Genomic DNA, 56,444 nt, shown 5'->3' with positions numbered 1-56,444 from the left:
TGGCAGTCGGGATGGGGCGCAGGCCATGCCGTAATCCCGTCGGCTGGATCGGCCGAAGGCGGCGGCTCCGCAGTGTAGGCGGTGCTGGTGGATGTGTCGGGTCTGATGGAAGCCGGCTTCATGGAATCAGGATCGTCGGCGATACACGTATCGATCCTCGCATCGTCCCTGCATGAAGGCGCGCCCGCTGCCGAACCGATGGGTCTGGAAAACGAAGTGTTCTGCATCGAAGAAAACCGATCCGCAGGACCTTTTTTCGAGCATGGGATTTTGATCGTTTGGAGGCGCGCGCCGGTACCGAGGTCAACAGTCCCACCCATCCAGTTTCAGCTCGCCAGGCGGGGGTTCCGTCCTTGCTAAACGGCATGCAGATCGCCGCTCTGCGTTAACGTGGCAACGATGTCTGTATGGTCGTTGCAGATTTTCGGCAGGATGCGCTCGATCCTTTCAGCGCTTCTCAAGCTGCCACGCCCCCCAGTCGAGCGCGTGCGCTGCGCCGCGGATGGGAATCGATGGGCCGAACACGCGCCGCTGCACCTCCGCGTAGTAGCGTCATCGGCCATCTTTCTCTGGCACTCACTCAATGCCTTTGCTGCTCGCCATCCCGCTGGCCGTCATCATTGCCCTGGCGGTGTTCGTGGTGGTGTTCCCGTTGTCGCTGCTGCAGCGGTTTCGCATGGGGACTTCACGTCGTCAGGCGCGTGGCTGGCTGCTGATGATCAACCTGGTGTCGGCGGGTATCTCCAGCGTGCTGTTTGCGATCTTCAGCTTGATCGCCGCGGCGTTCTGGCCCGGCGCGATCAGCCACGCCGCATTCGGCTGGGCCTGCGGGTTGGCGCTCGGGGCGTTGGCGCTGCGCCTGACCCGCTTCGAACGCACCACGCAAGGGCTGTTTTACCGGCCCAACCTGTGGCTGGTGTTGGCCTTGACCGCGTTGGTCGTGGTGCGGGTGATCGCCGGGTTGGTGCAGGGCTGGCGTAGCGCCTGGCAGGGTGTCGCCTGGCCAACCGAAGGGTGGCTCAGTCATGCCAGCCTGCTCGGCGCTGCCGGCGTCTTGCTCGGTTACGCGCTCGCCTATGCCACCTTGCTGTGGTGGCGCTGGCGCAGCGCCCGTCTGCGCGGCAGCGTGTATTGGCGGTGAGTGCGTTTGAGAGTGCACCAGGTGATCGTGTTCGACGCATGCAGGTGCATGGAGTCACAGATGCATGAGACGCGCTGAAGCAAAGCCGGTACACCTAGGCACGTCACTATGCGCATGCGCACGTGGAGGGCTGGCACAGCACCTCAGAGCTCGGTCTTAACGGATCGCAATTTCCGCATCTGGCACTACGCACAAAAAACGGGCCTTTCGGCCCGTTTTTGTTCAACCAAAGCCCTGACGGGCAGCGGTGTGTTTAGAAGCGCGCACCGATGCCGAAGCCAACGGTCCACGGATCCAGTTCCAGCTCGCTGCCGGTGCCCTGGCCACCCACGCGCAGTTCCGGACGCGAACGCATGTAGCGGGCGTCGGCACGTGCGAACCAGGTGGAGTTGATGTTCATATCCACACCAACGGTGCCGATGACGCCCTTGGCGGTGCTCAGGCCCACGTGATCGCCGGTGGTCGACGCTGCGTCGATCTTCTCGTTGCTGAAGTTCGACTCGTAGTAGCCCACGCCCACGAACGGACGGAACACGTTGTCGGCTTCGCCGAAGTGGTACTGACCGCTGATGGCGATCGGCTGCTGCTCGACGGTACCGACCTTGCCCACGCCATCGGCGTTGACACGGTGATTGAACTTGTCGGCTGCACCCCACAGTTCGACGGCCCAGTTGTCGTTGATGTAGTAGCTGGCGCTCAGCGTCGGTGCCGGGCCGCCATCGACGTCAAGGCCCGGAGCCGGGTTGTTCTTGGGGTTCAGCAGCGCCACGCCACCGACCACGGCCCAATGCTTGCCGGAGGCGGTATCGCCGCCGGTGGACAGCGTGCTGGAAGAAGTCGAGGAGGTGTCGCCGGTATAGGTGGTGTCCTGCGCGAACGCGGACGGTGCAATCGCAAGTGCAGATACAGCAGCCAGGCTAAGGATGGAAATGGAACGCATGAGGGTCTCCTCGTATTGTTGTTAGGCCCGTGGAGTGGGCCGCGCCAAAACTATTCCTAAAAATCTGAATCCACGCCCACCTAGGGCCCGCTAAAATTTCGTTTGTTCATGAATTGCCCCAAGAAGGCCGCCGTTACGTCATGCAGTCTGAAAAAGACATTCACGCAGATGCGATTGCCGTGACGGAAAAACACGTCAGCCGAGGCTTGCCAGCGCACATTCACAGCGATTGCAGGGTGTTGCTGCTTGGTTCGATGCCCGGTGTCGCATCACTGGAAGCCGCGCGTTACTACGCACATCCACGCAATCGTTTCTGGCCGCTGATGCATGCCCTGTTGGGCATTGATACGGCCGCAAGCTATGCACTGCGCTTGCAAGCATTGCTCGACCATCGCGTGGGCCTGTGGGATGTCATCGGCCAATGCGAGCGGCGCGGCAGTCTGGATACGTCCATTGTGGCGGCGAGCATCGTGGTCAATCCGCTGCCCGCGTTGCTGGCTACGCTGCCGCAGCTGCGCATGGTGGCCTGCAATGGCACTGCGGCAGCACAGGCCTGGCGCCGGCATGTCCAGCCGCTGCTATCGGCGCAGCTGTGCGCGCTGCCAGTCGTCGCGTTGCCATCCACCAGCCCGGCCAATGCCGCCTGGTCGCTGCCGCGGCTGGCGGCAGCCTGGCAACCCCTGTGCGATGCGGTGCGCTAGCCGAGGTAAGACGACGCGGGGTCGGTATGGAATGCGAGCGTGGCAGCGAACCACGCCGCTGTCGCGGTGCCGCGCACTGATGGTTGATGCATGCTGCCCGCCTGCTGTCGACACCTGCGCTGCGCGCGTGGCGGCCAGTGGCCAGAAGTCATGCCAGCCTCCGGCACAGGCCTGTGTGCCAGAGGTACGGGCATGCTGCAGCCAGCCCACAACGGAGTGGCCAGATGGCAATCAAACACGCAATCACGATGGCAGCAACTGCGCTGTTCGGGCTGTTGAGCGGCGCAGGGGTGGCCGCCGCCAAGGACCAGGACCTGCACTGCGAGGTCAACAGCGATTACGACCTCACGCTCAACGCACGCAGCCTGATCCTGATCCGCGAATCAGGCACGCCGCAGCGGCTGGTGATGCGCCAGGGCGCTCTGTTCGTCGACGACCGCTGGGTGGCATTGAGCGCAGACGATCGCGCCCGCCTGATTGAGTTCGAGCGCCAGACCCGCGATGTGGTTCCACTGGCGCAGGCAGTCGGGCGCGAAGCGGCCGATATCGCAATCACCGCACTGGGTGAGGTGGCCGCCGGCTTCAGTCGCAGCCCGGACGCCACGCGCGCGCAGCTGGCAAACGTGCGCGAGAAGATCGATGTGCGCTTGAAGCAGAGCTTCAGCAAAAGCCAGCTGACCCCGATCGATATCGACGACGACATCGGCGCGCTGGTCGCCGAGCTGCTGCCGCAGCTGATCGGCGATGTGGTGGCCGGTGCGGTGCAGTCCGCAATCACCGGAAATGACGTGCAGCTGCGTTCGCTCGATGGCATGGAGGCGCGCGTCGAGCGCCTGGTCGAGCCACAGGCGCGTGCATTGCGGCCGCGCGCGCAGCAGTTGTGCCAGCGCCTGGAAGCGCTCGATGGGCTGGACAATGCGCTGGCGTATCGTTTGCCGTCGGGCGAGCCACTGCAACTGTTGCGGGTCGATCGACGCGCAGCAAAATGATCGGCGTGCACATGCATGCGGACGCTGCATCCTGCCTGGCGCGCGATTTTTTGCACGGCAATGGTTGGCGCTGCGGCCCGCAGCCGGCCACAATAGGGGTTTCCCCATTCTGTTGCCGGAGTTCCCCGTATGGCCGAAATCAAGGAAGCACTTGTCCCCGATATCGGTGACTACAGCGACGTCCCGGTAATCGAGGTGCTGGTGTCCGTCGGCGATACGGTCAGCAAGGACCAGAGCCTGGTCACGCTGGAATCGGACAAGGCCACCATGGAAGTGCCTTCGTCGGTGGCTGGCGTGGTCAAGGAGATCAAGGTCAGGGTCGGCGATTCGCTCTCGCAGGGCGCGCTGGTGGCGTTGATCGAAGTGGCTGATGCCGGCGCCGATGCCGCCAAGCCCGCCGCTGCCGCCGCGCCCGCCGCACCGGCCAAGGCTGCGCCCGCCGCCGCCCCGGCACCGGCTGCCAAGGCCGAATCTGCTGCGCCTGCGGCCTCCTCGGACGGCGGCGGCCTGATCGAAGCGCGTGTGCCCGATATCGGCGATTACACCGACATCCCGGTGATCGAAGTGCTGGTGGCCGTGGGCGATACCGTCGCCAAGGATCAGAGCCTGGTCACGCTGGAATCGGACAAGGCCACGATGGAAGTCCCGTCCTCGGCCGCCGGCGTGGTCAAGGAACTCAAGGTCAAGGTCGGCGACACGCTCTCGCAGGGCAATGTGGTGGCAATCATTGCAGCCGCCGACGGCGGCGCCGGTGCGGCGCAGTCGCCGGCCAAGCCCACCACCGACACCGCCGAAACCGCGGGCAAGGTCGAGCCGGTTGCCGTCCCGGCCGAGCCGGACAAGCTGGCCCAGCGCGAAATCGCGCAGGTGCAGGGTGCGCGTTCCGGTGCAGGTGCGCAGGCAGCGCAGGGTGGACAGCCCTCGGCCGGCAACCCGAGCAGCCCGCCGGTGACCTTCGACGCCGACAGCGTGCTGCCGTCCAAGGTGCCGTACGCCAGCCCGGTGGTGCGCGTGTTCGCACGCGAACTGGGCGTGGACCTGAACCAGCTCAAGGGCAGCGAAAAGGGCGGCCGCATCACGCGTGAAGACGTGCAGCGCTTTGTGAAGGCCGCACTCAGCGGTGGCGCACCTGCCGCAGCCGGTGCTGCGCCGGCCGGCGGTGGCAATGGCCTCAACCTGCTTGCCTGGCCGAAGGTGGACTTCAGCAAGTTCGGCGAAACCGAAACCCAGCCGCTGTCGCGCATCAAGAAGATTTCCGGTGCCAACCTGGCGCGCAACTGGGCCATGATTCCGCACGTCACCCAGTTCGAATCGGCCGACATCACCGACCTGGAAGCCCTGCGCGTGGCGCTCAACAAAGAGAACGAGAAGGCCGGCATCAAGCTGACCATGCTCGCGTTTCTGATCAAGGCCAGCGCCGCGGCGTTGAAGAAGTTCCCCGAGTTCAACGCCTCGCTGGATGCGGCCGGCGAGAACCTCACCCTGAAGAAGTATTTCCACATCGGGTTTGCGGCCGATACGCCCAATGGCCTGGTGGTGCCGGTGATCCGCGATGTCGACAAGAAGGGCGTGCTGCAGATTGCGCAGGAAAGCGGCGAGCTGGCCAAGAAGGCGCGCGACGGCAAGCTCGGCCCGGCCGACATGAGCGGCGGCTGCTTCTCGATCAGCTCGCTCGGCGGTATCGGCGGCACGGCGTTCACGCCGATCATCAATGCGCCGGAAGTGGCGATCCTGGGCGTGTCCAAGTCGGCGATGCAGCCGGTGTGGAACGGCAAGGAGTTCGCGCCGAAGCTGATGCTGCCGTTGTCGCTGAGCTACGACCACCGCGTCATCGACGGCGCCCTGGCAGCCCGTTTCACCACCTATCTCAGCCAGGTGCTGGCCGACATGCGTCGCGTCCTGCTGTGAGGGCCGCGCTGCTGACCATCGCCGCGCTCGGCGTGCTGCCGTGGACAACCGCGGCCGCACGCGAATGCGAGAGCACGCTCGGCCGCGGCTGGCCGCCGGCCGTGGGCAACTACGGCACTGCCGTCACCACGCTGCTGGATGGTGGCACCAAGCCGGCCTTGTCGTTGCTGACGCTGCCCACACGTGGCGTGGAGAGCGCCGTGTCGTTGGTGCCGGGCAAGGAGGGCGCCGACTGGACCCTGCGGCATAGCCGCGCCGACGAGCGCGTCTACAGCTGGGTCAGCCAGACCGACCGCGGCAGCGTGCAGTTCCGCACCGAGCAGACCCCGGAAACGGTCGAGATCCCGATTCCGGCGGCCCTGGCCAAGCGCCTGGTCAGCAACTGGACCAACACGCTGGCCCAGCTCGCACCGAACGGACGCACCGCGCCGGTGAGCGAGGGCGAAGTGCTCTCGTTCCAGGTCGATGGCGTGCGCTACAGCGGCGCTCGCCCCAGCTGCGGCGCCGGCGAGCTGCTGCTGAAGCAGGCCGCGCTGCTGATCGAAGCCAGCGAAGGCAAGGAAAAGAAGCGCGACAAGCGCTGGACCCAAATCGAATCGTCGCTGGATGAACTCCAGCAGACGCTTGCCGGCACGGCCGGTTGAGCTACAGGAGAAGCAAATGGCGGTCATTGAAATCAAGGTTCCCGACATCGGCGATTACAGCGATGTCCCCGTCATCGAAGTGCTGGTCGCCGTTGGCGACAGCGTGGCCAAGGACCAGGGCCTGGTCACGCTGGAATCGGACAAGGCCACGCTGGAAGTGCCGTCCTCGGCCGCCGGTGTGGTCAAGGAACTCAAGGTCAAGGTCGGCGACACCCTCTCCGAAGGCGCGCTCGTACTGCTGCTCGAAACCGAAGGCGAGGCCGCTGCGCCAGCCAAGGCCGAGACCAAAGCCGCCCCGGCCGCTGCAGCGCCTACCGCCGCCCCGGGCAGCAAGTCGCCGGTAACGCCGTCGCACCGCGCCCCGGCCGAACCGGCGCCGTCCAAGCCGGCACTGGCCAGCGGCAAGCCGGCCGACATCGAATGCAAGATGGTGGTGCTCGGCGCCGGCCCCGGTGGCTACACGGCAGCGTTCCGCGCGGCCGATCTGGGCCTGGACACGGTGCTGATCGAGCGCTACGCCAGCCTGGGCGGTGTCTGCCTCAACGTCGGCTGCATCCCGTCCAAGGCGCTGCTGCATGCCGCCGCGGTGATCGATGAAGTGGCCCATGCCGGCGACTTCGGCGTGGACTTCGGTCAGCCCAGGATCACCCTGGACAAGCTGCGCGAGTACAAGGAAAAAGTGGTCGGCAAGCTCACCGGCGGCCTGGCCAGCATGGCCAAGCAGCGCAAGGTGCGCACCGTGACCGGCGTGGCCAGCTTCGTCTCGCCCAACGAGCTGGAAATCGTCGGCGACGACGGCAAGACCCAGCTGCTGCGCTTCGAGCACTGCATCATCGCCGCCGGCTCGCAGGCGGTGAAGCTGCCCAACTTCCCGTGGGACGACAAGCGCGTGATGGACTCCACCGACGCGCTGGAGCTGCACGACATTCCCAAGACCCTGCTGGTGGTCGGAGGCGGCATCATCGGCCTGGAAATGGCCACCGTGTACAGCGCGCTCGGCAGCAAGGTCACCGTGGTCGAGTTCATGGACCAGCTGATGCCGGGCGCCGACAAGGACCTGGTCAAGCCGCTGGCCGACCGCCTGAAAAAGCAGGGCGTCGAGGTTCATCTCAAGACCAAGGCCACCGACGTCAAGGCCGACAAGAGCGGCATCACGGTGTCCTTCGAGGCGGCTGTCGAAGGCGAAAAGCCCGGTCTGCAGGCCACCGCGTACGACCGCGTGCTGGTCGCCGTGGGCCGTAGCCCGAACGGCAAGAAGATCGGCGCGGAAAAGGCCGGCGTCACCATCACCGAGCGCGGCTTCATTCCGGTCGATCGGCAGATGCGCACCAACGTGCCGCACATCTTCGCCATCGGCGACATCGTCGGTAACCCGATGCTGGCGCACAAGGCCACTCACGAAGGCAAGCTGGCCGCCGAAGTGGCTGCCGGCGAGAAAAAGGAATGGGTGGCGCGGGTGATCCCGTCGGTGGCTTACACCAACCCGGAAATCGCCTGGGTCGGCGTCACCGAAACCGAAGCCAAGGCCAAGGGCCTGAAGGTCGGCGTGGCCAAGTTCCCGTGGGCCGCCAGCGGCCGCGCGATCGGCATCGGCCGTACGGAAGGCTTCACCAAGCTGATCTTCGATGAACAGACCCATCGCGTGATCGGCGGCGCCATCGTCGGCGTGCATGCCGGCGACCTGCTGGCCGAAATCGGCCTGGCGATCGAGATGGGAGCCGAAGCCGAAGACATCGGCCACACCATCCACGCGCATCCGACCCTGAGCGAGTCGGTCGGCATGGCCGCCGAGGTCTACGATGGCACCATCACCGATCTGTACATCCCCAAGAAGAAGTGACCTCGCTCCGCACGACCGTGCCGCCACGGGTGTTACGGTCGCCGCGGTAATGACGCGACGCAGGGAGGTCGCCGTGGGGCAGGGCAATCTGTGTCCCGAACTGCAGGCGCTGCTGCAGCGCGAACTGGCCAGCGGCAACCGTGTCGCCGAGCCGCCACGGCGGACCGACTGGCCACACCCTGGCTCGGTGTTCGTCTCGCTCAAGCGCGACTTGCGCAGCGACGTGGCGTCGCTGCCGGCGACGGTGCAGCACGCGATCTGTACCGATCCGCACTACGGTTGGCACGACGAGTGCTACTGCAGCACGCACCAGCATCTGTTGGTAGCGGGTGCGACCAAGCCGCCCTGAGCGTGTGTCTGCTGCTGCCATCTGGCTGCCGCCGCGTCGGTGCCACGCACCCGTTAAACGACAGAACCCCGCATCGCTGCGGGGTTCTGCATGAAGCTGCTTTTCGGGTCCCGGATTCCGGGTCCCGAAGAATCAGAACGCGAACGTCACGCCCGCCACCGGGCCCTTGAATTCCTGCTTCAGGCCGACCAGGCCGTCGCTGCCCTCGCGGTCCACGTCCAGCTTGAACCAGTCGTAGCCGGCGAAGATGCCGAAGTTCTTGGTGAAGCGGTATTCGGCAATTGCGTTGGCGCGGCTCAGGTCGCCGTCGTAGTCGCCGAAATCGCCCCAGCTGGTGTTGAGGTACTGGCCCTGCACATTGAACAGCCAATGTTCGCTCGGACGTGCGGTGAAGCGGATACCCACCACCGGCGCGGCGCCATCTTCACTTTCGTCCAGCACGTCACCGGAGAATACGCTACCCAGGTCGGCATACGCGTTTGCCTCGACCTTGGCGTACTCGGCACCGATCTGCAGGCCCAGGCTGAATTCCGGAGAATCGATCACCGAGTAGTCGTACACCAGGGTGGCGACCTGGTACTTCAGCTCGCCCTTGATGAAGCTACCGGACGGCACGGTGACACCACCGGCGCTCAGATCCTGGCTCAGGGTCTCGCGGCGATCCTTGTCGTACTTGAAGTAATCGAAGATCAGGCGCTGACGGGTGCTGATACGGAACACGCCATCCACGCGCGGCTCCCATTCCTTGCCGCCCAGCTTGAAGTCTTCGTTGACCGAGACGTTGTTGCCAGCCAGCAGCGTGTTGCCGCGCAGGGTGTTGTCGTTGTCGACATTCATCGCGCCAAGGCGGAGCTGGAAGCGGTCATCTGTGTCTTCGGCGTGTGCGGGCGCGACATAGGCGACGGCCAGCACGCACGGGATCGCCAGTGCGAGGAGGTGTTTCATGGGAGCTCCGAATTCTTAGAATGGTCAGGCGGTTCGGCCTGTGCAGCGCATGGTCGATAAGTGCGCGTCTTTCAAAAGTGAAGAAGCTGTCCAATCAGTGTGAAGGCAGCCATAGCAATCGGACAAAACGGTCCGCGTTGCGCTAACGCTTTGGTCGGGTCACGGATGGGTGGCGCGTCGCTGCCAAGGCCGTCTGCAGGCCATGCGAGCCAAGGACTCGATTGGACCGTCGATGGGAAGGTCGCAGGGTGCGACAAGTGCGTACCAAAGCAGGAGCCCCGGTTTCCCAGGGCTCCTAGACGCGGCCTGCGGCGGTACCTTTCGACGAGGATGTGCAGGCCTCGCAAGTTCTGACCGCCGGTTTGTGGCAAAGTTCCCACCCGCCGCGGCGGCCGCCATGTGGTGCATCGCAGCAAGCGATGACCTCTGCCGGTTGTCTCGCAATTTGTCCCATTGCTATACTTTCGCGGCTCGACGAGGCGCAACTGCGCTTCCCACTCATTCACACGTAAGGTAACCGTAGTGCTGAACTCCGTTGACGCGGGTCGGCGGTTGATGCTGCGCGCTGCGGTATATCCGCTTGCTGCCGTAGCTATAACCAGTCTGGGGTTGCTGTTGGTCGGTCCCCGTTACGCTGCAGGTCTGGCATTGACCGGGTTTGCGACGGTGCTGGGCGGTTGGGTTGCGGCACGTACCGCGCTAGGTGGCGGTATCCAGGCAGCGGGCATCGCCATGGTGCGGCTGATTCTGGCGATGGTGCTGAAGTGGGTGTTGGTTTTCGTGGCGCTGGCGCTCGGCTTCGGCCTGTGGCTGCTGCCTCCTCTGGCTTTGTTGGCGGGTATCGCCATCGGGCTGATTTTTCAGGTTCTGGCTCTGGCCAGGCGTTGATTCGAACTTAAAGGGCTCCGGACACATGGCGGGCGAGGCAGCAACACCTACCTCCTATATCCAGCATCACTTGCAGAACCTGATCTTTCCGGTTCGCGATGGTGGCGGCACGTTTTGGACCATCCACCTCGACACCCTGATCATGGCGGTGTTGATGGGTCTGGTCATGGTCCTGGCGTTCTGGACGGCGACCCGCAATGCCACGGCCGGCGTGCCGGGCAAGTGGCAGGCATTTGTGGAAATCTGTCTGGAGTTCGTCGATCGCCAGGCCAAGGACACCTACCACGGCAGCAGCAAGCTGGTGACGCCGATCGCGATCACCATCTTCTTCTGGATCCTGTTGATGAACCTCATCAAGATGATCCCGGCCGATTTCATCGCCATCCCGCTGGGCTGGGCCGGCGTGCACGCCTGGAAGCCGGTGCCGACCGCCGACGTCAACGCCACCTTGGGCATGTCGATCAGCGTGTTCTTCCTGATGATCGTGTTCTCGCTGCGCTCCAAGGGCGTGGGCGGCATGACCAAGGAATTCCTGACGGCGCCGTTCGGCAAGTGGATGATGCCGTTCAACCTGCTCTTGAACATCGTCGAATGGCTGAGCAAGCCGATTTCGCTGGCGATGCGACTGTTCGGCAACATGTTCGGCGGCGAGATCGTCTTCCTGCTGATCTGGGTGCTGGGCGGTGCGGGCATTGCCGGCATGGTCGCTGGCGGCGCATTCGGCCTGGGCTGGATGCTGTTCCACCTGCTGGTGATTCCGCTGCAGGCCTTCATTTTCATGATGCTGTCGATCGTGTATCTGAGCCTGGCCGAAGACAGTCACTGAGTTTGCGTCACCCTTCATCTGCTTCATTCCGCTTCATCCATCACCCTTAGAAACTTTCGTTCGGAGATCACCATGTACCTCGCCGTCCTGACCAACCTCGCTCAAGTCCAGAGCTCCACCGTCCTCGCCGTCGGCATCATGATCGGCCTGGCCGCGCTGGGTGCCGGCCTCGGTCTGGCCATCATGGCTGGCAAGTTCCTGGAATCGGCTGCGCGCCAGCCGGAGCTGATCCCGGTGCTGCAGGTTCGTATGTTCATCACCGCCGGCCTGATCGACGCCGCGTTCATCATCAGCGTCGCTGTCGGCCTGCTGTTCGCCTTCGCCAACCCGCTGGCCCAGGTGTTCATCGAGCGTCTGTCGCAGGCTGCCGGCTGATCCAGCGGTAGCAGGATGTGGATGCCGCCCTCGGCGGTTGCATCCGCGGATGAAGGTCAGAAAGCGCCGCCGCGCGGTGGCGCTTTCACCCCTAAACAGCGATTGAGCGACCCATGGATATCACCCTTACCATCTTTGCCCAGGCGCTGGCCTTCGCCGGTCTGATCTGGATCGTCGCGACCAAAATCTGGCCGCCGCTGCTGCAGGCGATCGAAGAGCGTCAGCAAAAGATTGCTGAAGGTCTGGCTGCGGCCGACCGTAGTCAGAAGGATCTGGCGCAGGCGCAGGAAAAGGTCAATGAAGCACTGAAGGACGCACGCACCAAGGCCAACGAGATCATCGATCAGGCCCATGCGCGCGCCAACCAGATCATCGAAGCGGCCAAGCTGGAGGCAATTGCCGAAGCCAACCGTCAGAAGGATCTGGCGCAGACCGAAATCGACGCTTCCGCCACGCGTGCCCGCGAGGAGCTGCGCAAGCAGGTCTCGGTGCTGGCCGTCAGCGGTGCAGAAAAGCTGCTCAAGCGCGAAATCGATGCCAACGCCCACAAGGCGCTGCTCGACGAGCTGGCGGCGGAGATTTAAGCGATGAGTCAGGCCCTCACCCTTGCCCGTCCCTACGGCCGTGCCGCGTTTGCGATCGCGCGTGAGGGCGGCAACTTCGCGCCCTGGTCCGACGCGCTGGCGTTTTCGGCGCAGGTGGCCGGCGACCCGCGCGTGGCCGCATTGCTGCTCAACCCGGCTTTGCGCCAGGAACAGGCAGTGACGCTGCTGGCCCCGCCGCAGGCGGGCGAGGACTATCTGCGTTTCCTCGGCGTGCTGGCCGATGCGCAGCGGCTGTCGCTGCTGCCGGAAGTGGCAGGCTTGTACGAACACCTGCGTGCCGAGGCCGAGCATGTCGTCAAGGCGACGGTGACCTCGGCTGCTGCAATGAGCCAGACCGAACTCGACACGATCGCTGCTGCGCTGAAGAAGCGCTTCGGCCGCGACGTGGACATCACCACCGCAGTCGATGCGTCGCTGATCGGCGGCGCGGTGATCGACACCGGCGACGTGGTCATCGACGGCTCGCTGAAGGGCAAGCTTGCGCGTCTGCAAAGCTCGCTCGCCCACTGAATTCACATAAACGCACGGCCCTCGCGGCCGGCACCTAGGACTGAACGATGGCAACCACGCTCAACCCCTCCGAAATCAGCGACCTGATCAAGACCCGCATCGAGGCGGTCAAGCTGTCCGCAGAGTCGCGCAACGAAGGCTCCGTGACCAGCGTGTCCGACGGCATCGTGCGCATCTTCGGCCTGGCCGACGTGATGCAGGGCGAAATGATCGAACTGCCGAACAACACCTTCGCGCTGGCACTGAACCTGGAGCGCGATTCGGTCGGCGCCGTGGTGCTGGGCGACTACGAAAGCCTGCGCGAAGGCGACGTGGCCAAGACCACCGGCCGCATCCTGGAAGTGCCGGTGGGCCCGGAGCTGCTGGGTCGCGTGGTCAACGCACTGGGCGAGCCGATCGACGGCAAGGGCCCGCTGGGCGCCACCCAGACCGCCCCGGTGGAGCGCGTTGCGCCCGGCGTGATCTGGCGTAAGTCGGTCGACCAGCCGGTGCAGACCGGTTACAAGTCGGTCGATGCGATGATTCCGATCGGCCGTGGCCAGCGCGAGCTGGTCATCGGCGACCGTCAGACCGGCAAGACCGCGCTGGCGATCGATGCGGTGATCAACCAGAAGGGCACCGGCATCAAGTGCGTGTACGTGGCGATCGGCCAGAAGGCCTCGACCGTGGCCAACATCGTGCGCAAGCTGGAAGAAAACGGCGCGCTGGCGCACACCGTGGTGGTGGCTGCGACCGCGTCCGAATCGGCCGCGATGCAGTACATCAGCCCCTACGCCGGCTGCACCATGGGTGAGTACTTCATGGACCGCGGCGAAGACGCGTTGATCGTGTACGACGATCTGTCCAAGCAGGCCGTGGCCTATCGTCAGATCTCGCTGCTGCTCAAGCGCCCGCCGGGCCGCGAAGCCTACCCGGGCGACGTGTTCTATCTGCACTCCCGTTTGCTGGAGCGCGCTGCGCGCGTGTCCGAGGAATACGTGGAGAAGTTCACCAACGGTGCGGTGACCGGCAAGACTGGTTCGCTGACCGCGCTGCCGATCATCGAAACGCAGGCCGGCGACGTGTCCGCGTTCGTGCCGACCAACGTGATTTCGATCACCGACGGCCAGATCTTCCTGGAAACCGACCTGTTCAATGCCGGTATCCGTCCGGCCGTCAACGCCGGTATCTCGGTGTCGCGCGTCGGTGGTGCAGCGCAGACCAAGATCATCAAGAAGCTGTCCGGCGGCATCCGTATCTCGCTGGCGCAGTACCGCGAGCTGGCGGCGTTCGCGCAGTTCGCCTCGGACCTGGACGAAGCCACCCGCAAGCAGCTCGAGCGCGGTCAGCGCGTCACCGAGCTGATGAAGCAGAAGCAGTACGCGCCGATGTCCATCGCCAACCAGGCGCTGTCGATCTATGCCGTCAACGAGGGTTACCTCGATGACGTGCCGGTCAACAAGCTGCTGGCGTTCGAAGAAGGCCTGCACGCGCACTTCGCCAACACCCAGGGCGAGCTGGTCTCCAAGATCAACAGCACCGGCGGTTGGGACAACGACATCGAAGCCAGCTTCAAGAAGGGCATCGAAGAGTTCAAGACCACGGGCAGCTGGTAAGGGCGCCGGGATTCGAGATTGGGCATTCGGGATTCGTAAAGGCGGTGATCTGAGGGCTTGACCGCTCTTGATCACCACGTTGGATCTCCAGATTCAGTATTTCGGGATTTGCAGGTGAGGTGACGTCGGGGGCTTTGGCCAATCCCGAATCACCAATCCCGAATCCCACGAGCGAAGCGAGCGAGCAATGGCAGGCGGACGCGAAATCAAAACCAAGATCAAGAGCGTGCAGAACACCCGCAAGGTGACGCGCGCGCTCGAAATGGTCTCGGCCTCCAAGATCCGCAAGGCGCAAGAGCGCATGAAGACCTCGCGTCCGTATGCGCAGGCAATGAAGCAGGTGATCGGGCATCTGGCGCAGGCCAGCACCGATTTCCAGCATCCGTTCCTGATCGAGCGCGAGCAGGTCAAGCGGGTCGGTTACATCGTGATCTCGTCCGACCGCGGCCTGGCCGGCGGTCTGAACAACAACCTGTTCCGCAAGATGCTGGGCGAAGTACGCCCGTGGCAGGAGCAGGGTGCCGAGATCGACGTGGTGACCATCGGCCAGAAGGCCTCGGCGTTCTTCCGTCGCATCAAGGTCAACATGGTCGGCAGCGTGACCCATCTGGGCGACAGCCCGCAGGTGGAGCAGCTGATCGGCGTGATCAAGGTGATGATCGATGCCTTCATCGAAGGCAAGGTGGACCGCGTGTATCTGGTCTACAACCGCTTCGTGAACACCATGACGCAGAAGGCCAGCTTCGATCAGCTGCTGCCGCTGCCGGCCGCCGAGCACAAGGTGGCGCATCACGATTGGGATTACCTGTACGAACCCGATGCCGCCAGCGTGCTGGAGCACGTGATGACGCGTTACATCGAGTCGCTGGTGTACCAGGCCGTGCTGGAAAACGTGGCCTCCGAACATGCCGCGCGCATGGTGGCGATGAAGGCCGCCAGCGACAACGCCAACAAGATGATCGGCACCTTGCAACTGGTCTACAACAAGGCACGTCAGGCGGCGATCACCCAGGAAATTTCGGAAATCGTCAGCGGCGCAGCGGCCGTATAAGTACCGCCGGGATTGGGGTTCGGGATTGGTTGGAGCGCAGCGAATTGCACTCTTGCGTATCCCCAATCACGAATCCCAAATCACAAAATTCCACGAGATGGCATCGGCCACTCGGACAGAACAAAGCTAACCGGAGCAGCAAAATGAGTCAGGGCAAGATCGTTCAGATCATCGGCGCGGTCGTCGACGTCGAATTCCCGCGCAATGAAGTGCCGAAGGTGTATCACGCGCTGAAGGTCGACGGCACCGAAATCACCCTGGAAGTGCAGCAGCAGCTCGGCGACGGCGTCGTGCGCACGATTGCGCTCGGCTCCACCGACGGCCTGAAGCGCAACCTGGTCGCCACCAACACCGAACGCGCCATCTCGGTGCCGGTCGGCGCCGGTACGCTGGGCCGCATCATGGACGTGCTGGGTCGCCCGATCGACGAAGCCGGCGACGTGCAGGCCTCGGACTATTGGGAAATCCATCGCGGCGCACCGTCGTATGAAGACCAGTCGTCCAGCACCGAACTGCTGGAAACCGGCATCAAGGTCATCGACCTGATGTGCCCGTTCGCCAAGGGCGGCAAGGTCGGCCTGTTCGGCGGCGCCGGCGTCGGCAAGACCGTCAACATGATGGAACTGATCAACAACATCGCCAAGGCGCACAGCGGCTTGTCCGTGTTCGCCGGGGTGGGCGAGCGTACCCGCGAGGGCAACGACTTCTACCACGAGATGAAGGACTCCAACGTCCTGGACAAGGTGGCGATGGTGTACGGCCAGATGAACGAGCCGCCGGGCAACCGTCTGCGCGTGGCGCTGACCGGCCTGACCATGGCCGAGTACTTCCGCGACGAGAAGGACGCCAGCGGCAAGGGCAAGGACGTGCTGCTGTTCGTCGACAACATCTACCGCTACACGCTGGCCGGTACCGAAGTGTCCGCGCTGCTCGGCCGTATGCCGTCGGCCGTGGGCTACCAGCCGACCCTGGCCGAAGAGATGGGCGTGCTGCAGGAACGCATCACCTCGACCAAGAGCGGTTCGATCACCTCGATCCAGGCCGTGTACGTGCCCGCGGACGACCTGACCGACCCGTCGCCGGCGACCACCTTCGCCCACTTGGACTCGACCGTCACGCTGAGCCGTAACATTGCCTCGCTGGGTATCTACCCGGCGGTGGATCCGCTGGACTCCACCAGCCGCCAGATGGACCCGCTGGTGATCGGCCACGAGCATTACGACACCGCCCAACGCGTGCAGCAGACCTTGCAGAAGTACAAGGAACTGAAGGACATCATCGCCATCCTGGGCATGGACGAGCTGAGCGAAGAAGACAAGCAGTCGGTGTCGCGCGCACGCAAGATCGAGCGCTTCTTCAGCCAGCCCTTCCACGTGGCCGAAGTGTTCACCGGCTCCCCGGGCAAGTACGTCTCGCTGAAGGACACCATCCGCGGCTTCAAGGCAATCTGCGACGGCGAATACGACCACCTGCCGGAGCAGGCGTTCTACATGGTCGGCAGCATCGAAGAAGCCGTCGAGAAAGCCAACAAGATGAGCGCCAAGGCGTAAGAGCCGGGATTCGGCATTCGGGATTCGGGATTAGGTACGGCGGTAATTGGGGAGCGGAAACGAGGTAAGTGACCACAGTGAAAGCTGCGGTTGCGAATCCCGAATCCCGAATCCCCAATCCCCGCCTCACAGAGTGAGGCAAAATGAGCACTATCCGTTGCGACATCGTCAGCGCCGAGAAGGAAATCTTCCACGGTGAGGCGACGCTGGTCGTGGCCACCGGCGAGCTGGGCGAGCTGGGCATTGCGCCCAAGCACGCGCCGCTGATCACGCGCCTGAAGCCGGGCAAGGTGGTGGTGACCACCGCCAATGGCGAACAGCTGGACTTCGCCATTTCCGGCGGCATCCTGGAAGTGCAGCCGCAGGTGGTGACCATTCTAGTCGACACCGCGGTGCGTGCGCAGGACATCGACGAGGCGGCCGTGCGCAAGGTCAAGGAAGAGGCCGAGCGGCTGCTGGCCAACCGTGGCAACACGGTGGACGTGGCCGAGGCACAGCGTCAGCTGGCCGAAGCGACAGTGCAGTTGCAGGCGCTGGAGCGCTTGCGTCGCAACCTCAAGCACTAAGCGGTGGCCTGCCCGCCTCCAGGGTGGGTGTGCACGTCCGACAGCTGCAAGTTCATCTCAGATCAGAAGTTCGAAACGCCGGCCATCGTGTCGGCGTTTTCGTTTTTGGAGCGCCGCGTGCGGCTGCGCGAATCCGCCACAGCGCGCGGCAGGCACACTGCGTGCCTTGGCGCATCGCGGCACGGCAGCGGTGCATGGCAACGTTATCCCGGCACGTTGAGGAAGGTGGCATGACCCGTTCGATCGATGGCATTCGCGCTTACATGGTGAGCGGCCTGTTGGCCGCCGGACTGCTGGGGTGCGCATTGCCGGCGCGCAGCCAGCCGCCGCTGGATCTGTTGATGGACCGCGTCGTGCAGCGCAATGCCATTGGCGACGCGGTAGCGCTAAGCAAGTGGGACAGCGGCAAGCCGGTGCTGGATCAGGCGCGCGAGGCGGCTGTGCTGCAAAGCGTGCGCGATCAGGCGCCGGCGCATGGGCTGGATGCCGACGACGCGGCGCGTTTCTTTGGCGCGCAAATCGAGGCCAACAAGTCGGTGCAGTACGCGCTGCTCAACCGTTGGCACGAGCGCGGACGCGCGCCTAATACCGCACGTCCGGACCTCGCCGCGCTGCGCGCTCGCCTGGATCAACTGCAGGGCGAACTGCTCGATGCGCTGGCCGATGTGGCCTCCGCGCGCAGCGCGCCCGACTGCCCGGCCAGCACCGCGCGCGCCGCTGCGCATTACGCAGAGCAGTGGCAGCTGGATGCGCTGCATCGCGCGGCGCTGGTGCGTGGCCTGGGCGATTTTTGCCACTGATCTGATGCGGTGGAATCGGTCTGGGATGAACCACTCGCCGTCATGCGCTTTAGAGCGGCCGACGAACCCTGCGCGCGTTCGCCTGGCGGTGGGTGCAGCGGTTTTGTCGGCCGCACCTCGGTGGATGCGGTCAGCGGTCCAGATCGAACGCTGAGCGTGTCCAGGGTGGAGTGCCCTAGTCGCTCGCGGGACGCGGCCTAACCCGTCCTGAGGGGAGCGCTGGCGGCGTCCCTGCCGTCAACTGTCACGCAATCGGCGAGGACGCTGCACTAGAGAGGTTGCTGGCAGCCTGGTCGAACGCCAGGCACACCGGCCAACGCGACTGGTCCATGCTCGCTCACCGTCGCGGCATGGATGCCGCGGAAGAGACGTACGTACGTGCGATCGATCAGCTCAAGAAGATGCAGTTGCTCGGCTGCGCTACGCCTGCGCGCAAGCAGCGCCATATCGCCACACGGCCGAGCAATCGCTCACCGCCTGCGCATGCATCGATCAGCGATACACCACATGCCGGCCCAGGAAGAACGACACGATCGCCAGGCCGCCTTCGACCAGCGGTTTCGCCAGCCATGCCTGACGCAGCCCGAGTAGGTCCACCGTGGTCGAGAGCAGCCAGGTGCTGATCAGCGTGAGCGTCAGCCACATCACCGCGAAGCGGCGGAAGCGTCGCCAACCCAGCCGCGCGTCGCCTTGCTGGGCGAAGGTGTAGCGGCCGTTGAGCCAGAAGCCGAGCATGGCGCCGCCGATGCGTCCAAGCAGGTTGGCGGGCACCGCAGGCATGCCCGCGGCGGTGGCGGCGATGAAGATGCCGCAATCGACGGCCAGCTGCAGGGCGCCAATGATCATGAACTGGCTGCCTTGGCGGAACAGACTCATGCGTGCGGGGCAAAGGAAAGGGGCGCCCATCCTAGCGGCAGCGCGACGCAAACGTTGTTAGCGCGGGCGAACGCTGCATTCGGGCAACGACGCGACGGGGCGCAGCGACTAGAATTTGGACATCTCCATGCCTGGAATGTCTTGATGACCCTGCCCCTGCACGTTGTGATCCTGGCCGCGGGCGAAGGCAAGCGCATGCGCTCCTCACTGCCCAAGGTGCTGCAGCCGCTGGCGGGCCAGCCGATGCTGGCGCACGTGATCGCCACAGCGCGGCAGCTGCAGCCGGCGGCGATCCATATCGTGTACGGGCATGGCGGCGATCAGGTGCAGGCCGCCTTCGCCGATCAAGGCGATCTGCAGTGGGCACAGCAGCGCGAGCAGTTGGGCACCGGACATGCCGTGCAGCAGGCAATGCCTGCGATTCCCGATGCGGCAACCGTGCTGGTGTTGTATGGCGATGTGCCGTTGATCCGCAGCGAGAGCCTGCTGCAGCTGCTGCATGCGCCGGGCCGCATGGCGGTGCTGGTCGCCGAACTGGCCAATCCCACCGGCTATGGACGCATCCTGCGCGATGCGGAGGGCAAGGTGGCCGCCATCGTCGAGCAGAAGGATGCCAATGACGAGCAGCGCCGCATTCGCACCATCAATACCGGCATCCTCACCGCTGAATCCACCGCACTGCGCCGTTGGCTGGCTGGCTTGTCCAACGACAATGCGCAAGGCGAGTTCTATCTCACCGACGTGTTCGCCAGCGCCGCCGCCGATTTCACGCCGGCCGACATGGTGCACGTGGCCGACCCGCAGGACGTGGAGGGTGCCAACGACCCGTGGCAACTCGCCCAGCTTGAGCGTGCCTGGCAGCTGCGCGCCGCGCGCACGCTTTGCCTGCAGGGCGTGCGTATGGCCGACCCGGCGCGTGTGGAGCAGCGTGGCAGCGTGCAGGTGGGCCGCGATGTGCAGCTGGATATCGATGTGGTCCTGGAAGGCAATGTGACCCTGGGCGATGATGTGGTGATCGGCCCGTTCGTGCGCTTGCGCGACGTCACGCTCGGTGCCGGCACCCAGGTGAGTGCGCACAGCGATCTGGAAGGCGTGATCACCGAAGGCGCGGTACAGATCGGCCCGTTCGCGCGCCTGCGCCCCGGCACCGTGTTGGCCGATGGCGTGCATATCGGCAATTTCGTGGAGACCAAAAAGGTCACCATGGGCGTCGGCAGCAAGGCCAACCATCTGACCTATCTGGGCGATGCGGTGATCGGCAGCAAGGTCAACATCGGTGCCGGCACCATCACCTGCAACTATGACGGGGTGAACAAGTCGCAGACCACCATCGGCGATGGCGCCTTTGTCGGCTCCAATAGCGCATTGGTGGCACCGATCGAGATTGGCGCCAATTCCACCATCGGTGCCGGCTCGGTGATCACGAGCGATGCGCCTGCGGGTCAGCTCAGTGTGACGCGTGCGCGGCAGACCGTGGTCGAAGGCTGGAAGCGGCCGACCAAGAAATCGCCGTAGCGCTGCGACTGTTCTCTGCGCGGTGGCCGTCCGCGCCGTGCGTGCGCATCGCAGCCAGCGGCAGGAATACGCAGAGCGTGTTGCCTGAGTAATGCGGTGTGTTCAAGCCGCCAATGGCAACAGCAAGGTCACGCACAGTCCGCCGTGTTCGCGGTTATGCAGCGAGATGCGGCCGCCGTGCGCTTCGGCGATCTCGCGGGTGAGGGCAAGGCCAAGACCTGTGCCATTGCGCTTGGTCGAATAGAACGGCATCAGTGCGTTGTGCAGTACCGCTTCGTTCATGCCGTTGCCGCGGTCGAGCACCTCGATGCGTAGCCATTGGGGAACGCGCGTGACCCGCAGCGCCACGTCGCTGTTGGGTGGTTGCGCTTCGCTGCAGGCCTCGTGGGCATTTTTCAGCAGATTGAGCAGCGCCTGCTCGATCTGCGCTGCATCGATCCGGCTGGAGACATCGGTGAGCGTGCCCTGCACCTGGAACGGAATCTGTTGCTGCAAGCGCTGCAGAAACGGCGCCCATTCGATGGTCTGCAGCTGCGGTTGCGGCAATTTGGCAAAGCGCGCATAGCCGCAGATAAAGCCTTCCAGGTGACGCGCGCGCTCTTCGATGGTCTCGAACACCGTCCCCAGGCGATCGGTGCGTTCGCGGCGCAGCAGTTCGGCACCCGAATGCGCCAGCGAGGCGATCGGTGCCAGCGAATTGTTCAATTCGTGGCTGATCACGCGGATGACTTTCTTCCAGGTCTGCACTTCCTGGCGGCGTAACTCGGTGGTCAAGGTGCGGATCAATAGCAGCTCGTGTCCGCGCACGTTGATATGAAAGCTACGCCGCGACAGGTGATAGATCTGCTCGTCTTCTTCGTCGTCGCCATCTTCGCGCACCGCGAACAGGCAGTCTCCGCCGCGTGCCAATGCCTCGCGCAATTCGGCCGGCATGCGGCCGAGCACATCGTCCAGATGCTGGCCTTCCAGCTTGCGCCCGTCATACAGCAGTTTGCGTGCGGCGTTGTTGGAAAACCCGATCCGCCGCAGGCCATCGCCGCCGGCGACCACCAGCAGCATGGCCACCGGCGTGTTCTGCAGCATGGTGTCGAGCATCAGCTCGCGCTGTACCAGATGGCTACGCTGCGCACGCAGCACATCGCCAAGCTCGGCATGCGCCTGCACCAGTTGCGCCAGTTCGTCGTTGCCGCGCCAATACACGCCGAAGTTGTATTCGCCATCGCGGTAGCTGCTGGTGGTGCCCGCCAGCGCACGAAATAGCGAGCGCATCGGCGCGGTGGCGCGGGTGAGGCTGAACCACATCGCCGCCAGCAGCACGACGACCGAAATCGCCGCCACCTGCCAGCCGCGGTCCAGCCAGTACGCCATGAACCACGGCAATGCAGCTGCCAGCGCGAGCACCGGCAGCAAGCGTAAAAACAGCGAGAACGTGAAAGAACGGTTCCGCATACGAAAGTTCATTCCGAGGTGATGCCGTAGCGGTCCATGCGCCGATACAGCGCCTGGCGGCTCAACCCCAGCTCGGCGGCGGCTTGTGCGATCACACCTTGCGCGCGTGCCAGCGCCTGTTCGATACGCGCGCGATCCGGCTCGCCTGCAGCCGGCGCCACCGGCCGTGGGGCGGGTGCACGTGGCAGATTCAGATCGCCCGCTTCGATGCGTGCACCCTGCGCGAGCAAGGCGGCGCGTTGCAGCACATTGCGCAGCTCGCGTACGTTGCCGGGCCAGGCATGCCGTTGCAATGCATCGCGCGCCTGCGCGGACAGCGGCCTTTCGCCGGCAAGGAAGTGCTCGGCCAGCGGGCCGATATCGCCGGGGCGTTCGGCCAGTGCAGGCAGTGCGATTTCCACCGTGTTGAGCCGGTAATACAGATCCTCGCGAAAACTGCCGTCGCGGATCATCGCCGGAAGATCGGCATTGGTGGCGCTGATCACGCGCACCTTGGCGTGGCGTTCGCGGTTGGACCCCAGCCGCTCGTAACGGCCGGTTTCCAGCACGCGCAGCAACTTCATCTGCCCCGCCAACGGCAGGTTGCCGATCTCGTCGAGAAACAGCGTGCCGCCGTCGGCCGCTTCGAACTTGCCTTCGCGCGCCTTGTTGGCGCCGGTGTAGGCGCCGGCTTCGGCACCGAATAATTCGGCTTCGATCAATTCGCCTGGCAAGGCGCCGCAGTTGAGTGCAATGAACGGGCCGTGTTTGGTGGCCGAATTGGCCTGGATGATCTCGGCAATCTTTTCCTTGCCGCTGCCGTTGGGGCCGGTGATCAGCACCGGCAAGTCCGAGCGTGCGACCTGACAGGCCAGCGCGATCGCGCGCTCGCTGGCAGGGTCGGCGAACACCGCGCCGCGCAGGTCGTAGCGCTGGGTCAGCTGCTCGCGGCCGCGCCGTTCGCGTTCGCGCCGACGTTCCAGCTCGCGGCGTGCTTCGGACAGTTCCAGCAGGTTGTTGACCGTGGTCAGCAGCTTGGTGTCGTCCCAGGGTTTGGCGATGTAGTCGGCCGCGCCGGCCTTGACCAGGCCCACCGCGCTGCCCAGATGCGTCCAGGCGGTGAGCAGGATCACGGGCAGGTCCGGATGACGCTGACGCAGTTGGGCAAACAGCGCCTCGCCTTCTTCGCCGGAAGTGGTATCGGCGGTGAAGTTCATGTCCTGGATCACCAGATCGAACGCCTGCTCGTCCAGCAGCGCCAGCCCGGCCTGCGGCGAATGCGCATGCCGCGCCTCGATGTCGTGCAACGAAAACAGCACCTCCAGCGCAGTGGCCACGGCCGTGTTGTCGTCGATGATCAGGATCTGGGACATGGCGGATCAGGTTGGATGGGATGCCATCGTAGCGGCTAGCTGCCCGCTACGGCGCGGTGGGCGTAGCTCAGTACGCGGGTGATGATCCACTGCCCCGAATGCAGGTGCCAGATCATCAGGAAGTCGGCCGCGCCTTCGCACTTGCCGGTCGCCCGATCGCAGAAGCGGTGCTGGCCTTGCGCGATCGCGCCGAAATCCCGAACCGGGTAGACCTTCAGGCTGCCGGGGATCAATTCTCGGGTGTAGTGCCCGCACGCGTACTTGCGGGTGTTCGCCAGCATGTCCTCGCGGTTCCATGTGACCCCGCCGGTGTCGTGATAGAACTCGACGTGCGGATCGAAATAGCTGGCATGCTTTTCCAGCTGCGCCGGGTCGGCGCAGCGGTTGAAGCTGTCGAAGACCTCCTGGTCCAGGGTGGCGATGGTGGCTTGGAGATCGGCAGCGGTGACCGGTGTCTCGGCCAGGGCCGGCAGGGAGAGCAGGGACAGGGCGGCGAACAGAAGGGCTCGGTTGTTCTTCATCGATGGTAGTCCAGGAAGTTTGTCGATGGCGATAATGCGTTTGCCTGCCTATGCGCTGCGGGTGGCGACCGCCGGCGGCACGGCGGCGGCGCGGCGTGCCGGCCAGAACACCGCCAGCTGGCCTAGCACCCACAGCAGCACTGCACCGATCGGCAGGTAGACCGCCGGCAGGCGCGGCAGTTCGTAGCGCGCCATCAACCACACGTTGATCGAGTACGCCATCAGCATGCCGAGCACGATGCCGAGCGAGGCGAGCAGGAAATTCTCGATCTGGAAGTAGCGCAGGATCTGCACGCGGGTGGCGCCCAGCGCGCGGCGGATACCGATCTGCTTGGTGCGCTGCTGCACCCAGAAGCTGGCCAGGCCCACGATGCCCAGCGCGGTGACCACCAGCAGCGCGACACAGACCGCGCCCAGCAACCAGATCATCGCGCGGTCGTTGCGGAAGTACTTGTCGCGGATCTCGGAATAGGTTTCCTGTTTCAGCACCAGTCGGCTGCTGTCCAGCTTCATCAGCGCGCTCACCGCCGCTTGCAGGACTTCCTGCCGCTGCGCCGGGTCGCCGACGCGTAGCAGGTACTGGCCATCGGTGTAGGGAGCGCGGATCGGCAGCAGCATCGAATAATTGATCTTGTCGATGCCGTTGACGTTGTTGGGGCGCACCAGGGTCTGCACGATGCCGACAATGCGCAGCGGGATATCGCCCGAATACACGGTCTTGCCCAGCGCGCTGTGATCGGGAAACAGTTTGTCGGCCGTCGCCTGGGTGACGATGAGCGACGATCCCTTCGCGCGCACGCTCTTGTCGTTGTCCGCCGTTTCCAGGCTGATGTATTCGTCCTTGTTGAAATCGCGCCCGGCCACCAGCTGCAACCCCATGATGCCCACGGCGCCTTCGCTGACCAGATATTGCGCGGCATTGAGGGTGGAGCGCTCCTGATCCGGGGTCAACGTCAGGCCGGTGTTAGAGGAGGAGTTCACGAAAGGAACCTGGTTGGTGATGATCGCGCCGCGCACGCCGGGAATGCCGCGCAGTGCCGCCAGATCCTCGCGGGTGCGCGCATCGGCGTTGACCTGGGTGCCGATGCCGCCCAGGCGGATGCTGACCAGTTCCGATTCGGCGAGGCCGCTGATGCGCTGCAAGGTCTCGATGCGGTTGCCGATCAGAAACAGCGCGTTGCAAACGATCGCGCAGGCCAGGGCGATCTCGAGCACGATCAGTGCCGATGCCGTCTTGTGGCGGCGCAGCGTGGAAACGATAGGACGGATGTCCATGGGCAATAACCTTCGATGAGGGACCGTGCCCGCCGCGCCGCGGCGGGCGTGAGGGTCAGGACGATTTGAGCTGCAGCGCCGGTGCGACCTGGATGGCGCGCCACGATGGCAGCAGGCCGGCCATGACGCTGGCGACCAGCGCCAGCACGAATGTCAGCAGCAGCATCTTCGGATCCAGGTGAGCGAGCTTGGCGTAGGGCACCGGCTGCTGGCGGACCGCCCACAGTCCCAGCCACGCCAGTCCCAGTCCGGCGATGCCGCCGGCCAACCCCACCGTCCCGGCTTCCACCAGGCATTGCGCGAAGATGGCACCGCGCGATGCGCCCAGGGCGCGGCGTACGCCAATCTCGCCGCTGCGGCGCAGGAACTTTGCCAGCAACAGGCCCACGGTATTGAGCAGGCAGACCAGCAGGAAGCCCATCGCCAGCCAGAGCTGCAGGCGCACGTCGCTCGGCACCACCTTGTTGTGGTCCAGCCATTCCATCACGTTGCGCATGCGGACGTTGTTGGGGCGTTCGAAGCGTCCGGCGGCGCGTTGCTGGTTGGAGTAGTTATCCAGATAGGCCTTGTAGTCGCCGACCTGCGAGGCACTGTCCAGCTCCACCCAGTACTGCACCCAGGTGCAGGGCGCGTTGAGCGCGGTGGTATCGCCGGTTTCGACTTCGCCGAAGCAGTTGGTGCTGCCGTAGTGATCCATCTTCAGATCCATCGCCGCCGAGAAAGGCAGATAGAGCTGTTCGTCGGAGCCGTAGCTGTCGGTGAGGTCGTAGAAGCGCGGATTGACCTGCCAGGTGTCGAGCACGCCGACGATGCGGAAGGTGTTCTTGTTCAAGCGTAGTTCGCGGCCCACGCTGTTGCCGCCGTCGAACAGTTTGTCGTTGAGCGTCCTGGTAATGACCACGACACGTTCGTGGCGGTCGTCGCTGTTGTGCGACCAAGCCTGTCCATACAGGAAGGGCGGCTCGAACATCGGAAAGAAATCGGCCGAGGTGTAGCGCGCTTCCGACTTGAAGGCGCTCAGCCCGCTCTTTTCCGGTTCGATCGCCAGGTTGCCGCCGGTCATCATGGCCTGCCGCTTGCCGCGTTTCTCACGCAGCAATGCCTCGGCATCGAAGCGGGTCACTTGATCGTCCGGTTCTTCGCCTGGCTGAAAACCGGCCTTCGGCTGCGGGTCGACCAATACATTGAACAACCGATCGCTCTTCTGCGGAATCGGGTCGCCCGACAACACATAGAACACCGTCAGCGTGGTCATGCTGGCGCCAATGCCAAGCGCGATGGCCAGCACCATCAGTGCGGTAAGCACCTTGTTGCGGCGGAAGCTGCGCACCGCCAGAGTGAAGTAATAGCCGAACATGGGTGGGCTCCTTAGTCGGCCAGGGTTGCAACGGCCGCAGGCGTGCGCATCAGGCTGGGATTGCGTTCCAGGTCGGTGGCTTGGCCGTCGACGATATGCACGTTGCGCTGCGCGCGTGCGGCCAGTTCCGGGTCGTGGGTGACCATGACGATGGTGGTGCCCTGGCTGTTGATCTCTTCCAGCAGTTCCATCACCCCGCGCGCCATTTGCGAGTCGAGGTTGCCGGTGGGTTCGTCGGCCAGCAGCAGACGTGGACTACCGGCCAGCGCGCGCGCAATCGCAGCACGCTGCTGCTGGCCACCAGACAGTTCGGTGGGGTAATGCTTCAGGCGCGAGCCCAGGCCGACCTTGGTCAGTGCCTCTTCGATGCGCTGCTTGCGATCGGCTGCCGCCATGCCGCGATAGCGCAGCGGCACATCGACGTTGTCGAACAGGTTGAGGTCGGGAATCAGGTTGAAGCCCTGGAAGATGAAACCGATCTTCCGGTTGCGCAGGCGCGAACGCGCATCGTCGGACAGATGGCTGACGTCTTCGCCGTCGAGCAAATACTGCCCGCTGGTGAAGGTTTCCAGCAGCCCGGCCAGGTTGAGGAAGGTGGTCTTGCCCGAGCCGGAGGGGCCGGTGACCGCGACGAACTCGCCTTCGCGCACATGCAGGTCCAGCGACCGCAGCGCATGCGTTTCCACCTGTTCGGTGCGGAAGACCTTGGAGACCGCTTGCATCTTGAGCATTGCCGATTCCTTTGCGAAGAGAGTGTGCGAGAAGTGGGAACGATCGAATCAGTGGACGGTGACGCGGGGCGCGTCGCCGAAGTTGTCTGCGCCGGAGACCACCACGCGGTCGCCGACCTGTAGCCCGGAGAGCACCTGCACTTCGCCCAGGCTGCTGACGCCCATGTGCACGGGGCGGCGCACCGCCGTGGTGCCATCCATCACATAGGCATAGCTGCCGCCGGATTGTTCGACGAACGGGCCGCGTTCGACCTTGAGCACGTTGCGGCGCGTGTCCATCAGCACGCGTGCGCTCATGCGCTGGCTCTGGCGCAGGCCCGGCGGCTGCTTGTCGGTGAAGCGGATGCGCGCGGTGACTTCGCCGTTGACCACTTCCGGCGACACCGCCGAGACGGCGCCCGCGAACGGTTCGCCGCTGCCGCTGGTGAGCTGGGCCGGCATGCCGATCGCCAGATCGCGCGCGAAACTCTCCGGCACCTTGATCTCCACTTCGAACTTGGACAGATCCACCACGCCCAGAATCGGCGCGTTCGCAGCGACCTGGGTGTGCTGCACGGCCTGCACCTGGCCGACCTGGCCATCGAAGGGCGAACGCAGCGTGAGCGCGTCCACCTGGCGCTGCACTTCGGCCACCACTGCGCGTTGGCGGTCCGCCAGCAGGCGCTTGTTGCGCGAATCCAGGTCCGCGCCCTGACTCTTCAACGCGGCATCGCGCTGGGCATGCTGCAGGTCGATATCGGTCTTCTTCAAGGTGTCCTGCGCCTTGGCCAGTTCCACCTGCGGCACGGCGCCTCCGTCGTAGCCGCGCTGGTAGCGCTCCAGGTCGCGCGCGGCGGCCTGCTTGTCGATCCGGGCCTGGTCGGTGAGCTTGCTGGCGTTGGCACGCGCCAGGGTGGCATCCAGGGCCGCGCGGCTGGACTCGGCTTCCAGCCCGGCCAGGGTGGCCTGTTCCTGCGCCAGCTTGCTGCGCAACTCGGGGCTGTCGATGCGCGCCAGTTCCTGGCCCTGCTTGACCACGTCGCCGGCCACCACGCTCAGCGTCACCGTGCCGGCCGAGATGGCGTACAGCACCGGGCTGTTGGCAGCGATCACGCGGCCGTCGGCGGCGATGTCGCGCACCAGGTCGCCCTGGGTGACGGTGGCGATGCGCACCCGGCTGGCGTCGAACGAGCGGCTGCCGGCGCTCCACGCAGTCACGGCCCAGCCGATGCCGGCCAGCACTGCCACCGCGGCGAGGCCGGGCCACAGCCAACGGCGCCACGGCGCGCGCTGGGCGGGTGTACGGAGAACCTGGTCCTGGGCAGAAGTGTCGCGAATCATGATCGGCTGGCTCGGTGGCGTCACTGCGATAAAGCAGGACCTGTGCCAACGTTCAAGTCGTTGAAAGAGATGGGTTTTATGGCGTGATGGCCAGTGTCCGCAGTGTCCGCGGACACTGGTGGCGGACACGCGGTCCGGGCACGGTCATGCAGCGGACAAGAGCGGACACGCTAAAATGTCCGACTTCTTTTGCGAGAGCTGTCCTATGTGCGGCATTGTCGGAGCGATCGCCGGGCGCGATGTGGTCCCGGTCCTGATCGAGGGACTCAAGCGCCTGGAATACCGCGGCTACGATTCCTCCGGCATTGCAGTGCTCGACGGCGCGCAGGTGCGCCGGGTGCGTCGCACCGGGCGGGTGGCCGAGATGGCGCAGGCCGCGCAGGCCGAACAGCTCGGCGCCACCCTGGGCATCGGCCATACGCGCTGGGCCACCCATGGCGGGGTGACCGAGGCCAACGCGCACCCGCACATCAGCGCCGGCGTGGCGCTGGTGCATAACGGCATCATCGAAAACCACGAAGCGCAGCGCGAAAAACTGCGCGCGCTCGGCTACACCTTCGAGTCGCAGACCGACACCGAGGTCATCGCGCATCTGATCCATCACCATCTGGGCAGCGCCGGCGACCTGCTCACCGCGCTGCAGCGCACCGTCAAGGAACTGACCGGTGCCTATGCGCTGGCGGTGATGAGCCAGGCCGAACCGGAACGCTTCGTCTGCGCGCGCATGGGCTGCCCGTTGCTGATCGGGGTAGGCGAGGGCGAGAACTTCGTCGCCTCCGATGTCTCGGCCATCGTGCAGGCCACACGCCAGGTGATCTTTCTCGAAGAAGGCGATACCGCCGAACTGCGCCGCGATGGCGTGCGCATCTTCGACGGCAACGATGCGCCGGTGGAGCGCCCGCTGCACCTGTCGGACGTATCGCTGGCCTCGCTGGAACTGGGCCCGTTCCGCCATTTCATGCAGAAGGAAATCCACGAGCAGCCGCGCGCCTTGGCCGACACCATCGAGGCGGCGATCGATGCCAAGGGTTTCCCGGCATCGCTGTTCGGCGCCAACGCAGAAGCGGTGCTGCGCGACATCGAAGGCGTGCAGATCCTGGCCTGCGGCACCAGCTACTACGCCGGCATGACCGCCCGTTACTGGATCGAAGCCATTGCCGGGCTGCCATGCAGCGTGGAGATCGCCAGCGAATATCGCTACCGCGCCGCCTATGCCAACCCGAAGCATCTGATCGTGACCATCTCCCAGTCCGGCGAAACGCTGGACACGATGGAAGCGCTGAAATACGCCAAATCGCTCGGGCATTTGCACACGCTGTCGATCTGCAACGTGCCGGAAAGTGCGATCCCGCGCGCCAGCGAATTGGTCTGTTATACACGTGCCGGCGCCGAGATCGGCGTGGCCTCGACCAAGGCCTTTACCACCCAGCTGGCGGTGTTGTTCCAGCTCACCATGGTGCTGGGAAAGTTGCAGTGCCGCGTCAGTGACGCCGAAGAAGCCGAGTATCTGGAGCAGCTGCGCTTTTTGCCCGGCAGCGTGCAGCATGCATTGAATCTGGAACCGCAGATCATGGCCTGGGCCGAACGATTCTCGTCGAAGGAGAATGCGCTGTTCCTCGGTCGCGGCCTGCATTACCCGATTGCATTGGAGGGCGCGCTCAAGCTCAAGGAAATCTCCTATGTCCACGCCGAAGCGTACCCGGCCGGCGAGTTGAAGCACGGCCCGCTGGCGCTGGTGGATGCGGCGATGCCGGTGGTGGTGATCGCACCGAACGACCGCCTGCTGGAGAAGGTCAAGTCCAACATGCAGGAAGTGCGCGCACGCGGCGGCGAGCTGTTCGTGTTTGCCGACCAGGACAGCCACTTCAGCGACTCCGAAGGTGTGCATGTCATCCGCACCCCACGCCATGCCGGCGCGCTGTCGCCGGTGATCCACACCATCCCGGTGCAGCTGCTGGCTTACCACACCGCCCTGGCACGCGGCACCGATGTGGACAAGCCGCGCAATCTGGCCAAGTCGGTGACGGTGGAATAAGCGCTGCCGCGGTGTCGTCTGCGCGCACTGCCAGTTGCGTGCAGTCGGTGCATGCACGCAGTGCATGTTCGGCTCTGTCGCTGATAGGCGGCAGGATGACGATTGCGCGCGACGTCGTGCTCGCCGCGCTAACGCGCAACGTGCGAGGTGCAGCTCCTCGCGAAGCGGTCGCCGACAACTCTGCCTTTGCACGTGGCGCATGCCGCTTCCAGGAAGCGAGCGTATCCGTCCGTCAAACGCGCGGCAGCACTGCCAGCGGCCGTCCTTAGCGCTCCACCACAGCCTCTGCCAACGCAGTGGCCCAAGTTATGCATAAGCTCCTGGCGAGGGTCCACACCACGCAGGAGGACGTATGCACGAGTCTTTCAAACAGGGGGCGCCGGCCGAATTGTGGCAGGCGTTGGTGCGCGAGGCGGGGCAGCGGATTGCACGTCCGCTGGACGAATCGCGCGAGCACTATCTGGTGTTCGTGTTGCTGCGCTTCCAGCGCGATGCGCATCTGCTTTCGCGCACACAGGCGCTGGCATGGCTGCATGCGCAGGACCAGATCGGTAGCGTGCGGGCCGACGCGCTGCGCGATGTGGGCGACGGCTGCCTGTTGATTGCAGGCCTGTTTCCCGGCGTGGCGCAACGCCGGCGCCTCAGTGTGGATTACTTCATCGACCTGGGCAGGGGCGCGTATTCCGAAGTGGCCGATACCCGCTGCAGCGATGCAGGTCTGTTCGCGCAACTGGCCCAGAGCTATCGCGAGCTGGTGCGCGTATTGGCCGCATTGCGCACGCCACGCGATTGGCAACCAGGCCCAGGCGGAATCTTGCATGCCTAAGCAGTGAGCATGTAAGGGGCGGTCCCCACACATGCGTGGGGACCGCCCCGACTGCGATGGCTGCCGTGTGCGGGCACACTATCCCTGCAGGACGATCGGCCGGGTGCGTTGTGCCATTACCCGTCGATCAGCGTCCTGCAGGTTGGAAGCCGTCGTGTGCGAGCGGTGACGCATTGGTCGCGCTGCATGGGGGACATGCAGCGCGGCGTACTTATCCATAGGGACAGGGATTCATGAAGACGTGTATCGCGGCGGTGCTATTGGCACTGCCGGGGCTTGCCGTTGCGCAAGACGTGCCGCTGGGCTATGCCGGCCAGGGCGGAATGACGCTGCAGGAGATCGACCCTGCCATTTATGCGTATCACTACGACCACGGATTCGTGGGCGAAGATGCGATGGGCTGGGATCCTGCGCTGCAGTTCGCCTGGTCGCGCATCGCAGCCGCCAAGGTCTGTGCACAGCAATCGCCCTCCGATGCATTGATCGGCAAGCTGGTGGAACAGTACGGCAAGGATGCCGTCGTGCATCAGATCAACGGTATTGGCTTCCATGAAGCACAGATGCGGGCGGCTGGCACATTCTGTACCCCTGCGCGCATGACCGAGGCCACTGCCGTGGCGCCTGCGTTTGCAAGCGGGGATTTCTCCGCGGCAACTGCGTATGCGGCTGCTGCAGTTGCAGGCACTGTGGCAGTTGCCGCAACAGATCCGCAACCAAGTCTGCAGTCCGATGCAGGCGCTGTCATGACCCCCTCGGCAGATTGGGCCTTGCAACTCCCCTTGCATTCCAGCATGCGCGTAGGCTCGAACGGCTTGCCCAACGGCGACGAGATGTTACGTGTCGTCCGCCGCGGACATACCGGGATGGTCGTCGGCTTGCAAATCGCGACCAGCCTGTTTGCGCGCGGTGTTGCGGTCTCTGCCTTCGGAAAGGATCAGCTGAAAGGCGAAAAGATGGAAGGCCTGGGGAATCCTGGCTATCAATTGCAGCGCGATGCGGTCAACGCGCATTTGAAGACCTACTTCACCGGGCATCCGGGGGCCGTGCCGGTAGATCCGTTTCCGTTGCAGGTGCTGATGTCGGACTGGCTGCTGGTCTATCAGAGCCTGGCCGATACCAAGTCGCCTTACGAACTGCGCTACGCAGTGACGATCGGTGGAGAACGCAGCGGCTTTTTGAAGCGCAAGGCGAGCCCGGTCAGTCTGGACTGTGCGCCGACACCGCGCACTGCCTCGCTGGAGGAATGGGAAGCCAACGATTACGCATTGGTCAAGCAAGCAGCACAGGCCTACAGCGACGAATGCGCAGCGAAATTCGCCGAGCAGTTGCCGCAGTGGTTCCCTGACAGAGCGGCTGTTGCGACGTCCAACTGACGGATCAGCCCTGTTGGCGCCGGATATCCGTCGCCCGACGTGATTCGAAAGAACGCGTAATGCAGGCGTAAACCCGAAGGGGCGCCGATCCATCGATCGGTGCCCCTTCTGTGTGACTATTGCACGAAGATCAACCGACGCTACGCGCCTGGCTACGTTGTTGCTCGTGCTGATCTTGAACCTGCGTCTGCGTCTGCGCTTCCTGCCGCACCGCATTGCTGCTTTGCTCCAGCGGACGTTCCGCAGCGGTTGCCTTTTCGGTGTAGATCCGCTGATGCGCCGGGTCGGTTGGCTGACCCTGCACGGCAAACAGTCCGTTGCCATCCTTGCTTTGCGCCACCATGTCGATGCGCTGCATGCCGCTGACCTTGGCTTCGAAGGTCATGTGGCCGGCCGCGTTTACCAACTGCTGCCGATTGGCGAAGGCATTGGGACCGAGCTGTTCCAGCTTGTTGACCGCCTGATTGAACAGCGGGTGGTCGGGGTTGGTTTTCTCCGAGAGCAGTGGCGTCTTTTCCGCCTGCTTCAATGCAGCCTGCGTATCGCGGCCAACCACGCCATCGTCCTGCAGCCCATGCGCACGCTGGAATGCCTTGACCGCGTCGCTGGTCCGTTGGCCATAGGCACCGTCAGCCTTGAGTTCGTTGCCGCCTGCGTCCTTGTAACCCAGTTGCTGCAGCGTCTGCTGCAATGTGCGCACTTCTGCACCGCGCGCATTGTCGCGCAGGACACTCGGCGCATCTGCGGCGGCGTGTGCCTGGCTGGGTTTGTGCTCGGACGCTGGGTGGGATTGCTGCTTGTTCTGGTTGCGCTCCTGCAGCAGGTCGCGCGCCTCAGACAGCGGGTCGCTCGCATACAGCTTGACGCCCTTGGCGTGCTTGCGCTCGAGGTAGGAATCCAGCGAACTGAGCTCAACACCCTCGCCGCCACGGGATTGGCTGATCTTGAGCTGGCCATCCTTGGGGTCGCGCACCACCATCGTGATGTGGTCGATGCCCTTGTAACGCCCCTTGTCCCAACTCTGCGGGCCATTGTCCTCGCCGATGATCATGCCTTCTTTGAGGTTCTGGGCGGTCACGTCCTTGCCTTGGATCAGCACGCCGGAGCGCAGCTCGGCCTTGCGCAGCAGTTCGGACGCGCTGTCGAAACCAGGGCTGAACTTTTCGTCCTTGGTGAAGATGGCCTTGCCGGCGCCCTTGTTGATCTCGTCCATGGTCGCGTTCTGCATCTCGACCACCCAGCCAGAACAATCGACCCTGCCTTTGTCGGGATCTTTCGCGCCCAGGCCGTATTTGACGTGGTCGTATTTATTGGTGAGGTCGTAGGCCGCGTGAAGCGCGATGCCGTGCGCTGCGGGTTTTTCCGGCTGGGCAGGCGCGGCGTGCGACGGTGCCTGCTGCGTGGCCGAAATGGGCTCGATGCCTTTTTCGGGAATACGGATACGGTCCATCTTCGTATCCCAGTACTGCACAAACGTCTGCGCCATATCCTTGTCGGACATGCGCCGGAACGTTGCCGAATCCACGCCGGTCAACGACTTCAGCTCTTTCTCGCCGACATTGTTGAGAATATTGGCGCGTGTGCTTTCCAGGCCAAAAGATCCCGTGGCGATCGCGGTCTGCAGAGAGCGGTAGCCACCGGCGCCTTGCTGGTGGGCCAGGTACATATCCAGGCCATCGGGCTCCGGCTTGCCCGACAGGTAGGGCCGCCCATCGCGTTCGTGCCGATTGACCAGGCTCGTCCGGTTATCCAGATACAGTCGCGCTGCTGCGTCGGTGTTGACCACCGCGTCCAGCTCGCGTCCGGCGATACCGTACTGCTGGGCGGTTGGCGGAGTGAACTGGAACAGTCCTTTCGCACCACCGGGGCCGCGGCTGGCCAACTCGTCGAAGGCGCCGCCAGTCTCTACGTGGGCAAAACGCAGGAAGTCGTCACGCGGAATATTCCGCTCGGCCGCTTCGCGTTCGATGATGTCGAGCACTTGGGCTCGTGAGTAGTTCGTCGGCATCGCTCAAGGTCCTTGATTGAGTGCTGCAGCCACGCGGCTGCAGCGGTACGCCGCCCGAACCAATTCCTTTGGTCCTGTATCAAGGGGTCGGCAAATACGATTTGCTGGCCGCATCGTAGCGATATTCAACCGTCGCGTCACCCCCGCTCGTCGGCGGATCGGCAGAGACGGTTACCCGCAACGCGGGCAGGCCGGGCTGCTTCACGAACGCAAGCGTGCTGCTGTTCTTGACGCAGGCAATCTTCCCGGGCGCATCTTCGCCACAGTTGGCGCTGTTGTCCTCACCCGCGGGAATGTTGCCGATATAGGTCCAATGCTTGTCGTTGACGTTATCGGTTTCTTTCGGGTTGAACACGAGTGCGTCGTAGGAAAGGATGCGCACACCCGACTGCAGGCTCCACGTCGGCACGGCCAGCACCAGCCTGCTGTCGTCGGTGACAAAGGTCTGTGGTTGACGCGTGGTGTCGACGGTGTTGCCCTGTTCCATGCCGCCGAATTCGCCGATGTAGGGCTCTGCGCCAAGCAGCTTCCACGGCGTTTTGCTCCCCGGTTCGCTGGTCACGAAGGTGGCATGGGCCAGCGTCACCTTGGTGCCGGGCGCAGGAGAGTGGTCTTGGCTTTCTGCGCCGAAGCGCTCGGGCGTTTCCCAGGCGAAGCCGGTGTAATACCGCGTACCACCGAGTTCGAACTGAAAGCCGTACCAATAATGAATCCAGCTGCCATTGGCGACCTCGTACGAGGTTGCGCCATCGCCGTCCACGTTGCTGATGAAATACAGCACGCTGTCGGCCCGCGGCGGCTGCAGTTGCTGGGTCGATCCCTGGGTTGCGTCCTGCATGGGAGATGCATCCTTTTCTGACGGGTTTGTAGGAGTGCCGGCCGCAGCTGCGGCCGTCTTCGGAGCGGTGGCGTCCGGTGTCGCCTGTGTGCAGGCGGCGATCGTTGCTAACGCAAGGACCAGTGAAATCTTCCTGACGAGCATTGGGTGCATCCATTGCGGAGGGCGGCGAAAGTCTACTCCAGCCCGCCGTTGTGTCCAGTCGTTGCACCGGCCCTGGCAGTTACCGCGCGTGGTTGCGGGGCGGGGCTTCGAAGCAAGGGACGCGTCGCGTTCGGCCTGGGCATCCGCTGGTTGCCATTCCCGTCCCCGCTGACGCGCCAGCTTGCCGCTGAGCGTTGGACTTACGCCAACGGCGTATTGGAAATGATCTCCACCCAGTAACCATCCGGGTCCTTGATGAAGGCCAGGTGCTTCATGCGGCCGTCTTCCAGGCGTTTTTGGTATGGCACGTTGAGGCTGTCGAAACGTGCGCAGGCGGCATGGATATCCGGCACCGAGATACAGAGATGGCCGAAGCCGCGCGGCTCGCTGTTGCCGTCGTGATAGACCGGGCCATCCTGGGTTTCGGTGCCATGGTTATGGGTGAGTTCGAGCACGCCGGGGATACCTGCCATCCACAGGCGACGCTGGGCGTCGTCATCGGGAATGGCGGCGCCTTCGGGTAGCAGCGCGAGAAAATACAGGCTGAATCTTGCGTCGGCAAAATCGCGTGCGTCGAGCAGGCGGAAGCCCAGGACACGCGTGTAGAAATCCAGTGACTGCGTTGCATCCTTGACGCGCAGCATGGTGTGGTTGAACACGAAGCCGTGCGTTTCGGCGGGCGCGGCACTGGCGCCTGGCACGTGTTGCCGATCGTTCAAAGGCATGGCGGTCTCCTTGTGTGGATTGTGAGTGTGCGGCGTGTTGCACGGATGGGCGATGTTAGCCAGGGCAGGGTTGTCGGCGTGTCATGGCCGACTGGCAGCGGGTGGAATGCGCGAGCGTTAATGGAGAGGGCCAACCGCGGTACCACCTGCCTCAAAACCAAACGCGCACTCCGGCAACAAAGCGGCTGTCGCGCGCAGGGGCATCGTCCATCGCCGCGCGCTGTGCGCTATCGCCGAAGCTGCGGCTGTGTACCCAGCCGATGTACGGGGCGAAGCGGCGGGTGATCTCGTAGCGCAGGCGCAAGCCAAGTTCGACCTGTTCCAGGCCGCTGCCAATGCCGCGGCGGTCGTCGTCGGTAAGCGCGATGTCGGCCTCCGCACGCGGCTGCAGGATCAGCCGGTTGGTCAGCAGTACCTCGTATTCGCCTTCCAGCCGCAGCGCCGCGCGGCTGCCATTCCCCACATACAGCGTGGCTTCGGTTTCGAACTTGTAGGGCGCCAGTCCTTGCACGCCGAAGGCCGCCCAGCTGCGATGTTCGCCTGCGCCGATGTCCTGGCGCGCGCCGACAAGCACATCCCACCACGGCGAAATGGCATGGCCATAGAACGCTTCCAGCGAGGCGGATTCGGTGCGCCCGTCGTGCCGTTCGCCCTCGCTGCGCAGCCAGAGCCGGTCGATGTCGCCGCCGATCCATGCGCGTGATTCCCAGGCCTGGCCGCTACCGCGATCAGTGTTGGAAGCCTCCAGCCGATCGAGCAGGACATAATGGTTGATACCTGCCGAGTGCATCGTATGCGTGTGCAATGGTGCGAATGCAGCGGCGATGTCGTCCGCCGTGGGTGGGGGGATGGGGGTGCTTGGGCGACTGCGTGTCTCGGTGGGTGATGCAGGAGCTTGTGCAGCGTGTGTCGGCGGCGCGTGGTGCATCTTGGAGTGATCCATCCAGGCGTGATCCATCGCCTGGTGGTGGATGGCTGCATCGTCCATGGATCCATGCTTCATCGGTTCATGGTCCATGGCATTGGTGCCCATCTCAGCGTGCGACATGTGAGCGTGGTCCATGGGTGCGGCCTGAGATGATGCAGGGGTCTCATGTGCGCCATCGGTCACTTGCAGCGCATGCTCCTGCATGTCCTGCGGTACCTCCTCCATCGCATCGTGCCGATGCTCCTGCGCAACCGCAGATGCGCTCGCCAAGAACGCAGCCGCGAACCAGGCCTGCATGCAAAAGCGGCTCATGCTTCCACCCGCACTTCGCGCATCATGCCCGCTTCCATGTGGTACAGCAGATGGCAGTGATACGCCCAGCGGCCGAGCGCATCGGCACGCACGCGGTAGGTGCGACGGGTGCCGGGCGGCATGTCGATGGTGTGCTTGCGTACCTGGAAGTTGCCGTGCGCATCTTCCAGGTCGCTCCACATGCCATGTAGATGGATCGGGTGCTGCATCATGGTGTCGTTGACCAGCACGATGCGCAGGCGCTCGCCGTATTGCAGACGCAAGGGTTGCGCGGAAGCGAATGCGATGCCATCGAAGGACCATGCGAATTTTTCCATATGCCCGGTCAGATGCAGCTCGATGTCACGGCCCGGTTCGCGCCCATCCGGGTCGTCGAACACGCTATGCAGATCGGCGTAGCACAGCACGCGGCGGCCGTTGTCGCGCAGGCCCACGCCGGGGTCGTCCAGGCGCGGTGCGGTGGCATTGCTGCGCATGTCGATCAGCTGGTTGCCGGTTTCGCTGGCAGAGTGGTGCGGCGCCTTGTCGTGTGCCTTGGCATCGTCATGCGAGTGCGTGGTGTGCATCCCATGCGCCGCCAGCATCCCGGGCGCGCCGTGCATTGCGGGCAGCGCGTGATCCATGCCATCGCCATGCCCCATGTCCTGCATGGTCAGGATGGCGCGCGGATCCAGCGCAGGAATCGGCGCCTGCAAACCATGCTGCACTGCCAGCGTGCCGCAGGCGAAGCCGGTGCGGCCCATGTCCTGCGCGAATAACGTAAATGCATCCTGGCCGAGCGGCTCGACAATCACGTCGAAGGTTTCGGCCGCGGCAATGCGCAGTTCGTCCACGCTGACAGGATGCACGTACTGCCCGTCGGTGGCCACCACGGTCATGCGCAGGCCGGGGATACGGATGTCGAAGTAGGTCATCGACGAGCCATTGATGAAACGCAGCAGCACCTTCTCGCCGGGTTTGAACAAGCCGGTCCAGTTGCCGGCCGGCGCCACGCCGTTGAGCAGGTAGGTGTAGGTGTTGGCGTTGACATCGGACAGGTCGGTCGGGGTCATGCGCATGCGCCCCCACATGCCGCGGTCGGCCAGGGTGGCGCGCAGGCCGTCGTCGCGCGCATCGCGGAGAAAATCGCCGACGGTGCGCTGTGCGTAGTTGTCGTGGCTGGGCATCTGCTTGAGCCGGCGGAACAGGGCGGCCGGATCCAGATCGGTCCAGTCCGAGAGCAGCACCACATGTTCGCGATCGTGCCGGTACGGCGGCGGCGTCAGCGGGTCGATGACGATGGCGCCATACAGGCCGGACTGCTCCTGAAACATCGAATGGCTGTGGTACCAGTAGGTGCCGGACTGGCGCAGCGCAAAGCGGTAGTGATACTCCTGGCCCGGCGCGATGCCGTCGAAACTCATGCCCGGCACACCGTCCATGTTGGCCGGCAGCAACAGGCCATGCCAATGCACCGACGTGGGTTGGTCGGTCAGCGCGTTGCGCACGCGCACGCTCACCGTGTCGCCCTCGCGCCAGCGCAGGGTGGGTGCCGGCAGGCTCTGGTTGACGGTGATTGCAGAGCGGAGGCGCCCGGTGAAGTTGACCGGCAGGCGGCCGATCTGCAGCGACTGGCTGCTTCCGCGCAGCACCGGCGTGTTCGCCTGGGCCGCGGCGCGCGCATCGTTGCGCCACAGGCCGCTGGCGGCGATACCGCCCAGGGCCAGGCCCTGGACGAAGCGGCGCCGGCTCAGGCCGCTGGCGGTTGAGCCGTGGGAAAACGAGGGATCGAAAGACATGACAACTCCTGCGCGCTCCATCGGCAAGAGATGGGCGCAGCGCACAACGTAAGAGATCCCGCGCAAGCACGCGCAGGGCCGAGGACGGCCAAGGCAGGGCCGTCGGCGCTCAGGCGATGGGAGGTCGTACCGGTTGGTCGGGCAGCGGGCTGCTGCGCCCCTCGGTCAAGGTGGCCGGCAACGCCGGGCGGTCGAGCAGGCCCGCGGGTACGGCAGGCAAGGTCAACAAGGCGAGGCTGCAGTGCTGCAGGCAGTCGCAGCTGCCCAGTTTGCAGCAGTCGGGCGCGTGCGCATGCGTGGCCTTATCGTGCACCTGCATGGCAATCGGCCGAGGCATCGCCTCATGGCACGGCAGGGCCGCCGGCTGATCCGTCTGCGTGGTCGCGGCAGTGCCTGCCACGGGCACGGCGGGCATCGCGCCCGACGCCATCGCCGGCATGGCCATGCCGGCGATGGCGTCGGTGGCCGTGTTGGCAACCAGGCATAGGCACAGCAGCAGGCGGAGCAGGCGATGCAGCACGGACAGTCGGGGCAGTGACGGGTGCGGCGAGCATAGCATCGGCCCCCGCTGTCCGCCCGATGCGCTGGCTGCGTAGGCGGGCAGGCGACGGCGGTAGAATTACCGCTACTTTTGCAGCCAAGTCCTGCCATGTCGCAGCGCCAGTGGGTGGCCGCCGCCATCCGGAAGATCGAAGCCGATTTCAATCGGTCGGCCGACACCCACCTGATTCCGATGGAACTGCCGGGCTATCCGGGCATCGACCTGTACTTCAAGGACGAGTCCAGCCACCCGACCGGCAGCCTCAAGCACCGGCTGGCGCGCTCGCTGTTCCTGTACGCGCTCACCAATGGCTGGCTGCGTGCCGGGCGGCCGGTGATCGAGGCGTCCAGCGGCTCCACGGCCATCTCCGAAGCGTATTTCGCGCGTTTGCTTGGCGTGCCCTTCATCGCGGTAATGCCGGCCTCGACCTCGCCGGAGAAGATCGCCGCGATCGAATTCCAGGGCGGCCGCTGCCACCTGGTCGAGCGCGCCTGCGATCTGGACAGCGCCTCGCACCAGCTCGCGCGCGAGACCGGGGGGCACTTCATGGACCAGTTCACCTACGCCGAGCGCGCCACCGACTGGCGCGCCAACAACAACATCGCCGAATCGATCTTCAAGCAACTGGCCGAAGAGCCGCACCCGATCCCGGACTGGATCGTCTGCAGCCCCGGAACCGGCGGTACCAGCGCCACCCTGGGCCGCTACGTGCGCTATCGGCGCCATGCCACCCGCATCCTGTGCGCCGACCCGGATGTGTCGGTGTTCTTCGACGGCTATTGCCGCGCAGTGGACGGCCAATGCCCCAAGGAGCTGGCCATCACCGGCGGCTCGCGCATCGAAGGCATCGGCCGCCCGCGGGTGGAATCGAGCTTCATCGCCAGCTGCGTGGACGTGATGATCAAGGTGCCCGATGCGCTGAGCCTGGCGGCGATGCGCCACGTCAGCGCCACGCTGGGCCGCCGGGTGGGCGGCTCCACCGGCACCAACTTCGTCGGCGTGCTGCACGCCGCCCGGCGCATGCGCGACGAGGGCCGGCAGGGCTCCATCGTCACCATCCTGTGCGATGCCGGCGAACGTTACGCGCACAGTTATTACGACCCGGCCTGGTACGAGGCGCGCGCGATCGATGTCAGCGACAGCGATGCCGCCATCGCGCTGGCCGTGAACGGCGGCGATTTACCCGCCTTGCCTTGTGCGGCGCTGGAATGACCGCCATATCCGGGACGTGCGCATCAAGGCGCTGCGCTCACCGCCACGCCGGTGCGATCGGTGTCCGCAGTCGTCAGGGACGAGCGGGCACCGTGCCCTCGGCGCCGTGCTCAGCCTGCTGGCGGTTGCGCGCCACGGTGTGCCTGCCAGGGTTGCCGATCTTTGAATCTACTCATCCAGTCCATTGCCGGAGCGCTCCATGACCAACCCGCTGCTCGATCTGTCCGGACTGCCGTCCTTCGATGCGATCCGCCCCGACCACGTGGGCCCGGCGATCGACCAGTTGCTCGCCGAGGCCGAGGCGGCGGTGAAGGCAGCCGAGCAGGTCAGCCCGGTGCGCTGGGACAGCTTCGTCACGCCGCTGGACGATGCCACCGAGCGGCTATGGCGTGCCTGGGGGCAGGTGGGGCATCTGCAGGCGGTGGTCAACACGCCCGAGCTGCGCGAGGCCTACAACAGCAATCTGCCCAAGGTGAGCCGCTTCGGCAGCGCGCTGGCGCAGAATCTGGCGTTGTATGCGCAATACAAGGCACTGGCGCAATCGCCGGAAGCTGCACACTTCGATGAGGCGCGTCGCAAGGTGCTGGACAATGCGCTACGCGATTTCCGCTTGGGCGGTGCCGAACTCGATGATGCCGCCAAGGCGCGGTTTGCGCAGATCCAGGAAGAACTCTCGGCGTTGGCAGCCAGGTTTTCGCAGAACGTGCTCGACGCCACCGATGCGTGGTCGTACCTGACCGAAGACCACACCCAGCTGTCGGGACTGCCGGCTGAAGTGATTGCCGCCGCGCGCGCGGCCGCCGAAAAGGATGGCGTGCCGGGCTGGAAATTCACCTTGCAGATGCCGTGCTATCTGCCGGTGCAGAGCGATGCCGACAGCCGCGACCTGCGCGCGCGGCTGTATCGCGCCAATGCCGAGCGCGCGTCCGAATTCGGCGATGCCGCGCTGGACAACAGCGCCAACATCGATCGCATCCTGGCCCTGCGTGCCGAGTTGGCACAGTTGCTCGGCTTTGCCAGTTACGCCGACTATTCGGTTGCTACCAAAATGGCGCAGAGCCCCGGCGAGGTGATGGGCTTCCTGCGCGATCTGGCTGCGCGCGCCAAGCCGCATGCGCAGCGCGACCGCGCCGAACTGGAAGCCTTTGCGCGCGAGGAGTTGGGTTTGGACGAACTGCAGGCCTGGGACCTGGCCTACGCTTCGGAAAAACTCAAGCAGGCGCGTTACAGCTTTTCCGAGCAGGAGGTGAAGCAGTACTTCACCGAGCCGAAGGTGCTGGCCGGCCTGTTCGATGTGATCCACAGCCTGTATGGGCTCACCGTCAAACCCGACAGCGCGCCGGTCTGGCACCCGGATGTGCGGTTTTACCGGTTGGAAGATGCGCACGGCACCCTGGTCGGCCAGTTCTATCTGGACCTGTACGCGCGCGAAGGCAAACGTGGCGGCGCGTGGATGGACGATTGCCGCAACCGCCGCAACACCGCCAACGGCGTGCAGACGCCGCTGGTGTATCTGGTGTGCAACTTCGGGCGCGGCAGCGGCGATGCGCCGGCCACCTTTCGCCACGGCGAAGTCACCACGCTGTTCCATGAAATGGGCCACGGCCTGCATCAGTTGCTCACCCGCATTGGCGAGCTGGGTGTGGCCGGCATCAACGGTGTGGAATGGGACGCGGTGGAGCTGCCCAGCCAGTTCATGGAAAACTTCTGCTGGGAGTGGGCGCGCGTGCAGGCGATGACCGCGCACGTGCAGACCGGCGAGCCGTTGCCGCGTAATCTGTTCGATCGCCTGCTGGCGGCGCGTAATTTCCAGAGCGGCATGTTCACCGTGCGCCAGCTGGAATTCGCCTTATTCGACATGCAGCTGCACGGCACCTACGATCCGGCACAGGACAGCGTGCTGCAATTGATCGAGCGCGTGCGCGACGAAGTGGCGGTCAATCGGCCGCCGGCATGGAATCGCTTCCCGCATCAGTTCAGCCATATTTTTGCCGGCGGCTATGCGGCCGGCTATTACAGCTATAAATGGGCCGAAGTGCTCAGCGCCGATGCCTATGCCGCATTCGAGGAAGCGCCAGACCAACTGGAGCAGACCGGTGCACGGTTCCGCGCCGAGGTGCTTGCGCGTGGCGGCAGTCGTCCGGCGGCAGAGAACTTCCGCGCCTTCCGCGGTCGGGCCCCGACCATCGATGCGCTGCTACGGCATAACGGCATGGCGGGCTGAGACGCCTGTGCGGCCAATCGGCGTCTGCATTGCATTGGTGGACGGTGCAGTCCACGCAAGCGTTATGCGAAATTTATGCTTCCTTCCTACTGGAGTGCAGTTTTTTTATTTAGGCACTTGCTAGAGTCCGATCGTGTCCAACGCGGCCAGGAGTCAAAAATGGTGATTGGCAACGTGTCATCCATGACATCGCATGCGGCGACCGGCATTGATGTGGAAGCGGGTATCGAAAGTCAGGCTGCCTCGGTACCCGCCACACCCTCCGGCGAATATGCGTTGTCTTCGCTTGGACGGGCACCATCCCGTGCGGCGATTCGGGCCAATACCGACGTTTCTGCAGAGCCCTTGCATGCCGATGCGCCGGGCTTATTGCAGCAGGTGGGCGCATACGGCGGCCCGTTAGTGGACGCAGCGGCGTCGGGGCTCTCGGTGGCCGCTGCACAACTGTCTGCGTCGCAGCAGCGGCCAGCCGAGCTCACCAGTATTGTCAGTGGTGCCCTGTGGGCTGGTGGCGCGGTCATCAACCAGGCCGGCAACGTGCCCGCCAATGCATTGGTTTCAAGCGCCAATCTGGTAGGCGCTGCCGCTGGCGTACTCAGTGCGCTGGCTCCTTCGCTGAACGGAAACGACAGCACCCGTGTGACGTATGCATCGGCGGCGGCCTGGGCATTGAACGGTGGGGCCAACCTAGTGCGTGCTGCCAGCGATACCGCCACCGTTCTCCCAAGCCGGGTGCTGCAAGGCGTCAGCGGTGCAGCAAACATCGCCGCTGCCGGGCTTGCCGCTGCCGCCACTACGGCCGCTCAGCAGGACGCGCCGCTCACGGCGGTGAAACTTAGCACCGCTTCATCCGTGGTCTGGGGCATCGGCGCGGCTGCCGCGTTCGGATCGGCCTGGATGGCGCGTCCGCATGAAACCCCCTCTGCAGCCGCAGCGTCGTCTGATGACCGCAGTCGGCCCAGCAGCCTCGGACAGGGCTCTTGATCAGCGGTTTACGTAGGCGCTGCAGCGCGACAGACGAAATCATGTGAATGCCTGCATCGGCTTGGCTGGCACCGATGCGGGCAGATGGTTTAGGTGCGTCCGAAGACCAGTGTCGCGTTGGTGCCACCAAAGCCGAAACTGTTGGACATCACCGTGTTCAAGGTCGCGTCCTGCGTCTGCCGCAAGATTGGAAAGCCTTCGGCGCGCGGATCGAGTTCGTCGATATGCGCCGAGCCGGCCATGAAGCCATCGCGCAGCATCAGCAGGCTGTAGATCGCCTCGTGCACGCTGGCCGCACCCAGCGAGTGCCCGGAGAGCCCCTTGGTCGAAGACAGCGGCGGCACGTTGTCGCCGAATACCTCGCGCACCGCGCCCAGTTCGGTGACATCGCCCAGCGGCGTGGACGTGCCATGCGTGTTGAGGTAATCGATGGGACGCTGCAGCCCCTGCATGGCCATGTGCATGCAGCGCACGGCGCCTTCGCCGCTGGGCGCGACCATATCGGCACCGTCGGAGGTCACGCCATAGCCGAGCAGTTCGGCATGGATGCGTGCGCCGCGTGCGATGGCGTGATCGTAGTCTTCCAGCACCAGCATGCCGCCGCCGCTGCCGATGACGAAGCCATCGCGCTGCGCATCGTACGGGCGCGAGGCCACGGCGGGGCGATCGTTGAAACCGGTGGACAGCGCGCCCATCGCATCGAACATCACGCTCATCGTCCAGTGCAGTTCTTCGCCGCCACCGGCGAACATCACGTCCTGTGCGCCATGCCGGATCAGATCTGCCGCCGCACCGATGCAATGCGCAGACGTCGCGCACGCGGCCGACAGCGAGTAGCTCAGTCCGCGTATTTTGAACGCAGTGGCCAGCGATGCGGACACCGACGAACACATCGTGCGCGGCACCATGTATGGGCCCACCTTGCGCACGCCACGGTTGCGCAGCAGATCGGCGGTTTCCACCTGCCATTGGCTGGAGCCGCCACCGGAGCCGGCAATCACGCCGGTACGCAGGCCGCTGACCTGCTCGGCATCCAGGCCCGCATCGGCGATCGCATCGCGCATTGCCAGGTATGCGTAAGCCGAGGCATCGCCCATGAAGCGCTTGAGCTTACGGTCGATCAGGCTGTCCAGATCCAGCGCCACCGCACCGCCGACCTGGCTACGCAGGCCTGCCTCGGCGTGATCGGGCAGCGCGGTGATGCCAGAGCGGCTCTCGCGCAGTGCGCTGGAGACGGTGTCCAGATCGTTGCCCAGGCATGAGGTGATGCCCATTCCGGTAATGACGACGCGACGCATCAGAAATTCTCCGTTGAAGTGAACATGCCCACACGGAGATCCTTGGCGGTGTATATCTCGCGCCCATCTACCAGCATGCGTGCATCGGTCTGCGCCATCACCAGCTTGCGGTTGATGACGCGGCTGACATCGATCTCGTAGCGCACCAGCCTGGCGCTGGGCAGCACCTGGCCGGTGAACTTGACCTCGCCGCAGCCCAATGCGCGGCCACGGCCCGGCGCGCCGATCCAGGTGAGGAAAAAGCCGGTGAGCTGCCACATCGCATCCAGGCCCAGGCAGCCTGGCATCACCGGGTCGCCGATGAAGTGGCAGCCGAAGAACCATAGGTCCGGGCGGATATCCAGTTCGGCACGAATCACGCCCTTGCCATGTGCGCCGCCGGTGTCGCTGATCTCGGTGATGCGGTCGAACATCAGCATCGGATCATTGGGCAGACGGCCACTGTCGGGCGCAAACAATTCCCCACGCGCGCTGGCCAGCAATTGGTCGCGCGAGTACGTACTTTGACGAGTCATGACGAACGTTTCCTGCAAGGAGCGAAAGGCGAGGCCGGGAAGGGTGCATGAGGTCGCGCGGTTCAATCAAACGTTTTATCCGTACGCATGCGTGCTGTTTTCCGCTGACTGCGCAGTGCGCAGATACGCTGCTTCATGCCACATCACAGCGCTCGGGCCTGCGGTCGACGCGTGCGTGCGGGCCTGCGTCGTCGGCCTTGCACGCGCTGTCGTCGGATGCGCGACCGTTGGTGTTCGGTGCGCGCTCGTGCTCGCTTTACGAATGCGCGGCGATGTCTCTCGACGCAAGATGTGAGACGACGCTGGCTTATCATGGGCGCAGACCTGCGACAGAGAAATCCGCTTGATGCGCAAGATCGTGCACGTGGACATGGATGCGTTCTATGCGTCCGTGGAGCAGCGTGACGACCCTAGCCTGCGTGGCAAGCCGGTGGTGGTGGCCTGGCGCGGTGCGCGTTCGGTGGTGTGCGCGGCCTCCTACGAAGCGCGGACCTTCGGCATTCGCTCGGCAATGCCGGCCGTGCGTGCCGAACGCCTGTGCCCGGATGCGATCTTCGTGCCGCCGGATTTTGCGCGCTACAAGGCGGTGTCGCGGCAAGTGCGCGAGATTTTCCATCGTCATACCGACTTGGTGGAGCCGTTGTCGCTGGACGAGGCATATCTGGACGTCACGCAAGCCAAAACCGGCATGCAGCTGGCCACCGAGGTCGCGCAGTCGATCCGCACGCAGATCCGCGAAGAAACCCAGCTCACGGCATCGGCCGGCATCGCGCCGAACAAGTTCCTGGCCAAGATTGCGTCGGATTGGCGAAAGCCCGATGGCCAGTTCGTGATCGCGCCCAGCCGCGTGGATGCATTTCTGCTGCCGCTCAAGGTCAATCGCATTCCCGGCGTGGGCAAGGTGATGGATGGCAAGTTGGCGGCGCTGGGCATCGTCACCGTGGCCGATCTGCGCCAGCGGCCATTGGAAGAACTGCAGGCGCATTTCGGCAGTTTCGGTCAGAGTCTGTATCGCCGCGCGCGCGGCATCGACGAGCGCCCGGTCGAGCCGGATCAGGAAGTGCAATCGGTGTCCTCGGAAGACACCTTCAGCGAAGATCTGGCGCTTGATGCGTTGGACCCGCACATCCTGCGCCTGGCCGAAAAAACCTGGCTGGCCACGCGCCGCACCGAACGCATCGGCCGTACCGTCGTGCTGAAATTGAAGACCTCGAATTTTCGCATCCTGACGCGCTCCTACACGCCCGAGCAGCCGCCTACCTCGCAGGAGGCGCTGGCGCAGATCGCCCTGGCATTGACCCGCCGCGTGGAGCTGCCCGCGCAGACGCGCTATCGCCTGGTCGGTGTGGGCTTGAGCGGTTTCAGCGATGTCGAGGATGGCGCGGTGCAGGGGCAGTTGTTCGGCCAGATGCCGCCGTTGGAGTGAGCGGTCCGTGCTGCATTGCATGCCGCATGCGGCGATGGCTGCATCTGACGCAGGCGGCGAGCAACCCCCAGCGCTTCGCAGTGACGCGCGCTGAATCCTGCACTGCGTACACTGCGCCTCTCCCACACACGAGGCCGTCCGAATGTTTCCGTATTCGCTGGTGATCTTCGATCTGGATGGCACGCTGGTGGACAGCGCACCCAATATTGCCGAGGCTCTCAACGGCGCCTTGCAGGAGCTGGGGCTACAGCAGTTCAGCGAAGAAACGATCCGCGGCTGGATCGGCGAAGGTGTGCATGTCCTGCTTGCCATCGCACTGCGCGAAGCCGGCAGCACCTGCGATGCCGATGCGGCGATGCCGGTGATGATGCGCCATTACGAGGCGAGCCTGCTGCACGACCCGCAGTTGTATCCCGGCGTTGCCGAGGCGCTGACGGGCTTGCGCGATGCGGGCGTCACGCTGGCCTTGTGCACCAACAAACCTGCGCGTTTTATCGCGCCGTTGCTGGAGCATCTGGGCATCGCCAGGCACTTCAGCCGTGTGCTCGGTGGCGATTCGTTGCCGCAGCGCAAGCCCGACCCGGCGCCGCTGCTGCAGCTTGCCAACCATTTTCAGCGTAGCCCGCAACAGTGTTTGATGGCCGGCGATTCGGCCACCGATGCCGCAGCCGCGAATGCCGCCGGCATGCCGTTGGCAATGGTGCGTTACGGCTATCTGCGTGGCTTCGATGTACAGACCGCCGGTGCCGTGGCCATCATCGACGACATGCGCGAGCTGCTTGCGTTGAGGTAAGGCGCGCTGCGCGATTGGCGTGTGTTGCAGACACCGCCTTTATCAACGCGTAGCCTGCAACACCGCTCTGCGTCACGGCGTTCGGCGCTTTCGATCGACACCAGTTGCGCGACCGTCGCGTCTATACGCCGTTGATGCAGATGCCCGCGATGCGTGCGCCGGACGTGACTGTATGAGCTGCCGCAGTACTGCACTGCCGGCATGCAGCTGCGCCATCACCACAATTCGATTTGAGAATGAATCGCATCTGTGTAGAATGCCTGGACAATCTTGACTGCGGCACTGCCTCGCACACCCATCGTGCGCCTGCTGCACGCAGCACCCCCACCGTCTCACCTCAAGCCGTCGCCAGAGGTCTATCTCCTGTCGAGAGGTTTGAAAATGTCCGCATCACGCCGGCCATGGATGCCTGTGCCTGCACGTTGTCCCATCCTGTCCCATCGTCAGCTGGTGCTGGCTGTTGCGGTGGGTTGCGGCAGCTGCATCTTCAGCGCCTCCGCCGAAGACACTGTCGCCGATCCGCAATCGCTGGACACCGTGCACGTCACTGCAGCGCAGATTGCGCGCCAGGCGCTGGGTACATCGGTCATCACCGCCGAAGATATCGAACGGCGCCCGCCGGTCAACGATCTTTCGCAGCTGCTGCGCAGCATGCCGGGCGTCAATCTCACCGGCAACAGTGCCTCCGGGCAGTACGGCAATAACCGCCAGATCGATCTGCGCGGCATGGGGCCGGAAAACACGCTGATTCTGGTCGATGGCAAGCCGGTGGGATCGCGCGATGCGGTGCGCATGGGGCGTAGTGGCGAGCGCAATACACGCGGCGACACCAACTGGGTGCCGGCCGATGCGGTGGAGCGCATCGAGGTGCTGCGCGGCCCGGCGGCAGCGCGGTATGGCTCGGGCGCCTCCGGTGGCGTGGTCAACATCATCACCAAGAAACCCACCGGCGATCTGGCCGGTGCGATGACGGTGTTCGGTCTGGTGCCGCAGCACAGCGCCGAAGGCGGCGGTCAACGCACCGGATTCCAGTTCAGTGGCCCGCTGTCGGACACGTTTTCGTTCCGTCTGTACGGCAATCTCAACAAGACCGATCCGGATTCGCTGGAGCTCAATCGCCGCTTTGCGAGTAACTCCACTGCAGTGCCGCCGGCCGGGCGCGAGGGCGTGCGCAACAAGGACATCAATGGCCTGTTGCGCTGGGATCCGATGGAAGGGCAGGTGATCGAACTCGATGCCGGCTTCAGCCGCCAGGGCAATCTCTACGCGGGCGATCGCGCGGTCAGCGCCGATGGTCTGGCCGGCGCCGATCTCACTGCCTTGTTCGGCAGCGAAACCAACACGATGCTGCGCCGCACGTTCTCGCTCACCCATCGCGGCACCTGGGCGCTGGGCACCTCGCGCCTCACCGCCGCCTACGAAGGCACCGACAACACCCGCCTCAACGAAGGCCTGGCCGGTGGCCCGGAAGGGTCCATCGCCGCCGACCTGCTCGATTCCACCGCCACGCTCGATAACCTCAACATCGACGGAGAGTTCAACCTGCCACTGCAGGCATGGGCCGAACAGGTGCTGACATTCGGTTTCGAGCGCCGCCAGAGCCGTCTCAACGATGCGTATTCGATGTCGCAGACGGTGACCGCCGGTGGCGGCTTCCCCGGTCTGGATGCAGGCACGCGCAGTCCACGCAGCCAAGCCTCGCTCAGTGCCGTGTATCTGGAAGACAACATCTACGCCAGCGAGCGGCTGACGCTGACGCCAGGCGTACGCCTGGATCACCACAGTCAGTTCGGCAACAACCTCAGCCCCAGTCTCAACGTGCAGTACAGGCTCAGCGAAGACTGGTTGCTCAAGGGCGGCATCGCGCGCGCCTTCAAGGCGCCCAACCTGTATCAATCCAACACCAATTATCTGTATTACACGCGCGGCAATGGCTGCCCGGTGCTGTTCCCCAACCTCGGCTCGGGCTGCTATATCCAGGGCAACGACACCCTTGATCCGGAAACCAGCATCAACAAGGAGATCGGCATCGAGTGGGCACCGCAGAGCGGCCACCATGCCTCGCTGACTTACTTCCATAACGCGTACGACGACAAGATCGTCGCCGGCCTGGTGCCGGTCGGCACCACCGCCGATGGACGCGGGCAGGTCTTTCAGTGGGCCAATGCATCGGAGGCGATCGTGCAGGGCGTGGAAGGCAATCTCACCCTGCCGTTGTTGGGTGAGCAGGGCCGCGTGTTGAAGTGGAATAGCAACATCACCTACATGATCGAGAACAAGAACACCGCGACCGGTCAGCCACTGTCGGTGATCCCGGAATACACGGTCAACACCACGCTGGATTGGCAACCGACGCAAGCGTTGTCGCTGCTGCTCGCCGGCACGTTCTACGGCAAGCAGGAATCGGCCACGCAGTCGAGCACCAGCGGCGGCGCCATCGCCCCCGACACGCGCGAGCCCTACGATGTATGGAGCATCAGTGCGCGCTACCGCGTCACCCGCACGGTCAGCCTTGGCGTGGGCGTGGACAACCTGTTCGACACCCGGCTGTTTCGCGAAGGCACCAACAACACCGGTGGTGCAGCAGGCGCGGCCACCTATAACGAACCGGGGCGCGCGTACTGGGCGACGTTGCGCTTTGGTTTCTGAGGTTGGCCACCACAACACTGCCGCTGCCGGGCGGGCGGTGCGCATGAGGAGAGCTTCGATGCATCGCTGTCGGTGGACCGTTTGCATTTGCATGTCGCTATCGCTCGTGTGTGCCACACCGGCACTCGCGCAGCCGGATCTGTCTCGCACGATCGGCAGTACCGTTGCCGACCGTGCCAGCGCGTCCTATGTGTTCAGCGCGCTGCGACTGACGGCTGCCGACGGACAACGGCGGTATCGCGTACGGATCGCCGTGCCAAAAACGCCACCGCCGACGGCCGGTTATCCGGTGGTGTATCTGCTGGATGGCAACGCGGCATTGATGGAGCTGGACGCGCATCTGCTCGACAGCCTGTCCACGCACGGCGATGCACCGGTATTGGTGTTCATTGCCGATGACAGCGCGCTACGCATCGATGCGATCGGCCGCAGCCTGGATTACACGCCCGCGCGTTACGGCGACGGCCGCGTGGAGACCGATCCGTTGAATCCGCAACGTCGCACCGGCGGCGCGGCCGCGTTCGCGCAACTGATCGCGACGCGCATTCGCCCGCAGGTGGAGGCGCGCGTTGCGGTGGACACTCGCCGGCAGACCGTGTGGGGTCACTCGTACGGCGGGCTGTTCGTGTTGCACGTGCTGCTGACGCAGCCGCAGCTGTTTCAACACTACGTCGCGTTGGATCCGTCGCTGTGGTGGGGCGATGGCTTCATCGTCGATCAGGCGCACCGCGTGGTGGATGCTGCGAAATCGACAGACGCACACACGCCGCAGGTATCGCGGAGCGTGACGGTGATGGCAGGCGAGGGCGAACCTGCCACACGCAACCCAGCGGCACGCGCCACGCCAACCGAGCGGCCCGGAAGGCCGCGCGCAGATCCGCACGCAGCCCCCAAGCTCGTCGCGCTGCTGTCCTCGCTACCGGGCATCAAGGCCGACTATCGGCCGCTTCCCGGTCTTACACACGGACAGACGCTGGGTGCCTCGCTCGCACCCACGCTGCGGGACGCCGCCGCGCGTTGACGCCATGCGCCGCATGGACGGTGCCGCACGCCGCGCGCTCAGTCGTCGTGTGTCGTCTCCGCGGCGTCATCGTCCGCAGTGTCCGCATCGCCGTGCATGTCGTTGTCGTCGGCACGCGCGTAATGCACGGTTTCCACGGGTCCGCCGATGGCGCGGCCGCGCACCGGCAGCAGCGCGCTGGCCGCTTCGTATTCGGCCAGCAAGGCATGGCGTCGCGCTTCGGGCACGTCCTGCCAATGGCAATCGGCCAACGCGCCTTCCAGCGAATACAGCAGATTGAGGCTGGGCTTAAAGCCCGCGCGGCGCACCTTGACGAATGCGCCCACCGCACCGACCGCTTGCAGGTCCTGCTGCGTGCGCAGTCCGACCTGGCGCAGCCACGCCGCGCTCTTCGGGCCGATGTTGCGCATCCGCTCGGTGGTCACGCCAGCGCGTCTACGAAGAGTTGCGCAATGGCTTCCAGGCCACGTTGGTCGTCGGCATCGAAGCGGTCCAGCTCCGGGCTGTCCAGGTCCAGCACGCCGATCAGCGCATCGCCCTTGACCAGTGGAATCACCAGCTCCGAGCGCGATGCCGAATCGCAGGCAATATGCCCAGGGAACGCGTCCACATCGGCAATGCGCTGGCTCTGCCGGGTACTGGCAGCCGCACCGCACACGCCCTTGTCCAGCGGAATGCGCACGCATGCCGGCAGGCCCTGGAACGGCCCCACCACCAGCTCGCGGCCGTCGTAGAAGTAGAAGCCGGCCCAGTTGAGCGACGGCAACGAATGGAAGATCAGCGCGGCCAGATTGGCGGCATTGGCGATCCGGTCCGGCTCGCCGTGCACCAGTGCCTGGGCCTGGGCGGTGAGCTGGGCATATTGTTCCGGCTTGCTGCCGGTCAGCGAAGAGGTGGTGAACATCGGCAAAGTTTAGCAGTGGCCGTCTTGCAGCGTGGTTGCGACCGGGCAGGGAACGCGCGCGAGCTGCCATCGGCAGGGCGCTCCGACCTGCTGGCATCACAACATGCAGAATTCGCCGGAAGCGGCACGCATGTTCGACACCGCGCTCTTATCTCGCGTGCCCGACCGCGGACATCGGCACCTGCTCCCACCAAGGCAGCCAGGGCCGCGCACGTAGGCAGCGTGCTCCCGCAGGCAAACGAGAAACAACCGGCCTCAGCCATGGATCCGGTGCGCACGTTATGCTGCGCGCCCTTACGGCAATGGCGGCGCGGCCGCAGGATCAGGCGTATGCAGCATCCGGCTTTTTATGTCACCGGCACCGATACCGGCATCGGCAAGACCATGGGCAGCACCGCGCTGCTGCACGCGTTGCGCGCGCGCGGCCACAGCGCCGTCGGCATGAAGCCGGTGGCCAGCGGCTGCGAGCACACGCCCCACGGCTGGCGCAACGAAGACGCGCTCGCGCTGCAGGCGGCCAGCGATCCTCAGCCGGATTACGCCGTGCTCAATCCCTACGCCTTGCCGGCGCCGCTGGCACCGGAGCTGGCAGCAGCTGAGGTCGGCGTGACGCTGGCGCTGGCGCCCATCGCACACGCGTTCGCGCAATTGCGCACGCAGGCCGAGGTGGTGGTGGTGGAGGGCGTGGGTGGATGGGCCGCGCCGCTGAGTGCGACGCTGGATCAAGCCGATCTGGTGCGCGCCTTGCAGCTGCCGGTGGTGCTGGTGGTCGGCGTGCGGCTGGGCTGCATCAACCACGCGCGCCTCACTGCTGCTGCCATTGCTGCCGATGGACGGCAGTGCATCGGTTGGATCGCCAATGAAGTGGATCCGAAGATGGAGCGCATCGAAGAGAACATCGGCATGCTGCGCCAGCGCCTGGCGACGCCGTACTGGGGCCGGATCCCGTGGCGCCCGGGCGCCGAGGCTGCCGCCCAGGCGCAAGGGCTGCAGTTGCCGCGCTAGCTGGCACGGCGTGCTTGCGCAGGCAATAAAAAAGCCCGACAGAGGGAGGGATCTGTCGGGCCGGATTGCACGGGGGGAGGGACCCATGCAAAGACGCTGAATTTTATTGGCGCTTACTTACGCCGGGTCTTGCCTGATGCGCCGGCCTGATCGCTGCCGTTTTCGAACTGCTGCTTGGCGAACTGCCCAAGCTCGCTGGACATCTTCAACCCCAGCCCGACCACTTCCTGATTGACCGAGGCCAGGCGTTCCAGGTTATCTCGCGCTACCTGCAGGCCTTTCGGCCAAAGCGTCTGATACGCGCCCAGATCGCGCGCCTGCGCGAATTCGCCGAAGAAGCTGCTGGTCGCGTTGACGTTGCGTTCCAGCGTCTCCAATGCCAACTGGTTGGCACGTGCTGCGGCAGAAGCGAACTGGCTGGTGAAACTGTTTTCGAACTGCGCCGACATTGCGAACCCCTTGGGGAAAGCCGTGACCGTTTGTTGCGTTGCAGCATACACCTATATTGCTGCGATGCAACACATCTGCTGAAGATTTTCCGAACGGCGAACGGTAATCGGTCCCTCGCTTCATGTTGAAGAACTGCATCAATCGCGTGCATAGAGGCCCGGCTCCTTACTTTAGTTGCCGTAGGTAGGTGCCTTGAGCACCTTCGGGCGCCTCATTCCCTTGCCCGGCAAGCGAGCACAACAATTCCGTAAAAACCATGATTGCAACTCGTCCAGAGAGTCTAGGAATGCCAACGTACGTTGTCCTTGCAGGCAGGCGAGCGACGCAACTTGCGTGGACCCGCCGAGGCAGCTCCCAATCCGTTGGGACAACGACCGAAAGGTCGTCCATTGGTCAACGGAAGATGCTTCCCAGCGAAGAGACTCGCTGGCGAAGGGGCAATGTTCCCCACACCTATCCTCGGCTGTATGGCTGCGCTGATACGAAGAGTGATCGCCACCGTATATCCGGGTGGCAGTTCCATCGTACGGCGGCGCGCGGTGTGGCAAACACGCTGATCATAATGCCGGACTCTTCAGCCAATTGCGTGACCGAGAGAACGTTGCACACGGATCGTCCGTGCGTAAATTTATCGATCCAAACGCGCTGCTCGAAGATCGAATGAGTATTTCGATCCCTCGGGTGGCGCGCCAACTCAAATCGAAACGCGCTCTGTGATGGATGTACGCGTCTGTCGCCGTCGCTGTGCTGGTTCTGCGACCTCAGTTTCAATGTTGGCATGGACCAGCGCACGATCATCTATCTGACCTGCATTGCAGCCATGTAAGGTCCGGCAACCAGCAGAACGTGAGCGTAGCGTCGGAAGATCTGGGGAATAAGGATTTCCGATCTGTCTGTGGCCGGCGATATCTGTCTCATCAACGACGGCGCAACCGCGCTCACTTGACCAGGCATCAATCACGGGTGCCGATCGCGCGCAAAAGCGCAGCCTTCTTCGCTGACACAAGCGTCACGTTGGGTTGATGAATAATTGTTCCAGCCCCCGAGCTTCACTCTGGCGCCAGTCGAACTGCTGTAGCAGCAGCTCTCATCACGGTCGTTGCTTACATCGAACGCTCTCCGCTCGATCACCGTTAGTCGAAAGGCCGCAAAAATGAACGATATTGTGCACCCGGTTCGCGGGTGTCTTTCGGGCATCCTGACGCTTTCCCTGGTAGTCGCCTCCGGCGTTGCAGTCGCTTCCAGCACTGGCACTGCGCATCGCACCATGCCGGGCAGCGCGAGTACAGCTACTCAGGAGGTGAATCGCCGCGTTCTCTCCCAGCTCGATTTCAGCGATCGCGCAGACTTCGATTTGGCAAGGCGCGGATTGATCGCCCCGTTCGACGGCATCATTCGCGGTGAGAAGGGACAAGTCATCTGGGATATGCGTTCCTACGCATTCCTGCAGGACGAAACATCACCCGATACCGTCAACCCTAGCCTGTGGCGGCAGGAGCGCCTGAACCGCATCGCGGGGCTCTTCAAGGTGACAGAGCATGTGTACCAGGTGCGTGGCCTGGACCTGTCGAACATGACCATCATCGAGACCGCTACTGGGCTGGTCGTTATCGACCCCTTGGTATCCAAGGAAACGGCCAAGGCGGCGCTGGATCTTTATCGAGCAAACGTAGGTCGGCTGCCGGTAAAAGCGGTGATCTACTCCCATTCCCATGTAGACCACTACGGTGGGGTCAAGGGTGTGGTCGATGAGCGCGAGGTCCAACAGTGTCAACAACAACTTCAAACTGACCCACCTTGAACGCTGATCAGCAACTTAGGGAAGGTCTGAACAAC

Annotated in this window: 52 protein-coding genes (1 of these 52 running past the window's edge); 30 read left to right on the top strand and 22 right to left on the bottom strand. The window is 64.4% G+C overall.

The features are described 5' to 3' along the window. Positions 1-122, bottom strand: the start of a protein-coding gene (gene xopAK / locus J7360_RS21445; protein ID WP_244667824.1) for a XopAK family type III secretion system effector. Its footprint begins 652 nt before the window's first position; 122 of the gene's 774 nt are visible here — the first part of the coding sequence; the start codon lies at positions 120-122; its stop codon lies off the left edge, out of view. 461 nt (positions 123-583) lie between these two features. On the opposite strand from xopAK, the gene J7360_RS16970 reads away from it, so the two are divergent. Then, on the top strand, positions 584-1,141 hold the full coding sequence (locus J7360_RS16970) for a hypothetical protein (protein ID WP_057658964.1): 558 nt from the start codon (positions 584-586) through the stop codon (positions 1,139-1,141). 253 nt (positions 1,142-1,394) lie between these two features. Here J7360_RS16970 and J7360_RS16965 read toward each other — a convergent pair whose 3' ends face one another. Next, the gene (locus J7360_RS16965; protein WP_022560027.1) at positions 1,395-2,081 is read right to left on the bottom strand and encodes an OmpW family outer membrane protein; all 687 of its coding nucleotides are present in this window, start codon (positions 2,079-2,081) and stop codon (positions 1,395-1,397) included. Positions 2,082-2,221: 140 nt separating this feature from the next. Between J7360_RS16965 and J7360_RS16960 the strand changes: the two genes are divergently transcribed. The 6 genes from J7360_RS16960 to J7360_RS16935 all read left to right on the top strand — a co-directional run bounded on the left by J7360_RS16960 (position 2,222) and on the right by J7360_RS16935 (position 8,512). Next, entirely contained in the window at positions 2,222-2,782 is a 561-nt protein-coding gene (locus J7360_RS16960) for a DNA-deoxyinosine glycosylase (protein WP_057658962.1), read from the top strand. 224 nt (positions 2,783-3,006) lie between these two features. Next, the gene (locus tag J7360_RS16955) at positions 3,007-3,771 is read left to right on the top strand and encodes a DUF2884 family protein (RefSeq protein ID WP_007962078.1); all 765 of its coding nucleotides are present in this window, start codon (positions 3,007-3,009) and stop codon (positions 3,769-3,771) included. Between the two features lie 129 nt (positions 3,772-3,900). Then, complete coding sequence (locus tag J7360_RS16950) at positions 3,901-5,679, top strand: dihydrolipoyllysine-residue acetyltransferase (RefSeq protein WP_057658960.1); 1,779 nt, start codon at positions 3,901-3,903, stop codon at positions 5,677-5,679. After that, on the top strand, positions 5,676-6,323 hold the full coding sequence (locus J7360_RS16945; protein WP_089095913.1) for a hypothetical protein: 648 nt from the start codon (positions 5,676-5,678) through the stop codon (positions 6,321-6,323). The genes J7360_RS16950 and J7360_RS16945 overlap by 4 nt, the downstream gene beginning before the upstream one ends. Positions 6,324-6,339: 16 nt before the next feature. After that, complete coding sequence (gene lpdA, locus J7360_RS16940; RefSeq protein ID WP_057658958.1) at positions 6,340-8,163, top strand: dihydrolipoyl dehydrogenase; 1,824 nt, start codon at positions 6,340-6,342, stop codon at positions 8,161-8,163. A 49-nt stretch (positions 8,164-8,212) separates the two neighbouring features. Then, positions 8,213-8,512 carry a hypothetical protein gene (locus tag J7360_RS16935; protein WP_022560021.1) on the top strand — a complete coding sequence of 100 codons (300 nt, stop codon included), beginning with the start codon at positions 8,213-8,215 and terminating at the stop codon, positions 8,510-8,512. Positions 8,513-8,644: 132 nt separating this feature from the next. Here the strand turns inward: J7360_RS16935 and J7360_RS16930 are convergent, their stop codons facing one another. Further along, positions 8,645-9,457 carry a hypothetical protein gene (locus J7360_RS16930; protein ID WP_007963092.1) on the bottom strand — a complete coding sequence of 271 codons (813 nt, stop codon included), beginning with the start codon at positions 9,455-9,457 and terminating at the stop codon, positions 8,645-8,647. Positions 9,458-9,979: 522 nt separating this feature from the next. Here J7360_RS16930 and J7360_RS16925 point away from each other — a divergent pair. The 10 genes from J7360_RS16925 (at position 9,980) to J7360_RS16880 (ending at position 18,223) form a co-directional block, all read left to right on the top strand. Next, on the top strand, positions 9,980-10,345 hold the full coding sequence (locus J7360_RS16925; protein WP_081027460.1) for a hypothetical protein: 366 nt from the start codon (positions 9,980-9,982) through the stop codon (positions 10,343-10,345). Positions 10,346-10,370: 25 nt separating this feature from the next. Further along, the gene (atpB, locus tag J7360_RS16920; RefSeq protein ID WP_057658954.1) at positions 10,371-11,171 is read left to right on the top strand and encodes a F0F1 ATP synthase subunit A; all 801 of its coding nucleotides are present in this window, start codon (positions 10,371-10,373) and stop codon (positions 11,169-11,171) included. A 72-nt stretch (positions 11,172-11,243) separates the two neighbouring features. After that, complete coding sequence (atpE, locus tag J7360_RS16915; protein ID WP_002814105.1) at positions 11,244-11,546, top strand: F0F1 ATP synthase subunit C; 303 nt, start codon at positions 11,244-11,246, stop codon at positions 11,544-11,546. Between the two features lie 113 nt (positions 11,547-11,659). Then, complete coding sequence (locus J7360_RS16910; protein WP_003483999.1) at positions 11,660-12,130, top strand: F0F1 ATP synthase subunit B; 471 nt, start codon at positions 11,660-11,662, stop codon at positions 12,128-12,130. Between the two features lie 3 nt (positions 12,131-12,133). Continuing rightward, positions 12,134-12,661 carry a F0F1 ATP synthase subunit delta gene (locus tag J7360_RS16905; protein ID WP_007963088.1) on the top strand — a complete coding sequence of 176 codons (528 nt, stop codon included), beginning with the start codon at positions 12,134-12,136 and terminating at the stop codon, positions 12,659-12,661. A 47-nt stretch (positions 12,662-12,708) separates the two neighbouring features. Then, on the top strand, positions 12,709-14,256 hold the full coding sequence (gene atpA / locus J7360_RS16900; RefSeq protein WP_003484004.1) for a F0F1 ATP synthase subunit alpha: 1,548 nt from the start codon (positions 12,709-12,711) through the stop codon (positions 14,254-14,256). 187 nt (positions 14,257-14,443) lie between these two features. After that, the gene (gene atpG, locus J7360_RS16895) at positions 14,444-15,307 is read left to right on the top strand and encodes a F0F1 ATP synthase subunit gamma (protein WP_007963084.1); all 864 of its coding nucleotides are present in this window, start codon (positions 14,444-14,446) and stop codon (positions 15,305-15,307) included. A gap of 143 nt (positions 15,308-15,450) precedes the next feature. Next, on the top strand, positions 15,451-16,857 hold the full coding sequence (gene atpD / locus J7360_RS16890) for a F0F1 ATP synthase subunit beta (RefSeq protein WP_057658950.1): 1,407 nt from the start codon (positions 15,451-15,453) through the stop codon (positions 16,855-16,857). Positions 16,858-17,000: 143 nt separating this feature from the next. Next, complete coding sequence (locus tag J7360_RS16885; RefSeq protein ID WP_003484011.1) at positions 17,001-17,423, top strand: F0F1 ATP synthase subunit epsilon; 423 nt, start codon at positions 17,001-17,003, stop codon at positions 17,421-17,423. A 230-nt stretch (positions 17,424-17,653) separates the two neighbouring features. Continuing rightward, positions 17,654-18,223, top strand: a complete 570-nt coding sequence (locus tag J7360_RS16880) for a chorismate mutase (RefSeq protein ID WP_007963079.1) — start codon at positions 17,654-17,656, stop codon at positions 18,221-18,223. 492 nt (positions 18,224-18,715) lie between these two features. Here the strand turns inward: J7360_RS16880 and J7360_RS16875 are convergent, their stop codons facing one another. Beyond that, positions 18,716-19,099, bottom strand: coding sequence for a GtrA family protein (locus tag J7360_RS16875; RefSeq protein WP_033480990.1), 384 nt, complete (start codon positions 19,097-19,099; stop codon positions 18,716-18,718). 144 nt (positions 19,100-19,243) lie between these two features. On the opposite strand from J7360_RS16875, the gene glmU reads away from it, so the two are divergent. Beyond that, positions 19,244-20,614 carry a bifunctional UDP-N-acetylglucosamine diphosphorylase/glucosamine-1-phosphate N-acetyltransferase GlmU gene (gene glmU, locus J7360_RS16870; protein WP_209034309.1) on the top strand — a complete coding sequence of 457 codons (1,371 nt, stop codon included), beginning with the start codon at positions 19,244-19,246 and terminating at the stop codon, positions 20,612-20,614. 102 nt (positions 20,615-20,716) lie between these two features. Here the strand turns inward: glmU and J7360_RS16865 are convergent, their stop codons facing one another. The 7 genes from J7360_RS16865 to J7360_RS16835 are packed head-to-tail and all read right to left on the bottom strand — an operon-like array spanning position 20,717 to position 28,619. After that, positions 20,717-22,063: a HAMP domain-containing sensor histidine kinase gene (locus J7360_RS16865; protein WP_209034307.1), complete on the bottom strand. Its 1,347-nt coding sequence runs from the start codon at positions 22,061-22,063 to the stop codon at positions 20,717-20,719. An 8-nt stretch (positions 22,064-22,071) separates the two neighbouring features. Continuing rightward, positions 22,072-23,415 carry a sigma-54 dependent transcriptional regulator gene (locus J7360_RS16860; RefSeq protein ID WP_057658942.1) on the bottom strand — a complete coding sequence of 448 codons (1,344 nt, stop codon included), beginning with the start codon at positions 23,413-23,415 and terminating at the stop codon, positions 22,072-22,074. 35 nt (positions 23,416-23,450) lie between these two features. Further along, positions 23,451-23,936, bottom strand: a complete 486-nt coding sequence (locus tag J7360_RS16855) for a nuclear transport factor 2 family protein (RefSeq protein WP_003484023.1) — start codon at positions 23,934-23,936, stop codon at positions 23,451-23,453. A 48-nt stretch (positions 23,937-23,984) separates the two neighbouring features. Further along, a complete protein-coding gene (locus J7360_RS16850; RefSeq protein WP_007963069.1) occupies positions 23,985-25,211 on the bottom strand; it encodes an FtsX-like permease family protein in 1,227 nt (408 codons plus the stop codon). A 55-nt stretch (positions 25,212-25,266) separates the two neighbouring features. After that, positions 25,267-26,568 carry an ABC transporter permease gene (locus J7360_RS16845; protein WP_194271858.1) on the bottom strand — a complete coding sequence of 434 codons (1,302 nt, stop codon included), beginning with the start codon at positions 26,566-26,568 and terminating at the stop codon, positions 25,267-25,269. Between the two features lie 11 nt (positions 26,569-26,579). Next, positions 26,580-27,299, bottom strand: coding sequence for an ABC transporter ATP-binding protein (locus tag J7360_RS16840; RefSeq protein ID WP_057658941.1), 720 nt, complete (start codon positions 27,297-27,299; stop codon positions 26,580-26,582). Between the two features lie 48 nt (positions 27,300-27,347). Next, positions 27,348-28,619, bottom strand: coding sequence for an efflux RND transporter periplasmic adaptor subunit (locus J7360_RS16835; RefSeq protein ID WP_057658938.1), 1,272 nt, complete (start codon positions 28,617-28,619; stop codon positions 27,348-27,350). 205 nt (positions 28,620-28,824) lie between these two features. Here J7360_RS16835 and glmS point away from each other — a divergent pair, with 205 nt between their 5' ends. The 3 genes from glmS to J7360_RS16820 all read left to right on the top strand — a co-directional run bounded on the left by glmS (position 28,825) and on the right by J7360_RS16820 (position 32,853). Then, positions 28,825-30,654, top strand: coding sequence for a glutamine--fructose-6-phosphate transaminase (isomerizing) (glmS, locus tag J7360_RS16830; protein WP_057658936.1), 1,830 nt, complete (start codon positions 28,825-28,827; stop codon positions 30,652-30,654). A gap of 352 nt (positions 30,655-31,006) precedes the next feature. After that, the gene (locus tag J7360_RS16825) at positions 31,007-31,480 is read left to right on the top strand and encodes a hypothetical protein (RefSeq protein WP_003484033.1); all 474 of its coding nucleotides are present in this window, start codon (positions 31,007-31,009) and stop codon (positions 31,478-31,480) included. A 233-nt stretch (positions 31,481-31,713) separates the two neighbouring features. Next, positions 31,714-32,853 carry a hypothetical protein gene (locus J7360_RS16820; protein ID WP_057658934.1) on the top strand — a complete coding sequence of 380 codons (1,140 nt, stop codon included), beginning with the start codon at positions 31,714-31,716 and terminating at the stop codon, positions 32,851-32,853. A gap of 130 nt (positions 32,854-32,983) precedes the next feature. Here J7360_RS16820 and J7360_RS16815 read toward each other — a convergent pair whose 3' ends face one another. The 6 genes from J7360_RS16815 to J7360_RS16790 all read right to left on the bottom strand — a co-directional run bounded on the left by J7360_RS16815 (position 32,984) and on the right by J7360_RS16790 (position 40,145). Further along, positions 32,984-34,834 carry an XVIPCD domain-containing protein gene (locus J7360_RS16815; RefSeq protein ID WP_209034305.1) on the bottom strand — a complete coding sequence of 617 codons (1,851 nt, stop codon included), beginning with the start codon at positions 34,832-34,834 and terminating at the stop codon, positions 32,984-32,986. A 106-nt stretch (positions 34,835-34,940) separates the two neighbouring features. Beyond that, positions 34,941-35,699: a hypothetical protein gene (locus J7360_RS16810; protein ID WP_022560009.1), complete on the bottom strand. Its 759-nt coding sequence runs from the start codon at positions 35,697-35,699 to the stop codon at positions 34,941-34,943. Between the two features lie 344 nt (positions 35,700-36,043). Further along, positions 36,044-36,568: a lactoylglutathione lyase gene (gloA, locus tag J7360_RS16805; protein ID WP_209034303.1), complete on the bottom strand. Its 525-nt coding sequence runs from the start codon at positions 36,566-36,568 to the stop codon at positions 36,044-36,046. 151 nt (positions 36,569-36,719) lie between these two features. Next, a complete protein-coding gene (locus J7360_RS16800) occupies positions 36,720-37,808 on the bottom strand; it encodes a copper resistance protein B (RefSeq protein ID WP_057658930.1) in 1,089 nt (362 codons plus the stop codon). After that, positions 37,805-39,607 (bottom strand): copper resistance system multicopper oxidase, encoded by a 1,803-nt coding sequence (locus J7360_RS16795; protein ID WP_209034301.1) that lies wholly within the window; start codon positions 39,605-39,607, stop codon positions 37,805-37,807. The genes J7360_RS16800 and J7360_RS16795 overlap by 4 nt, the downstream gene beginning before the upstream one ends. Positions 39,608-39,695: 88 nt before the next feature. Next, positions 39,696-40,145 (bottom strand): CopL family metal-binding regulatory protein, encoded by a 450-nt coding sequence (locus J7360_RS16790; RefSeq protein WP_057658924.1) that lies wholly within the window; start codon positions 40,143-40,145, stop codon positions 39,696-39,698. Between the two features lie 90 nt (positions 40,146-40,235). Here J7360_RS16790 and J7360_RS16785 point away from each other — a divergent pair, with 90 nt between their 5' ends. The 3 genes from J7360_RS16785 (at position 40,236) to J7360_RS16775 (ending at position 44,547) form a co-directional block, all read left to right on the top strand. Next, the gene (locus tag J7360_RS16785; protein WP_057658923.1) at positions 40,236-41,339 is read left to right on the top strand and encodes a PLP-dependent cysteine synthase family protein; all 1,104 of its coding nucleotides are present in this window, start codon (positions 40,236-40,238) and stop codon (positions 41,337-41,339) included. A gap of 199 nt (positions 41,340-41,538) precedes the next feature. Beyond that, the gene (locus J7360_RS16780; RefSeq protein WP_007963881.1) at positions 41,539-43,563 is read left to right on the top strand and encodes a M3 family metallopeptidase; all 2,025 of its coding nucleotides are present in this window, start codon (positions 41,539-41,541) and stop codon (positions 43,561-43,563) included. Between the two features lie 159 nt (positions 43,564-43,722). Further along, the gene (locus J7360_RS16775) at positions 43,723-44,547 is read left to right on the top strand and encodes a hypothetical protein (protein ID WP_007970540.1); all 825 of its coding nucleotides are present in this window, start codon (positions 43,723-43,725) and stop codon (positions 44,545-44,547) included. 89 nt (positions 44,548-44,636) lie between these two features. Here J7360_RS16775 and fabB read toward each other — a convergent pair whose 3' ends face one another. Continuing rightward, on the bottom strand, positions 44,637-45,845 hold the full coding sequence (gene fabB / locus J7360_RS16770; RefSeq protein ID WP_089111646.1) for a beta-ketoacyl-ACP synthase I: 1,209 nt from the start codon (positions 45,843-45,845) through the stop codon (positions 44,637-44,639). Further along, positions 45,845-46,360 (bottom strand): 3-hydroxyacyl-[acyl-carrier-protein] dehydratase FabA, encoded by a 516-nt coding sequence (gene fabA / locus J7360_RS16765; RefSeq protein WP_003484052.1) that lies wholly within the window; start codon positions 46,358-46,360, stop codon positions 45,845-45,847. Before fabA ends, fabB begins: the two co-directional genes overlap by 1 nt. Before the next feature lie 346 nt (positions 46,361-46,706). Here fabA and dinB point away from each other — a divergent pair, with 346 nt between their 5' ends. The 4 genes from dinB (at position 46,707) to J7360_RS16745 (ending at position 52,249) form a co-directional block, all read left to right on the top strand. Next, on the top strand, positions 46,707-47,786 hold the full coding sequence (dinB, locus tag J7360_RS16760) for a DNA polymerase IV (RefSeq protein WP_099802334.1): 1,080 nt from the start codon (positions 46,707-46,709) through the stop codon (positions 47,784-47,786). A 142-nt stretch (positions 47,787-47,928) separates the two neighbouring features. Further along, complete coding sequence (gph, locus tag J7360_RS16755; RefSeq protein WP_057662981.1) at positions 47,929-48,579, top strand: phosphoglycolate phosphatase; 651 nt, start codon at positions 47,929-47,931, stop codon at positions 48,577-48,579. Positions 48,580-48,984: 405 nt separating this feature from the next. Next, positions 48,985-51,228 (top strand): TonB-dependent siderophore receptor, encoded by a 2,244-nt coding sequence (locus J7360_RS16750; protein WP_209034299.1) that lies wholly within the window; start codon positions 48,985-48,987, stop codon positions 51,226-51,228. 58 nt (positions 51,229-51,286) lie between these two features. Then, on the top strand, positions 51,287-52,249 hold the full coding sequence (locus tag J7360_RS16745; RefSeq protein WP_057662975.1) for an alpha/beta hydrolase-fold protein: 963 nt from the start codon (positions 51,287-51,289) through the stop codon (positions 52,247-52,249). A gap of 38 nt (positions 52,250-52,287) precedes the next feature. Here J7360_RS16745 and J7360_RS16740 read toward each other — a convergent pair whose 3' ends face one another. Then, positions 52,288-52,674, bottom strand: coding sequence for a TfoX/Sxy family protein (locus tag J7360_RS16740; protein ID WP_022559997.1), 387 nt, complete (start codon positions 52,672-52,674; stop codon positions 52,288-52,290). After that, a complete protein-coding gene (locus J7360_RS16735; protein WP_003484068.1) occupies positions 52,671-53,153 on the bottom strand; it encodes a GAF domain-containing protein in 483 nt (160 codons plus the stop codon). The genes J7360_RS16740 and J7360_RS16735 overlap by 4 nt, the downstream gene beginning before the upstream one ends. A 330-nt stretch (positions 53,154-53,483) precedes the next feature. Here J7360_RS16735 and bioD point away from each other — a divergent pair, with 330 nt between their 5' ends. Beyond that, entirely contained in the window at positions 53,484-54,158 is a 675-nt protein-coding gene (bioD, locus tag J7360_RS16730; protein WP_209034297.1) for a dethiobiotin synthase, read from the top strand. 113 nt (positions 54,159-54,271) lie between these two features. Here bioD and J7360_RS16725 read toward each other — a convergent pair whose 3' ends face one another. Further along, the gene (locus tag J7360_RS16725; protein WP_003484072.1) at positions 54,272-54,607 is read right to left on the bottom strand and encodes a phasin family protein; all 336 of its coding nucleotides are present in this window, start codon (positions 54,605-54,607) and stop codon (positions 54,272-54,274) included. A gap of 1,154 nt (positions 54,608-55,761) precedes the next feature. Here J7360_RS16725 and J7360_RS16720 point away from each other — a divergent pair. Further along, positions 55,762-56,409: an MBL fold metallo-hydrolase gene (locus tag J7360_RS16720; protein ID WP_244667823.1), complete on the top strand. Its 648-nt coding sequence runs from the start codon at positions 55,762-55,764 to the stop codon at positions 56,407-56,409. Positions 56,410-56,444 lie beyond the last annotated feature (35 nt).

This window comes from Xanthomonas sp. D-99, assembly GCF_017746145.1.
GTDB lineage: Bacteria > Pseudomonadota > Gammaproteobacteria > Xanthomonadales > Xanthomonadaceae > Xanthomonas > Xanthomonas cissicola.
This window is presented reverse-complemented; position numbering and strand designations above follow the sequence as displayed.

Excerpts from the sequence above, each read along its gene's own strand:
- atpA (WP_003484004.1), top strand. The coding sequence starts at position 12,709 with ATGGCAACCACGCTCAACCCCTCCGAAATCAGCGACCTGATCAAGACC.
- J7360_RS16910 (WP_003483999.1), top strand. The coding sequence starts at position 11,660 with ATGGATATCACCCTTACCATCTTTGCCCAGGCGCTGGCCTTCGCCGGT.
- J7360_RS16790 (WP_057658924.1), bottom strand. The coding sequence starts at position 40,145 with ATGCTATGCTCGCCGCACCCGTCACTGCCCCGACTGTCCGTGCTGCAT.
- J7360_RS16750 (WP_209034299.1), top strand. The coding sequence starts at position 48,985 with ATGCCTGTGCCTGCACGTTGTCCCATCCTGTCCCATCGTCAGCTGGTG.
- atpE (WP_002814105.1), top strand. The coding sequence starts at position 11,244 with ATGTACCTCGCCGTCCTGACCAACCTCGCTCAAGTCCAGAGCTCCACC.
- J7360_RS16965 (WP_022560027.1), bottom strand. The coding sequence starts at position 2,081 with ATGCGTTCCATTTCCATCCTTAGCCTGGCTGCTGTATCTGCACTTGCG.
- J7360_RS16775 (WP_007970540.1), top strand. The coding sequence starts at position 43,723 with ATGGTGATTGGCAACGTGTCATCCATGACATCGCATGCGGCGACCGGC.
- J7360_RS16855 (WP_003484023.1), bottom strand. The coding sequence starts at position 23,936 with ATGAAGAACAACCGAGCCCTTCTGTTCGCCGCCCTGTCCCTGCTCTCC.
- J7360_RS16960 (WP_057658962.1), top strand. The coding sequence starts at position 2,222 with ATGCAGTCTGAAAAAGACATTCACGCAGATGCGATTGCCGTGACGGAA.
- glmS (WP_057658936.1), top strand. The coding sequence starts at position 28,825 with ATGTGCGGCATTGTCGGAGCGATCGCCGGGCGCGATGTGGTCCCGGTC.
- J7360_RS16720 (WP_244667823.1), top strand. The coding sequence starts at position 55,762 with ATGAACGATATTGTGCACCCGGTTCGCGGGTGTCTTTCGGGCATCCTG.
- J7360_RS16955 (WP_007962078.1), top strand. The coding sequence starts at position 3,007 with ATGGCAATCAAACACGCAATCACGATGGCAGCAACTGCGCTGTTCGGG.
- lpdA (WP_057658958.1), top strand. The coding sequence starts at position 6,340 with ATGGCGGTCATTGAAATCAAGGTTCCCGACATCGGCGATTACAGCGAT.
- J7360_RS16970 (WP_057658964.1), top strand. The coding sequence starts at position 584 with ATGCCTTTGCTGCTCGCCATCCCGCTGGCCGTCATCATTGCCCTGGCG.
- J7360_RS16930 (WP_007963092.1), bottom strand. The coding sequence starts at position 9,457 with ATGAAACACCTCCTCGCACTGGCGATCCCGTGCGTGCTGGCCGTCGCC.
- J7360_RS16860 (WP_057658942.1), bottom strand. The coding sequence starts at position 23,415 with ATGTCCCAGATCCTGATCATCGACGACAACACGGCCGTGGCCACTGCG.
- glmU (WP_209034309.1), top strand. The coding sequence starts at position 19,244 with ATGACCCTGCCCCTGCACGTTGTGATCCTGGCCGCGGGCGAAGGCAAG.
- J7360_RS16745 (WP_057662975.1), top strand. The coding sequence starts at position 51,287 with ATGCATCGCTGTCGGTGGACCGTTTGCATTTGCATGTCGCTATCGCTC.
- J7360_RS16845 (WP_194271858.1), bottom strand. The coding sequence starts at position 26,568 with ATGTTCGGCTATTACTTCACTCTGGCGGTGCGCAGCTTCCGCCGCAAC.
- J7360_RS16840 (WP_057658941.1), bottom strand. The coding sequence starts at position 27,299 with ATGCTCAAGATGCAAGCGGTCTCCAAGGTCTTCCGCACCGAACAGGTG.
- J7360_RS16875 (WP_033480990.1), bottom strand. The coding sequence starts at position 19,099 with ATGAGTCTGTTCCGCCAAGGCAGCCAGTTCATGATCATTGGCGCCCTG.
- J7360_RS16785 (WP_057658923.1), top strand. The coding sequence starts at position 40,236 with ATGTCGCAGCGCCAGTGGGTGGCCGCCGCCATCCGGAAGATCGAAGCC.
- fabA (WP_003484052.1), bottom strand. The coding sequence starts at position 46,360 with ATGACTCGTCAAAGTACGTACTCGCGCGACCAATTGCTGGCCAGCGCG.
- J7360_RS16800 (WP_057658930.1), bottom strand. The coding sequence starts at position 37,808 with ATGAGCCGCTTTTGCATGCAGGCCTGGTTCGCGGCTGCGTTCTTGGCG.
- J7360_RS16935 (WP_022560021.1), top strand. The coding sequence starts at position 8,213 with ATGACGCGACGCAGGGAGGTCGCCGTGGGGCAGGGCAATCTGTGTCCC.
- J7360_RS16880 (WP_007963079.1), top strand. The coding sequence starts at position 17,654 with ATGACCCGTTCGATCGATGGCATTCGCGCTTACATGGTGAGCGGCCTG.
- bioD (WP_209034297.1), top strand. The coding sequence starts at position 53,484 with ATGCAGCATCCGGCTTTTTATGTCACCGGCACCGATACCGGCATCGGC.
- J7360_RS16905 (WP_007963088.1), top strand. The coding sequence starts at position 12,134 with ATGAGTCAGGCCCTCACCCTTGCCCGTCCCTACGGCCGTGCCGCGTTT.
- J7360_RS16810 (WP_022560009.1), bottom strand. The coding sequence starts at position 35,699 with ATGCAGGACGCAACCCAGGGATCGACCCAGCAACTGCAGCCGCCGCGG.
- J7360_RS16820 (WP_057658934.1), top strand. The coding sequence starts at position 31,714 with ATGAAGACGTGTATCGCGGCGGTGCTATTGGCACTGCCGGGGCTTGCC.
- atpG (WP_007963084.1), top strand. The coding sequence starts at position 14,444 with ATGGCAGGCGGACGCGAAATCAAAACCAAGATCAAGAGCGTGCAGAAC.
- gph (WP_057662981.1), top strand. The coding sequence starts at position 47,929 with ATGTTTCCGTATTCGCTGGTGATCTTCGATCTGGATGGCACGCTGGTG.
- atpD (WP_057658950.1), top strand. The coding sequence starts at position 15,451 with ATGAGTCAGGGCAAGATCGTTCAGATCATCGGCGCGGTCGTCGACGTC.
- J7360_RS16865 (WP_209034307.1), bottom strand. The coding sequence starts at position 22,063 with ATGCGGAACCGTTCTTTCACGTTCTCGCTGTTTTTACGCTTGCTGCCG.
- atpB (WP_057658954.1), top strand. The coding sequence starts at position 10,371 with ATGGCGGGCGAGGCAGCAACACCTACCTCCTATATCCAGCATCACTTG.
- J7360_RS16780 (WP_007963881.1), top strand. The coding sequence starts at position 41,539 with ATGACCAACCCGCTGCTCGATCTGTCCGGACTGCCGTCCTTCGATGCG.
- J7360_RS16795 (WP_209034301.1), bottom strand. The coding sequence starts at position 39,607 with ATGGAGCGCGCAGGAGTTGTCATGTCTTTCGATCCCTCGTTTTCCCAC.
- J7360_RS16950 (WP_057658960.1), top strand. The coding sequence starts at position 3,901 with ATGGCCGAAATCAAGGAAGCACTTGTCCCCGATATCGGTGACTACAGC.
- J7360_RS16835 (WP_057658938.1), bottom strand. The coding sequence starts at position 28,619 with ATGATTCGCGACACTTCTGCCCAGGACCAGGTTCTCCGTACACCCGCC.
- J7360_RS16885 (WP_003484011.1), top strand. The coding sequence starts at position 17,001 with ATGAGCACTATCCGTTGCGACATCGTCAGCGCCGAGAAGGAAATCTTC.
- J7360_RS16850 (WP_007963069.1), bottom strand. The coding sequence starts at position 25,211 with ATGGACATCCGTCCTATCGTTTCCACGCTGCGCCGCCACAAGACGGCA.
- gloA (WP_209034303.1), bottom strand. The coding sequence starts at position 36,568 with ATGCCTTTGAACGATCGGCAACACGTGCCAGGCGCCAGTGCCGCGCCC.
- J7360_RS16825 (WP_003484033.1), top strand. The coding sequence starts at position 31,007 with ATGCACGAGTCTTTCAAACAGGGGGCGCCGGCCGAATTGTGGCAGGCG.
- J7360_RS16725 (WP_003484072.1), bottom strand. The coding sequence starts at position 54,607 with ATGTCGGCGCAGTTCGAAAACAGTTTCACCAGCCAGTTCGCTTCTGCC.
- dinB (WP_099802334.1), top strand. The coding sequence starts at position 46,707 with ATGCGCAAGATCGTGCACGTGGACATGGATGCGTTCTATGCGTCCGTG.
- fabB (WP_089111646.1), bottom strand. The coding sequence starts at position 45,845 with ATGCGTCGCGTCGTCATTACCGGAATGGGCATCACCTCATGCCTGGGC.
- J7360_RS16735 (WP_003484068.1), bottom strand. The coding sequence starts at position 53,153 with ATGTTCACCACCTCTTCGCTGACCGGCAGCAAGCCGGAACAATATGCC.